Origin of the sequence: Pontibacter ramchanderi (genome assembly GCF_002846395.1) — a bacterium.
In the GTDB taxonomy this organism is placed as follows: Bacteria; Bacteroidota; Bacteroidia; order Cytophagales; family Hymenobacteraceae; genus Pontibacter; species Pontibacter ramchanderi.
This window is the reverse complement of sequence record NZ_PJMU01000006.1, coordinates 1-57,671: the sequence shown is the minus strand read 5'-3', so window position 1 is coordinate 57,671 and position 57,671 is coordinate 1. Positions and strand designations below refer to the sequence as shown.

54 protein-coding genes (1 of these 54 running past the window's edge) are annotated in these 57,671 nt (G+C 52.4%); 39 read left to right on the top strand and 15 right to left on the bottom strand.

What is annotated here, in order from left to right:
- The 8 genes from BD749_RS19015 to rclC form a co-directional block, all read left to right on the top strand.
- Positions 1-277, top strand: partial view of a helix-turn-helix domain-containing protein gene (locus BD749_RS19015; RefSeq protein ID WP_101447469.1) — the 3' portion only. Its footprint begins 29 nt before the window's first position; the window shows 277 of its 306 coding nt (coding positions 30-306); the start codon falls outside the window, past its left edge; its stop codon occupies positions 275-277.
- A 209-nt stretch (positions 278-486) separates the two neighbouring features.
- Positions 487-1,608 carry a Fic family protein gene (locus tag BD749_RS19010; RefSeq protein WP_101447467.1) on the top strand — a complete coding sequence of 374 codons (1,122 nt, stop codon included), beginning with the start codon at positions 487-489 and terminating at the stop codon, positions 1,606-1,608.
- A gap of 55 nt (positions 1,609-1,663) precedes the next feature.
- Entirely contained in the window at positions 1,664-2,254 is a 591-nt protein-coding gene (locus BD749_RS19005) for a Crp/Fnr family transcriptional regulator (protein WP_245869455.1), read from the top strand.
- Positions 2,255-2,338: 84 nt separating this feature from the next.
- Positions 2,339-3,106 carry a hypothetical protein gene (locus tag BD749_RS19000; protein WP_180336467.1) on the top strand — a complete coding sequence of 256 codons (768 nt, stop codon included), beginning with the start codon at positions 2,339-2,341 and terminating at the stop codon, positions 3,104-3,106.
- A gap of 10 nt (positions 3,107-3,116) precedes the next feature.
- Positions 3,117-3,446, top strand: a complete 330-nt coding sequence (locus BD749_RS18995; RefSeq protein WP_101447465.1) for a DUF1801 domain-containing protein — start codon at positions 3,117-3,119, stop codon at positions 3,444-3,446.
- A gap of 30 nt (positions 3,447-3,476) precedes the next feature.
- Entirely contained in the window at positions 3,477-4,037 is a 561-nt protein-coding gene (locus BD749_RS18990; RefSeq protein WP_101447463.1) for a sugar O-acetyltransferase, read from the top strand.
- A 41-nt stretch (positions 4,038-4,078) separates the two neighbouring features.
- Positions 4,079-4,909 carry an AraC family transcriptional regulator gene (locus tag BD749_RS18985; RefSeq protein WP_101447461.1) on the top strand — a complete coding sequence of 277 codons (831 nt, stop codon included), beginning with the start codon at positions 4,079-4,081 and terminating at the stop codon, positions 4,907-4,909.
- Between the two features lie 71 nt (positions 4,910-4,980).
- A complete protein-coding gene (gene rclC, locus BD749_RS18980; protein WP_101447459.1) occupies positions 4,981-5,613 on the top strand; it encodes a reactive chlorine resistance membrane protein RclC in 633 nt (210 codons plus the stop codon).
- Between the two features lie 118 nt (positions 5,614-5,731).
- Here rclC and BD749_RS18975 read toward each other — a convergent pair whose 3' ends face one another.
- The gene (locus BD749_RS18975) at positions 5,732-7,456 is read right to left on the bottom strand and encodes a pyruvate dehydrogenase complex dihydrolipoamide acetyltransferase (RefSeq protein WP_101447457.1); all 1,725 of its coding nucleotides are present in this window, start codon (positions 7,454-7,456) and stop codon (positions 5,732-5,734) included.
- A gap of 109 nt (positions 7,457-7,565) precedes the next feature.
- A complete protein-coding gene (locus BD749_RS18970; RefSeq protein ID WP_101447455.1) occupies positions 7,566-8,192 on the bottom strand; it encodes a histidine phosphatase family protein in 627 nt (208 codons plus the stop codon).
- Between the two features lie 66 nt (positions 8,193-8,258).
- On the opposite strand from BD749_RS18970, the gene BD749_RS18965 reads away from it, so the two are divergent.
- The 7 genes from BD749_RS18965 (at position 8,259) to BD749_RS18935 (ending at position 15,956) form a co-directional block, all read left to right on the top strand.
- A complete protein-coding gene (locus BD749_RS18965) occupies positions 8,259-8,669 on the top strand; it encodes a hotdog fold thioesterase (RefSeq protein WP_101447453.1) in 411 nt (136 codons plus the stop codon).
- A gap of 3 nt (positions 8,670-8,672) precedes the next feature.
- Positions 8,673-9,884: an isochorismate synthase gene (locus BD749_RS18960; protein ID WP_245869453.1), complete on the top strand. Its 1,212-nt coding sequence runs from the start codon at positions 8,673-8,675 to the stop codon at positions 9,882-9,884.
- A 237-nt stretch (positions 9,885-10,121) separates the two neighbouring features.
- Complete coding sequence (gene menD / locus BD749_RS18955; RefSeq protein WP_101447451.1) at positions 10,122-11,819, top strand: 2-succinyl-5-enolpyruvyl-6-hydroxy-3-cyclohexene-1-carboxylic-acid synthase; 1,698 nt, start codon at positions 10,122-10,124, stop codon at positions 11,817-11,819.
- 733 nt (positions 11,820-12,552) lie between these two features.
- On the top strand, positions 12,553-13,008 hold the full coding sequence (locus BD749_RS18950) for a DoxX family protein (RefSeq protein ID WP_101447449.1): 456 nt from the start codon (positions 12,553-12,555) through the stop codon (positions 13,006-13,008).
- A gap of 413 nt (positions 13,009-13,421) precedes the next feature.
- Complete coding sequence (locus BD749_RS18945; protein ID WP_101447447.1) at positions 13,422-14,534, top strand: AMP-binding protein; 1,113 nt, start codon at positions 13,422-13,424, stop codon at positions 14,532-14,534.
- Between the two features lie 51 nt (positions 14,535-14,585).
- Positions 14,586-15,455, top strand: a complete 870-nt coding sequence (locus tag BD749_RS18940) for an SMP-30/gluconolactonase/LRE family protein (protein ID WP_101447445.1) — start codon at positions 14,586-14,588, stop codon at positions 15,453-15,455.
- A 105-nt stretch (positions 15,456-15,560) separates the two neighbouring features.
- Entirely contained in the window at positions 15,561-15,956 is a 396-nt protein-coding gene (locus BD749_RS18935; protein ID WP_245869452.1) for a hypothetical protein, read from the top strand.
- Positions 15,957-16,105: 149 nt separating this feature from the next.
- On the opposite strand, the gene hutG is transcribed toward BD749_RS18935, so the two are convergent.
- The 3 genes from hutG to hutU form a co-directional block, all read right to left on the bottom strand.
- On the bottom strand, positions 16,106-17,080 hold the full coding sequence (gene hutG, locus BD749_RS18930; protein ID WP_101447441.1) for a formimidoylglutamase: 975 nt from the start codon (positions 17,078-17,080) through the stop codon (positions 16,106-16,108).
- Positions 17,081-17,328: 248 nt separating this feature from the next.
- A complete protein-coding gene (gene hutI, locus BD749_RS18925) occupies positions 17,329-18,573 on the bottom strand; it encodes an imidazolonepropionase (RefSeq protein WP_101447439.1) in 1,245 nt (414 codons plus the stop codon).
- Between the two features lie 167 nt (positions 18,574-18,740).
- Entirely contained in the window at positions 18,741-20,453 is a 1,713-nt protein-coding gene (hutU, locus tag BD749_RS18920) for a urocanate hydratase (RefSeq protein WP_101447437.1), read from the bottom strand.
- A 120-nt stretch (positions 20,454-20,573) separates the two neighbouring features.
- Between hutU and BD749_RS18915 the strand changes: the two genes are divergently transcribed.
- Positions 20,574-21,194 carry a class I SAM-dependent methyltransferase gene (locus tag BD749_RS18915; protein ID WP_101447435.1) on the top strand — a complete coding sequence of 207 codons (621 nt, stop codon included), beginning with the start codon at positions 20,574-20,576 and terminating at the stop codon, positions 21,192-21,194.
- A 221-nt stretch (positions 21,195-21,415) separates the two neighbouring features.
- Here BD749_RS18915 and BD749_RS18910 read toward each other — a convergent pair whose 3' ends face one another.
- On the bottom strand, positions 21,416-23,284 hold the full coding sequence (locus tag BD749_RS18910) for a vWA domain-containing protein (protein ID WP_101447433.1): 1,869 nt from the start codon (positions 23,282-23,284) through the stop codon (positions 21,416-21,418).
- Between the two features lie 99 nt (positions 23,285-23,383).
- Here BD749_RS18910 and BD749_RS18905 point away from each other — a divergent pair, with 99 nt between their 5' ends.
- The 3 genes from BD749_RS18905 to BD749_RS18895 are packed head-to-tail and all read left to right on the top strand — an operon-like array spanning position 23,384 to position 25,946.
- Positions 23,384-23,983 carry an RNA polymerase sigma factor gene (locus tag BD749_RS18905; protein ID WP_101447431.1) on the top strand — a complete coding sequence of 200 codons (600 nt, stop codon included), beginning with the start codon at positions 23,384-23,386 and terminating at the stop codon, positions 23,981-23,983.
- The gene (locus BD749_RS18900; RefSeq protein WP_101447429.1) at positions 23,970-25,319 is read left to right on the top strand and encodes an energy transducer TonB; all 1,350 of its coding nucleotides are present in this window, start codon (positions 23,970-23,972) and stop codon (positions 25,317-25,319) included. Before BD749_RS18905 ends, BD749_RS18900 begins: the two co-directional genes overlap by 14 nt.
- Positions 25,320-25,946, top strand: coding sequence for an HD domain-containing protein (locus BD749_RS18895; RefSeq protein ID WP_101447427.1), 627 nt, complete (start codon positions 25,320-25,322; stop codon positions 25,944-25,946).
- Positions 25,947-25,999: 53 nt separating this feature from the next.
- Here BD749_RS18895 and BD749_RS18890 read toward each other — a convergent pair whose 3' ends face one another.
- The 3 genes from BD749_RS18890 to BD749_RS19510 form a co-directional block, all read right to left on the bottom strand.
- Complete coding sequence (locus BD749_RS18890; protein WP_101447425.1) at positions 26,000-27,046, bottom strand: NAD(P)-dependent alcohol dehydrogenase; 1,047 nt, start codon at positions 27,044-27,046, stop codon at positions 26,000-26,002.
- Between the two features lie 172 nt (positions 27,047-27,218).
- Positions 27,219-28,121: an SMP-30/gluconolactonase/LRE family protein gene (locus BD749_RS18885; protein WP_101447423.1), complete on the bottom strand. Its 903-nt coding sequence runs from the start codon at positions 28,119-28,121 to the stop codon at positions 27,219-27,221.
- An 84-nt stretch (positions 28,122-28,205) separates the two neighbouring features.
- Positions 28,206-28,730, bottom strand: a complete 525-nt coding sequence (locus tag BD749_RS19510; RefSeq protein ID WP_180336466.1) for a c-type cytochrome — start codon at positions 28,728-28,730, stop codon at positions 28,206-28,208.
- A gap of 190 nt (positions 28,731-28,920) precedes the next feature.
- Between BD749_RS19510 and BD749_RS18875 the strand changes: the two genes are divergently transcribed.
- Both BD749_RS18875 and BD749_RS18870 read left to right on the top strand, forming a co-directional pair.
- The gene (locus BD749_RS18875) at positions 28,921-31,353 is read left to right on the top strand and encodes a zinc-dependent metalloprotease (protein ID WP_101447422.1); all 2,433 of its coding nucleotides are present in this window, start codon (positions 28,921-28,923) and stop codon (positions 31,351-31,353) included.
- A 63-nt stretch (positions 31,354-31,416) separates the two neighbouring features.
- Positions 31,417-31,830 carry an STAS/SEC14 domain-containing protein gene (locus BD749_RS18870; protein WP_101447421.1) on the top strand — a complete coding sequence of 138 codons (414 nt, stop codon included), beginning with the start codon at positions 31,417-31,419 and terminating at the stop codon, positions 31,828-31,830.
- Positions 31,831-31,909: 79 nt separating this feature from the next.
- Here the strand turns inward: BD749_RS18870 and BD749_RS18865 are convergent, their stop codons facing one another.
- Complete coding sequence (locus BD749_RS18865) at positions 31,910-32,173, bottom strand: hypothetical protein (RefSeq protein WP_101447420.1); 264 nt, start codon at positions 32,171-32,173, stop codon at positions 31,910-31,912.
- Between the two features lie 205 nt (positions 32,174-32,378).
- Here BD749_RS18865 and BD749_RS18860 point away from each other — a divergent pair, with 205 nt between their 5' ends.
- Positions 32,379-32,789, top strand: a complete 411-nt coding sequence (locus tag BD749_RS18860) for a hypothetical protein (RefSeq protein ID WP_101447419.1) — start codon at positions 32,379-32,381, stop codon at positions 32,787-32,789.
- A 132-nt stretch (positions 32,790-32,921) separates the two neighbouring features.
- Here the strand turns inward: BD749_RS18860 and BD749_RS18855 are convergent, their stop codons facing one another.
- Positions 32,922-33,332 (bottom strand): hypothetical protein, encoded by a 411-nt coding sequence (locus BD749_RS18855; RefSeq protein WP_143741287.1) that lies wholly within the window; start codon positions 33,330-33,332, stop codon positions 32,922-32,924.
- A gap of 177 nt (positions 33,333-33,509) precedes the next feature.
- On the opposite strand from BD749_RS18855, the gene brnQ reads away from it, so the two are divergent.
- Both brnQ and BD749_RS18845 read left to right on the top strand, forming a co-directional pair.
- On the top strand, positions 33,510-34,850 hold the full coding sequence (brnQ, locus tag BD749_RS18850) for a branched-chain amino acid transport system II carrier protein (protein ID WP_101447417.1): 1,341 nt from the start codon (positions 33,510-33,512) through the stop codon (positions 34,848-34,850).
- Between the two features lie 146 nt (positions 34,851-34,996).
- The gene (locus BD749_RS18845) at positions 34,997-36,073 is read left to right on the top strand and encodes a S4 domain-containing protein (RefSeq protein WP_101447416.1); all 1,077 of its coding nucleotides are present in this window, start codon (positions 34,997-34,999) and stop codon (positions 36,071-36,073) included.
- A gap of 154 nt (positions 36,074-36,227) precedes the next feature.
- Here the strand turns inward: BD749_RS18845 and BD749_RS18840 are convergent, their stop codons facing one another.
- The 3 genes from BD749_RS18840 to cysM form a co-directional block, all read right to left on the bottom strand.
- Positions 36,228-37,079: a pirin family protein gene (locus tag BD749_RS18840; RefSeq protein WP_101447415.1), complete on the bottom strand. Its 852-nt coding sequence runs from the start codon at positions 37,077-37,079 to the stop codon at positions 36,228-36,230.
- A 227-nt stretch (positions 37,080-37,306) separates the two neighbouring features.
- The gene (locus BD749_RS18835; protein ID WP_101447414.1) at positions 37,307-37,999 is read right to left on the bottom strand and encodes a type 1 glutamine amidotransferase domain-containing protein; all 693 of its coding nucleotides are present in this window, start codon (positions 37,997-37,999) and stop codon (positions 37,307-37,309) included.
- A gap of 62 nt (positions 38,000-38,061) precedes the next feature.
- Positions 38,062-38,949: a cysteine synthase CysM gene (gene cysM, locus BD749_RS18830; protein WP_101447473.1), complete on the bottom strand. Its 888-nt coding sequence runs from the start codon at positions 38,947-38,949 to the stop codon at positions 38,062-38,064.
- 172 nt (positions 38,950-39,121) lie between these two features.
- Between cysM and dinB the strand changes: the two genes are divergently transcribed.
- Positions 39,122-40,195 carry a DNA polymerase IV gene (gene dinB, locus BD749_RS18825; RefSeq protein ID WP_101447413.1) on the top strand — a complete coding sequence of 358 codons (1,074 nt, stop codon included), beginning with the start codon at positions 39,122-39,124 and terminating at the stop codon, positions 40,193-40,195.
- A 6-nt stretch (positions 40,196-40,201) separates the two neighbouring features.
- Here the strand turns inward: dinB and BD749_RS18820 are convergent, their stop codons facing one another.
- A complete protein-coding gene (locus BD749_RS18820; RefSeq protein ID WP_101447412.1) occupies positions 40,202-41,818 on the bottom strand; it encodes a tetratricopeptide repeat protein in 1,617 nt (538 codons plus the stop codon).
- Positions 41,819-42,130: 312 nt separating this feature from the next.
- Here BD749_RS18820 and BD749_RS18815 point away from each other — a divergent pair, with 312 nt between their 5' ends.
- The 14 genes from BD749_RS18815 (at position 42,131) to BD749_RS18745 (ending at position 57,541) form a co-directional block, all read left to right on the top strand.
- On the top strand, positions 42,131-44,638 hold the full coding sequence (locus tag BD749_RS18815; protein WP_101447411.1) for a zinc-dependent metalloprotease: 2,508 nt from the start codon (positions 42,131-42,133) through the stop codon (positions 44,636-44,638).
- Positions 44,639-44,813: 175 nt separating this feature from the next.
- Complete coding sequence (locus tag BD749_RS18810; protein WP_101447410.1) at positions 44,814-46,430, top strand: CTP synthase; 1,617 nt, start codon at positions 44,814-44,816, stop codon at positions 46,428-46,430.
- A gap of 30 nt (positions 46,431-46,460) precedes the next feature.
- A complete protein-coding gene (yidC, locus tag BD749_RS18805; protein ID WP_101447409.1) occupies positions 46,461-48,308 on the top strand; it encodes a membrane protein insertase YidC in 1,848 nt (615 codons plus the stop codon).
- A 98-nt stretch (positions 48,309-48,406) separates the two neighbouring features.
- Entirely contained in the window at positions 48,407-49,006 is a 600-nt protein-coding gene (locus BD749_RS18800) for a hypothetical protein (protein ID WP_101447407.1), read from the top strand.
- Positions 49,007-49,020: 14 nt separating this feature from the next.
- On the top strand, positions 49,021-49,515 hold the full coding sequence (locus tag BD749_RS18795) for a DUF6438 domain-containing protein (protein ID WP_101447405.1): 495 nt from the start codon (positions 49,021-49,023) through the stop codon (positions 49,513-49,515).
- Between the two features lie 526 nt (positions 49,516-50,041).
- Positions 50,042-50,869 carry a YsnF/AvaK domain-containing protein gene (locus BD749_RS18785; RefSeq protein WP_101447401.1) on the top strand — a complete coding sequence of 276 codons (828 nt, stop codon included), beginning with the start codon at positions 50,042-50,044 and terminating at the stop codon, positions 50,867-50,869.
- Between the two features lie 147 nt (positions 50,870-51,016).
- Positions 51,017-51,544: a YsnF/AvaK domain-containing protein gene (locus BD749_RS18780; RefSeq protein WP_101447399.1), complete on the top strand. Its 528-nt coding sequence runs from the start codon at positions 51,017-51,019 to the stop codon at positions 51,542-51,544.
- Positions 51,545-51,863: 319 nt separating this feature from the next.
- On the top strand, positions 51,864-52,544 hold the full coding sequence (locus BD749_RS18775) for a metal-dependent hydrolase (RefSeq protein WP_101447397.1): 681 nt from the start codon (positions 51,864-51,866) through the stop codon (positions 52,542-52,544).
- A gap of 7 nt (positions 52,545-52,551) precedes the next feature.
- On the top strand, positions 52,552-53,334 hold the full coding sequence (locus BD749_RS18770) for a ParA family protein (RefSeq protein ID WP_101447395.1): 783 nt from the start codon (positions 52,552-52,554) through the stop codon (positions 53,332-53,334).
- Positions 53,335-53,346: 12 nt separating this feature from the next.
- Complete coding sequence (locus BD749_RS18765; RefSeq protein ID WP_101447394.1) at positions 53,347-54,264, top strand: ParB/RepB/Spo0J family partition protein; 918 nt, start codon at positions 53,347-53,349, stop codon at positions 54,262-54,264.
- A gap of 9 nt (positions 54,265-54,273) precedes the next feature.
- The gene (locus tag BD749_RS18760; RefSeq protein WP_101447393.1) at positions 54,274-54,939 is read left to right on the top strand and encodes a DUF5683 domain-containing protein; all 666 of its coding nucleotides are present in this window, start codon (positions 54,274-54,276) and stop codon (positions 54,937-54,939) included.
- Positions 54,936-55,652, top strand: coding sequence for a 4-hydroxy-tetrahydrodipicolinate reductase (gene dapB, locus BD749_RS18755; RefSeq protein WP_101447392.1), 717 nt, complete (start codon positions 54,936-54,938; stop codon positions 55,650-55,652). Before BD749_RS18760 ends, dapB begins: the two co-directional genes overlap by 4 nt.
- Before the next feature lie 18 nt (positions 55,653-55,670).
- A complete protein-coding gene (gene lepB, locus BD749_RS18750; RefSeq protein WP_101447391.1) occupies positions 55,671-56,771 on the top strand; it encodes a signal peptidase I in 1,101 nt (366 codons plus the stop codon).
- A 218-nt stretch (positions 56,772-56,989) separates the two neighbouring features.
- A complete protein-coding gene (locus tag BD749_RS18745) occupies positions 56,990-57,541 on the top strand; it encodes an RBBP9/YdeN family alpha/beta hydrolase (RefSeq protein ID WP_101447389.1) in 552 nt (183 codons plus the stop codon).
- The last annotated feature ends 130 nt before the right edge of the window (positions 57,542-57,671 follow it).

Here is a 57,671-nt window from a genome sequence, read left to right as displayed (position 1 = left end):
ACTCGACCAGTTTAAAGATAAGCACTACGGTAAAGTAGGAACTAAGAAGCGCGACGAATTGGAAGAAGGATACGAAAACTTCAAAATTGGCGCTTTAATTCATGAAGCCAGAATAGAGAAAGGTTTAACTCAAGAAGAGTTAGCGGCAAAAATTGGAACTTCTAAATCCTATATCTCCAAAATTGAAAATAATATCAAAGAAGTGCGTTTATCGACCTTAAAAAAAATCATCGAGCTGGGTTTAGGAGGACATCTAGAGCTTTCAATCAAATTATAGTCCTGGAAGAAAGAAGCAAAACCGCTCATAACCCAGTGCATCCTTAACCCTCGCTCCGCTAGGGCTTCGGCTGCACGAGTACCGTTGTACTTCATGCAATGTATGAAATGAACCTACAAGAGTAATAATTACCTCTGAATAGAAAACAAGTGTAATAAATTACTATTTTTACCTTTGTTTTTAAAACAAGCGTAACTGTTATCCTCGTTATGGCTCCATTTCACAGAGAAAAACCTTACAATGATTTACCCCTGCTTCCTCCGGAAATAGACCTGGAAACAAAGGAAGTCATGCGAAAGACCGTTAAGGCAAGCAGGGCTTTAGCGCAGTTGAACGGCGCTATCATCAACCTGCCAAATCCAAGTCTTTTCCTGGACACGATTCATCTGCAGGAAGCCAAGGCAAGCTCTGAAATAGAGAACATCATTACCACCAATGATGACCTCTATAAATCAGCCGTGGCTGAAAAGAGGCATGAATCCACGGCAGCAAAAGAGGTGATAAGCTATAAGGAGGCGTTGTGGTACGGCTTGGAAAAGCTCGAAGGGCGGCCATTCATCACAACGAACCTTTGTGTAGAGATCATGCAATGCATCAAGCAGAACACATCGGGTATCAGGACTACTCCAGGTACAACTTTATCCAACACGGAGGGCGAAGTGATCTATACGCCGCCGTCGGGCGAAGCAGTAATACGCGAGAAACTGGCTAACCTGGAGCGCTTTATTAACGAGGAAAGTACCTTGGACCCGCTCATTAAAATGGCCATAATGCACTACCAGTTCGAGGCTATACACCCGTTCATAGATGGCAACGGACGTACAGGGAGAATCCTGCTTCTACTCTACCTGAAAATGGAGAAACTGTTAGATGTGCCTGCATTATACTTGAGTGAGTATATTATCCGGAACAAGTCGGCTTATTACCAGAAGCTAAAAGATGTCACAGAAGCAGGAGACTGGGAGGGCTGGATTCTCTACATGCTGGACATGGTAGAAAAAACAGCCATTAGCGGATTAATGAAGTTGGAGGAGATCATGGCTGTCATGGAGGCCACTTCGGAAGAAATAAGAGAGAAACTCCCCAAAGTATACTCGAAAGAGTTAATAGAAATATTATTCAGGCTACCGTATACGAAACGCCAGTTTCTGATCGACGCGAATATGGGAACACCAAAGACAGTCGGCAATTACCTAATAGCGCTTGAGCAGGAAGGCTTTTTAAAAGCGACTAAGGTAGGTAAGGAAAAACTTTACCTAAACAAGCGATTAATGGAAGTGCTGGAGAATAAGGTAGAAACTCTTAAGCACAACACCAGCTATAGTACATAAACGCGCCATAGCAGAACCGTTAAAACTCCGTAAAAGCAACTCCACTAGCTCCCCTATGGATAACGAAAAGGCATTTGTGAGGCGTTTTTTTCAGGTGGGTGTTACCCAGCCTGAAAAGCTGGACATGATTGCCAGTCATTTTCATGAAAAGCTGATCGACAAATACGATTACTTCCTGCTCGAAGGAAAGACCAGTCAGGAATACATGCTGCTGGAAAGCGGTTTCATGCGCGCTTATTCCCTCGATACGGCAGGCAACGAAGTTACCACCGCTTTTTATGATGCCGGGCAGCCTGTGTTTGATGTGGCCTCCTTCTTCATGCACACGCCTTCGAAAGAGAGCATTCAGGTGCTTTCCCCCTGCAAGGGCTGGGTCATTTCATTCAACGACCTGAACATCCTGTTTCACAGCATACCTGAATTTAGAGAAGTTGGCAGGGGGATTTTAGTGAAAGGCTTTGCTGCGCTCAAACTTCGTATGCAGTCCATGATCAAGGAAACGGCTGAGGCCCGTTACGCGATGCTCCTGCAGTCGAACCCCGAGATCCTGCTGCAGGCCCCGCTGAAACACATTGCCTCTTACCTGGGCATCACCGACACCTCCTTAAGCCGGATCAGGCGCGAACTCAGCAAGCAGCACAAGTAATTTTTCCTCCTCCCCCACTTCTTGTCATATGGCAAGTAGATTGATGGAGCCATGCGTTTATTTTATTGTAAAAAACGATAAGCCATGGAAACATTACCACTGTACATTCACAGCACCTTTGTACTCACCGTACTCGCTGCCATTTATCTTTTTGTAAAGGCCTCCTCTTCACGAAGGCTCTTATTTATCATGTTTGCTTGGCTGGCGCTAACAGGCACACTGGCATGGACGGGCTTCTTTGAGGCACCGGACGCACTGCCTCCCCGCTTTCTGGTGGCAGTACTGCCCCCGCTGCTCTGCCTCGTAGCACTGTTCAGCACTAAGCAAGGCAGAGCATGGCTCGACGCCTTCGATCTGAAAACGCTCACCCTATTGCAGACCTTGCGCATACCGGTAGAGCTTGTTTTGTATGGGCTGTTCCTGCACCAGCTTACGCCTGAGTTGATGACCTTTCAGGGCAGGAATTTTGATATCCTGTCAGGTATAACGGCACCGCTGGTATACTACATCGTATTTGTGCGTAACAAGTGGCGCTCGAAATTGCTGTTCCTATGGAATGTGATCACGTTCGGTATACTGCTCTTTACGGTGAGCAACGGCATCCTCTCGGCTCCCTCCCCTGTGCAGCAGTTTGCTTTTGAGCAACCGAATGTGGCAGTGCTGCTTTTTCCATTTATCTGGTTGCCTGCTGTGGTCGTGCCCATTGCCTATTTTGCACACCTGATTTCCCTGCGACAACTGTGGAAGGCCTATGGAAGGAATAGTAAATTTTTATCTACTTTAGAGTCAGATAAGCAGAACCATCAAAGGGGAAAGGCATATTTCCCACCTGGTCACAGTCCTGAAATTTAAATACCACCACATGCACCCACAAGTAACCGACTACATCAACACATCCGGGAAGCACAAAGAGACTCTGGAAGCCCTGAGGCAGCTCGTGCATGACACCGTGTCTGGCTTAACCGAAGAATTTAAATGGGGCCGTCCGGTGTTCCGCGCCAACAAAGACTTTGCCTACCTCAAAACTGCCAAGGCTTATGTTACCCTGGGCTTCTTCCAGTTCGATAAACTCAACGACCCAAAAGGCTTACTGGAGGGCACCGGCAAGGACATGCGCCACATCAAAATCAAAAACGTGCTGGAAATAGATCGGGAGCTTTTGAGCGATTGGTTCAAAGCGGCTTCGGTATAGCCAAAAGCAGCTACCGTCGTATACCTGCCTATGATGAGCGAGAAAGAGAAAATGCTGGCTGGCGAACTGTACAACCCACTGGACAAGCAACTGAGCGACGAGCGCCTGCAGACACGCCTGCTTCTGAAAGAACTCAACGACAGCCGCGAAGACCAGGTGGAGGAACGCAGCCGTATCCTGAAAGCCCTGATCCCGAATGCAGGGGAAGAACTCTGGCTGCAGCCCCCTTTCTACTGCGACTACGGCTACAACATGATCCTAGGGGAAAAAGTATTTTTTAATTTCAACTGCGTGGTGCTCGACGTGATGGAGGTCCGCATCGGCAGCCGCACCCTGTTTGGGCCTAATGTGCAGGTATACACCGCCACCCACCCGATGGATCACAAAGTACGGGCCTCCGGTGTGGAGTACGCCAAGCCGATCAGCATTGGCGAGGACGTCTGGATAGGCGGCAGCGCGGTGATCTGCCCTGGCGTCACCATTGGCGACCGCAGTGTGATCGGGGCCGGCAGTGTGGTTACTAAAGACATTCCGTCCGATGTATTTGCCGCGGGCAATCCTTGCCATGTGATCCGGCATTTGGACAAGTAGCGCCGGTGGTGCTATCTTTAGCTTCTGTTACCCGATTGCATATGGAAGCTTATCAGGACATGTTTCAGTTGCAGAAGTACCCCAGCAGTGCATTTGCCCGGTCTTACTCCTCCGAGTTTTACAACATTCTGTTGCTGGAGGGCAGCGGCACGCTCAGCGTTGACTTCACCGACTATGCTTTTGATGGGAAAATCGCGCTCTTCACCTCCCCCTATCAGCATCTGAGCATCAGCGCCGACACAGACTTTGAGGTAGACCAGCTGATCTTCCATGGAGATTTTTACTGCATCGAGTACCACAAGAATGAAGTCGCCTGCAACGGCCTGCTGTTCAACAACATTTACAAGCAGCCTTTTATCAGATTGGCAGATGATGAGATCGCCTCGATCTTTGAGAAGATTCGGATGGAGCTAAGTCAAAAGGAACCACATTCGGAGCCGGTCCTGCGGAGCTACCTGCAGCTGATTTTGGCTATTGCGAGCAGAATCAAGAAGCGGGAGCAACAGCTGGAAGCTGACAGCACACTTCATCCCATAGAGCAGTTCCGGGAGCTGGTAGAGCAGCATTACCTGACGCAGCGCAACACACCTTTCTACGCAGAGCAGATGGCCTTCTCTCAAAGTGTTTTCGCCCGGAAAGTTAAAAAGCATTTTGGCAAGTCACCCTCCCAACTGATACAGGACCGCGTCATACTGGAAGCCAAGAAGCAGCTGCACCTCACACATAAGAGCATCAAAGAAGTGGCGGCCGCGCTCTATTTTGAGGACGAGCATTATTTCAGCCGATACTTCAAGAAGCACACCGGCATCTCTCCTACCCATTTCAGAGAGAAAGTTGGCATCTCGGTAGTGGCGGATTTGTCCATGAGATAGCCCGATCCGTCCATTTTCCCGCGCTTTAGAAGGCTTTAGTTTTGTATCGTCACCAATACGATACAGAACGAATGAACGACAACGTACAGCAACTACTCGAAGCCTTGGCGAACGCGCAACGCTATTTTGTGCATTTTATCCGAATCTCCATTTTCATTGTCATGGCCTGGATCGGCGGCCTGAAAGCTTTCCAGTACGAAGCGGATGGCATTGTGCCCTTTGTAGTCAACAGCCCGTTCATGAGCTTCTTCTACACCAAGGATGCGCCCGAATACCAGCAGTACAAGAACAAAGAGGGTGAGGTTGTCCCAAAAAACATTGCCTGGCACCAGGAAAACGGCACCTACATTTTCTCCTATGCCCTGGGCGCCGTCATCATCTCCATTGGCCTGCTCACGCTGCTCGGCATCTACAACGCCAAGATCGGGCTGCTGGGCGGCTTGCTTACGGTCGGTATGTCGGTCGTAACCCTCTCTTTCCTCATCACGACGCCCGAAGTATATGTGCCCGACCTGGGCGGTCCCGATCATGGCTTCCCATACCTGTCCGGCGCTGGCCGACTCGTGCTCAAAGACATCATCATGATGGCTGGTGGGCTAGTCGTGGCTTCTGATGCAGCCAGCAGAGTGCTGAAGCAACAAGGTGCTGCACACCCCGCTACTGCGCCTGCACAGCGGCAACAGGTAGCGCAGCCGGTGGAGTAACTTCAACGCTGCTATACCTGACATAACAAAAGGGCCTCTCCGTTTCCGAAGAGGCCCTTTGTCATTTTTATACTTCCAGGTGCTTTTGTCCTTTGTCAAAAGCTCTTTTGTCAAAAACCTATACCAGGATGCGCAGCGGGTTTTCCAGCATGCTCTTGAAGGTCTGCAGGAAAGCAGAACCAACAGCACCGTCTACTACGCGGTGGTCGCAGGAAAGCGTTACTTTCATCACGTTACCGATCTGGATATTGCCATTCTTCACCACTGGCGTCTGCTTGATAGCACCTACGGCCATGATGCAGGCATCTGGTGGATTGATGATGGCAGTGAATTCTTCGATGCCGAACATGCCCAGGTTAGAGATCGTGAAGGTGTTGCCTTCCCAGTCAGACGGCTGCAGCTTCTTGTTCTTGGCTTTGCCGCCCAGGTCTTTCACCTCAGAGGCAATCGCAGAGAGCGACTTGCTGTCTGCGTTGCGTACTACTGGTACCAGGAGGCCTTCTTCTACTGCCACAGCCACGCCGATGTTGATCTGCTTGTTGTAACGGATCTTGTCGCCCAGCCAGGAAGAGTTCACGGCAGGGTGCTGACGAAGTGCCGCAGCGGCCGCCTTGATCACCAGGTCGTTGAACGACACCTTCACCGGAGACACCTCGTTGATCGAAGTACGGGACTCGATCGCCTTGTCCATGTCGATTTCCATGGTCAGGTAGAAGTGCGGAGCGGAGAATTTGCTTTCTGCCAGACGGCGGGCAATCACTTTGCGCATTTGCGACACGGTTACTTCTTCGTAGGCGTCTGTAGTAGCAGCTGGTGCAGCTTGTGGTGCAGGAGTTGCAGCTGGCGCTGAAGCTGGAGCAGTTGCAGGGGCAGCTGCTTTTTGCGGTGCAGCGGCAGACGGTGTGAAGTTCTCCACGTCGCGCAGCACAATACGTCCACCCTCGCCCGATCCTTTGAGCTGGTTAAGCTTGATGCCTTTTTCTTTGGCTACTTTTTTGGCAAGCGGAGAAGCCTTGATGCGTCCGTTTCCTTCGGCGGCCACCTGCTCGGTTTCGCCGGCCGGTACTTTTGTATCCTGTACTTTCTCTTCTGTCGTTTCCTCGGTGCGGGCTTCTACGTTTTCATCAGACTGTGCGTTCTCTTCGCGTGAGCGGCTTTCCACCCCACCCTCTGCATCTAGCAGGGCTTTGTAGTCAGCATCTTTGTCGCCGATGATGGCAATGATGGCATCAATGGCAACAGAATCGCCTGCGTTTACGCCCGTGTAAAGCAACGTGCCGTCTTCGTACGACTCCAGTTCCATGGTTGCCTTATCGGTCTCCACTTCGGCCAGCACGTCGCCAGAGCTCACTTTGTCGCCCACTTTCTTCAACCACGACACCAGCACGCCTTCGGTCATGGTATCGCTCATCTTCGGCATCCGGATCACGCTGGCCTTGATGTTGGATGTATCCACAGTAGTTTTGGCAGCAGGGGTATCCGCTTTGGCAGGCGCCGCTTCCTTCTTCTCTTCCTGTTTAGGGGCTTCCTTTACCTCCTCTTTCGGCTCAGCTTTAGCGGCTGGCTTTGCGCCTGCATCGCCCAGCAAACCGGAAATGTCCTCGCCTTCTTTGCCGATGATCGCTATTACAGCATCAATAGGTACCGAATCGCCTTTTTTAGGACCAATGTGCAGCAGCGTGCCATCTTCGTATGATTCCAGCTCCATGGTAGCCTTGTCGGTTTCCACCTCGGCCAGAATATCGCCGGCGCTTACCTTGTCACCTACTTTCTTAAGCCAAGATGCAATCACCCCCTCCGTCATCGTGTCGCTCATCTTCGGCATTCGTATCACTTCAGCCATAATTTATCGTCTTGTTTGTTCGCCTGTTTCGTCTATTGGATAAAGCCCAAAATTAGACCTAAAAATATTTTATTCAAACTATACTCCCTAATTTGTTCTGAAGCCCAAATTATACCTGCACCTCCTGCAAATGGGCCACGTCGCAGTACTTCTTCACACTGAACATAGTGCCTGTGTAGTCGAGCTGGTAAAGGCAAAGGTTCTGGTGCTCGAACTGGTCCATGCAGCGCAGCGGGTACCGCAGCAGCTGGCTCAACAGGATGCGCATGGCGCGGCCATGCATGCAAATGAGCACGTTTTCCTCCTCGGGCCGGCTCAGGATCAAATCGATCACGGGTTTCTGCCGGGCAGCCACCAATTCCGGGCTCTCCCCTCCTTCTATGCATAGGCTGGTTTCACCCTCGGTCCACGATTGTAGCATACGGTGGTAGTAGGCGTCTTCTTCCGGCGTGATACGGGTGCCTTCCCTTGTTCCCCAGTTGATCTCGTTTAGCCCGGCGTGGCGTTCGTGCGGTATACCTTTGTCGGTAAAACCCTGAACCGACTGCATGGCCCGTTGCAGGGTAGAGGTATATACCTTGTCGAAAGGGATGTGCTGGTATTTCTGGAAAAATGCGTCGGCCTGTCTGCGGCCCAGTTCGTTGAGCGGCGCATCCACACCGCTGCCCTGCACAATGCCCTGCAGGTTAAAATCGGTTTGCCCGTGGCGGATCAGGTATATTTTCTTAATACTCAAAATTGACTTACTTTTGCCTCTTTACAAATACTAGAATGCGAAGTTAGCATTCAAAGCCTATACAAAATGGATTCTACGTTAGAAAAGCTGCAGGAGTGGAGCAAAAACACGATGGTGGAGCACCTTGGCATCGAAATAACCTCTTTCAAGGATGGCGTTTTGGCCGCCAGAATGCCCGTTGACAAGCGTACGCACCAGCCGATGGGCCTGCTGCACGGTGGTGCTTCCGTAGCCCTGGCCGAAACACTCGGCAGCATAGGCGCCGCCCTTTCCGTAGATCTGAACCAGAAAGCTTGCGTGGGCCTGGAGATCAACGCCAACCACATCCGGAGCGTGCGCGAAGGCTGGGTATACGGCGAGGCCCGCGCCCTGCACCAGGGCCGCAGCACGCAGGTATGGGAAATCAGAATTACGTCCGAAACGGGCGATGTTGTGTGCCTGAGCCGCATGACCGTGGCTGTAATTGATAAGAAATAAGGTATGGGACATGAGGCAGCCGGTATGGGAGGAGAAAGCGCGAAAAGCTATACCCTGGAACAAATCTTGACGACAGCCCTGCATCAGCAGCAGGCTATTGCCCTTTGGCGCCTGCCCTTGCAGACCGAGGTGCAGGCCTGTATCTCTTTTGCGCCCCAAAAAATGTCGGCTATACCTGCGCTGGAGACGAGCCCGGCCGGTTTTTTGTTCTGCCCCTTTGTTACCGATGGCGACGAGCCGCATATATTCCTCAAAGCCGACCTGCACTACAGTTCGCACACCAAACAGTTACTCCCTGCTGCCGATGCTCCGGAAGCTTTAGTGAATTCCTTTACCGCGGCGCTGGACCAGCCTGAAACCCGAACCTCTGCAGCCTGGCCTATACCTGTCCACACCGATCATTTCAAGGGTCGGAACGAAGAGACCTTTACCGCCGCAGTGAGCCTGGCTGTGGATGCGATACGGGCCGAGGCGATGGAGAAGGTCGTACTTTCGCGTATCAACACCACGCCACTGCCATCAGCGTTTAGCCTGATCAATGCCTTCGAGAAAATGCTCCAGGCCTACCCCAACGCGTTTGTGTCGTTGGTGGCTATACCTGGAATAGGCACCTGGATGGGCGCATCGCCGGAGATACTGGTGAGCGTGGACCAGCAACAGATCTTCAAGACCGTAGCGCTGGCCGGCACCCAGCCCCTCTGCGAAGACGGCTCCACGGCCAATGCCATCTGGCGACAGAAGGAAATAGAGGAACAAGGGATGGTGGAGCGCTATGTGCTTAGTTGTTTCAAAAAACTCCGCCTGCGCGAGTACTCCGAGGTGGGTCCGCGCACCGTCATTGCCGGCAACCTGATGCACCTGCGCACTGATTTTAAGGTAGACCTGAAGGAAGTGGACTTCCCGACCCTGGGCACCGACATGCTCCGGCTCCTGCACCCCACCTCGGCCGTTTGCGGACTTCCCAAAGAACCTGCTCTGCGCTTCATCCTCAACCACGAAGGCTACAACCGCAGCTACTACAGCGGTTTTTTAGGCCCGGTTAACAGCTCGGATGGCTCATACCAGTTTGTGAACCTGCGCTGTATGCAGCTATTGCAGCACGAAGCCGTACTATACGCAGGTGCGGGCATCACCGGCGACTCCTCCCCTGAAAAGGAATGGCAGGAAACAAAGCACAAACTCCAAACAATGCTTAAAATCCTATCGGAGTTTTAAGCATTGAGTGAATGAGTGATTGAGTGGTTGAGTGGTTTTTGAATTAGTGAATGGAGAGGTGAGTGTTTGATTATTTTAAACGAGTAGTTTAGATAAAAATAATATAGCCTAACTAAGTCCACATTCGACTGAATATCCCCTTGAACTCAATGATTGATCTAACAATTCAACCATCAACAATTTAACAATTCACTCAACCACTAACTCACTCAATCACTCAATCTAAAATCACTCAATATGCTCCTACAGCCCGTTGTCAATATTGCTGAGATATGCGCCCGCAAGGGGGTGGAAAATGTGGTGCTTTCGCCAGGTTCGCGCTGTGCACCCCTGACGATCGCTTTTGCCCGCCACCCCAAACTGACGGTACGCACAGTGAGTGACGAACGGGCCGCCGCTTTCATAGCACTGGGCATGGCGCAGACAACCGGCAGGCCAACTGTGCTGGTGTGCACCTCAGGAACGGCATCCTTGAATTATGCGCCGGCTGTGGCAGAGGCCTTCTTCGCACAGGTGCCCTTGCTTGTGCTCACCGCCGACCGCCCGCCGGAGTGGATCGACCAGCTTGATGGGCAAACCATCCGGCAGCAGCAGGTATATGGGCAGCATATCAAACGCAGCTTCGACTTTCCGGTGTCATTGGAGCACCCCGATGCGGTGTGGCAGACCGAGCGATTGGTATCGGAGGCGCTGAACGAAGCGGTGGCCTCCCCTGCCGGACCGGTGCACATCAACGTGCCCCTTCGCGAGCCATTTTACCCGGCGCAGGACGAAGAACTGCAGTTCGATGCAGAGGTGAAAGTGATTGAAGAAGACCACAGCGCGTTTGACCTGAACCCGATGCAGTCCCTGAAACTGGAGCAGGAAATGCTTTTTTTTAAGCGCGTGCTTATTGTGGCTGGTCAAGGATACCATGATCCAAAACTGTTACTGGCACTCCAGACATTCATGGGTTCGACTGGTGCTGTGGCGATAGGCGATATCATCAGCAACACACAACAACTGGCCGGTGTTGTTCGCCACCAGGATGCCATCCTGGCCTGCCCTGATCCGGAGAAGATGGCCTCTCTCCAACCCGACCTGCTGATCACTTTTGGCAAATCAGTCATCTCTAAAAGCCTGAAGCTATACCTGCGCCAGTACAAGCCGAAGGCACACTGGCACATTCAACCCGCCGGGCAAGTGGCTGACACCTTTCAGTCGCTCACACGCATCATCCGCTGCACGCCTGTCAGCTTCTTCCGGAGCATGGCCGGCAGCACCCGCGAAGATTCGGGTTACATCCAGGCATGGACAAGTATAGAGCAGAAAGCGGGAAGTTTCCTGAAAGACTTCACCACCAAAGCCCCCTACAGCGAGTTGACTGCCATTAGCCGCCTGCTCAACACGCTGCCGCAGCAAAGCAACCTGCACCTGGCCAATAGCATGGCCGTGCGCTATGCCAATATTCTGGCCCTACGGCCCGAGCAGGAGGTGCAGGTATACGCCAACCGTGGCACAAGCGGCATCGATGGCAGTACCAGCACCACGGTCGGCTGCGCCCTCAGTAGCAAGCGCATCACTACGCTCCTGACCGGCGACATGGCCTTTTTCTACGACCGCAACGGCCTATGGCACAATTACCTGCCCGCCAACCTGCGCATCGTGATCATTAACAACCACGCGGGTGGCATTTTCAGACTTATCGACGGCCCGAAACGGCAACCGGAATTAGATGAGTTCTTCGAAACAAGGCAGCAGCTCGATGCCCGCCACACAGCCTTAGACTTCGGACTGAACTATACTTCCTGCCAGTCCTTAACCGAACTGGAGCAGGTGCTCCCAGCTTTTTTTGCCCCCGATGCCGGCGCAGGAATACTGGAAATCTTCACTGACAGCAAAGCCAACGCCGCCGAGTTCGCCGCCTATAAGCAGACACTTTTGAAAGCCTTGTAAGGTATAGCGTTTGCATTTGTCTGAGCCTGCACTTTATTTCAGTAACTAAGATACTCACTCTTTCTTTTATTTATCATCCAGAAAGGATCTTGTCGAAAGAGGCCCCTACTCCCAGGCAGGGAATCTGTAATTACTGATGCTCAGATTAAGCGCTGAGTTTGCTGTATACCTATTCATGATTACATCCCCTCGTCCCTTTTTTTATCGAGGGTCCCTATGCCCACGGGGTACTTTTCTGCTGATGCTTACTCTACAGGTATAGCTCCGTAGTTTTTGGGGTTTAGGCTCCTACTAATTCAACACACCCCCGCCCCTCTCAAGAGAGGGGTATGAGGCATTACCAGTTCCCGGTATAAGTCATTTAGTGTGCCTCGCACCACGGGCACGCATCGAAAGGCTAACTTGCCCCTTAACCTATGCAACAAAAAGCTGTGCCAGGTGCACCAAATGACACTCCACTGTTCGAGCGGTCAGCGAGTTTGGAGGGTCTTGACTTTTTTTGCTTCCTTTTTGTGTCAAGACAAAAAGGAAGTGCCCGCCGCACAGGCGAAGCTATAAAACAAAACAATTTAAGGTATAGCTAAACAGCAGCTACGCCAGGTATAGCTATACCTGCTAGGTGTAACTGAGCCAGACACCTGTCAAGACATATCCATTAATTCCATAGCCATTTAACAGCATAATTCGTTTAAATAATTGTACATCAATTTCTTAAACCTAAAATCTTACAGCCATGAACTTAACGCAAGACATGCACTGGATCGAGCACTGGGCTGATACACACCATCCGGTTTGGGTAGACTTTGTGCGTATGGCGCTGGGTATCTTTCTATTTGTGAAAGGCGTCATGTTTATTCAGGATACTGAGGCGCTGCAAAGCATTATGCGAAACAGCCAGTTTCAATGGGTGTCGTTCGGGATGGCGCATTACGTGGCATTTGCGCACCTGGTGGGCGGACTATTGATCGCCATGGGGCTGGTAACGCGCATCGCAATCCTGTTCCAGATCCCGATACTGCTCGGTGCTGTGTTCTTCATCAACCCGCAGCGGGGATTCTACTCTGAGAACACAGAGCTTTGGTCTTCCATCATTGTCCTGATCCTGCTGATTGTCTTTTTGATACTCGGCTCTGGACGTTTATCGGTCGACAATCTGATCAGAAGACCTGAGCGGGACGTCCTATACTGAGCCCGAGCAACTGGTACAGCCCTTAAGCACGCAATTGCCGGGGCATCAGCAACTTTCTCCAGTTAACGAGAAGGCAAGGCGAAGTGCGATTGCTCCATTGTTACCTGGCTATGCCTATGTTCGAGCGGAAAAGCTTAAGTACAGTTCAGAGCGCCCCTTCTGCAAAGTGTCAATCACCAAAATTATACCTGCCCTTATTTAGGTCTTATACCTCTTTGTCGTAATTTTGAGCAAAATTTACGGTGCCTATACCTATGTGCTTTGACCAAGGTATAGACAGGCAGTGCACAAGCTGCGTATGTAACCAACAATGCAAAAGGACTGAAGCTAAACCTGCAGAGCACCGGAAAAAAAGAATAAACAGGCGGCCCGGCAGTGTACCTGCTCTGCCGTCACATTTATACAGACACCCCATGACGCAAAATTTCCTGACCCTAAACGGTAAGAAGTTCTATTACGACGAAATAGCGGCATATTCTTTCCGCAATAGCGTGCCGCTCAACGGCTACGAAGCTAAAACCCTGGAATTTTGCCGCGACTGGCTGAACGGGGTGCAGGAATTTCCGATCCATACCTCCGGTTCCACCGGCACACCCAAGCTGATCACGCTCACGCGTAAACAAATGGAAACTAGCGCGCGCCGTACGCTTAATCTTCTTGGTTTGCAGGCAGGTGAACATATGCTGGTCTGCCTCAACACAGAATATATTGCCGGTATGATGATGCTCGTGCGCGGCCTACTGGGTGATATGCACATGACCGTGGTGGACCCTGTCGGAAATCCGCTCACGCTTGCGCCCGCTGACGAAGTGTATCATTTCTCGTCCTTCGTACCAATGCAGCTGCAGACCATTTTGCAGGAGAACGAGACCTACGTGGCGCGACTGAACAGCATGAAGGCAATATTAGTGGGTGGTGCGCCGGTCAGCTTTTCGTTGCAGCGCGAACTGCAGCAGCTGCAGGCGCCGGTATACCATACCTATGGCATGACCGAAACCTCCTCGCACATCGCCCTGCGCCTGCTCAACGGCCCTTCCGCTGCCGATTATTACGAGACCATCGCAGGCGTCACCATTGGGCAGGATAACCGTGGATGCCTCACTATTACTGCAGACATCACCGAAAACGAAACACTGATCACCAACGACATCGTTGAGATACTCACCCCTACCCGCTTCCGCTGGATTGGCCGTGCCGACAACACCATCAACACCGGCGGCGTGAAGGTGCAAACCGAGGTAGTAGAGGTTGCCGTGTCGGAGGCAGTGGCTGAGTTAGAGCAGGCCCCGCGCTTTTTTGTAGCCTCACAACCCGACGAACTGCTGGGCGAGAAGGTGATTCTGGTGCTGGAGGGTGAACCACTGGCAGAGGAAACGGAACAGCAGATAATGGAGAAAATGAGAACCCTGCTGCGTAAGTTCGAGATGCCGAAAGACATCTACTACAGTCCGGCATTTTCCGAGACTGCTACCGGCAAGGTATCGCGTTTGCGCACCATGCAGAAGCTGGGGCTCGAAACAGATTAAAACAGGTATGGCGCTATCGCGTAGTAGGGTAAAACAAAACACCTTATTCCTATGCGACCATTATCCTTCCCTAGCCTGATTTTGCTGGCTGCCCTCTGTCTGCAAGGCTGCAGTGGTGGACTCTTTTCTTCCAAGGGCCCGGTTACGCTATCCGAAGCCTGGGCTACCGATAACACCCTGCGCACCCCTGAATCGGTGGTGTTTGACCGCGAGCGCAACGTCCTCTACGTCTCCAACATCAACCAGACCAGCAAGGACCGCAAAGACGGCGACGGCTTCATCTCACGCCTCAACCCCAATGGCGATGTAGACCAGCTATACTGGGTTTCAGGGCTGAACGACCCCAAGGGCATAGCCCTGCATAACAACGTGCTTTATGTAGCCGACATGGACGAGATTATCGCCATTGCCACCCAGACGGGCGCTATACTGGCGCGTCACAAAACGGATAAAGCCCAGATGCTAAACGACGTGACCGTGGACGATGCCGGCAATGTGTATGTATCTGATTCGCAGCGAGGCGCCATCTACCTGTTCCGTAACGGCCGCGTTAGCCACTGGCTCGACACAAAACGCGAGCGCCCGAATGGCCTGCTCTATGATAACAACCGCCTGATCGTGGCCTCTATCAACACGGGCAATGTCCGATTTCTGGATACCGAGCGAAAGGAGTTCACTGACTGGACCGAGAAAATCCCTTCGGCGGACGGTATAGTGCGCGTTGGGGCCGAAGGCTATTTGGTCTCGAACTGGAACGGGGAGATCTACTATGTGAACAATGCCGGCAAGAACTGGAAAGTGCTCGACACCAAAAACAAGAAGGTCAACGCAGCCGACATCTTCTATTCCGAAGAACAGGGTCTGCTTTATGTGCCCACCTTCTTCGACAACCGCGTGGTGGCCTACCGGCTGAATTTCTAGAAAAATTGCACTGTTTTTTCTGGAATTTTACTGACTCCCAAAAATCTGGCTTAAATTATGCAATGCCTCTGGTATACTTTAACGTACTGGAGATATCAAATGGAGATGAAACAAACATACTTGCTGGCCGGCGCCCTGTTGCTGGCTGGTTTTAGCGCCAGGGCCCAGGAAAGCTCTACCCAGCTTCCGCCCGTGGAGCAGAAACAGCTTGGCCCTGTTAAACCGGATACCACAACCCGCATGGAAACCTTATCGGGTATATTTCTGAACCCTACCAAGAAAGGCACTTTTGTGTTAGACTTCAACCAGGTGCTCACCGAAAATGCGCGGCTGGAGGTGAAAAACAGAGCAGGTAAACTGGTATATAAAAAACCTGTGAGCGTGGCCAAAAAAGAAACCGCCTGGCGCTTCGACCTGGGTAAACTGCGACCCGACACCTACCAAATAGAGGTCATTACCCCCGATACAACCTACTGGACGAAGTTCAAGGTTGGAAGATAAGGCAAGTTTGGGAGTTGGAGAGTTTAGGAGTTTATGAAGTAATGGGAAAAGATAGTGGAAGCTTAATCTTTTTTCAATTCTAAACTTGCTCTAGAAGCCTTCTCACTTTTTAATTCTTACTTCCTAAACTCTCCAACTCCCAAACTCCATCACACCTGGCTCCATTGCTGCACTACGTGGTACAGGAGCGTCGCGGCAAGTCTGGCGGTGCGGTTGTCCACATCCAGTGCCGGGTTAAGTTCCACCACATCCAGGGTAAGAAGCTTGCCACTGCTTATAATTTCCTGTAACAAAATGAGGGCGATTTCCGGGTGTATACCTAATGCAGCCGGCGCGCTGACGCCCGGCGCATAGGCCGCTGTGAATACGTCCAGATCAATACTGACATACAGTACATCCACCAGCGCCATAAACTGCTGTAACTTTTCGCGTAGTGCTTCAAAGTTGTATACCTGCATGGCCGGTGCCAGCACGTAGTCAGCCCCGTAAGAAGCTGCCGTGTTGAAGAGCTTTTGTGTATTACCATACTGCTGTATACCCAGGCACAGGTAGTTAAATTCCTGATTGTTGTCTATCATGTCGTCCGCGATCTGCAGAAACGGCGTGCCGGAGCTTGGCTGTTTCTCGTAACTGCGCAGGTCAAAATGGGCATCGAAGTTGATGATACCAAGCTGCTTATCGGCTGGCAGCGCCTGCTTTATACCCAGGTAGTGGCCATAGGCAGTTTCATGTCCGCCACCGAGGATGATCGTTTTATACGTGTTGGACAAGAGCGTATGCACCTTCTTGCCGAGCTGTTTCTGTGCCTCCTCCAGGTTCTGGTTAGTGCAAAATACATCCCCAGCATCAAAAAGGGCTGTGTCATCTTCCAAATGCCAGGCAAACGAGGCCATGGCCTGGCGTAAGGCCGAAGGTCCCTGCACAGCCCCTTCCCTGCCCTGGTTCCGGCGCACCCCCTCATCGCAGCAGAAACCCAGAAAAGCAACTGCTTGCTCCGCCGTCGCGGGCTCAGTTTCCGCACTCAAATCGAGCAGCTTTATACCTTGGTGCCAACGCTTGCCTTCATCGCCGTCTGCGGCGTCTACTCTGCCCTTCCAGGTGCCGGGTGCTGTAGGTTTATACATATGTTGAATGTTGGTGAGTTCAATTTACTTCTTTTGTCATCCTGTAAGGATCATGGTAGCCATTCGCTTCGGCTTAACCTCTCATGAGCAGGGATTTCTAGTTCAAATAAGTCTCTTAACAAAATGAAAGTAAGTTTATTAGTCTGTTTTATTAGAATTAAAAGGTCCCGCCTATGTTAGGAGCAGGCGAATACATTCTAGTGGAAGAAAATGGCTGGTGCAATGGACAATTGCAATGCAAATAGCCCTTATACCTCCCGGCCTCTCTTCCATACCTGCATTGGTTTAAGCTTACCTTGCTGGTAGAAGATTTCCTTATAATTATCTGTTGGGAAAGCGATCAGGTCGGCTTGCATACCCTTCGCGACAATACCACGATCTGTGAGGTTGAGAGCTTTGGCAGCACGAACGGTTATACCCGCCAGGGTCTCGGCAATGGTAAGTTTTTCGGAGGCTCCGAGCAGAGCGGCTTGTAAAAGCAGATCACCCATTGGGGCAGAACCCGGATTCCAGTCTGTGGCGATGGCCACACAAAGACCACCATCAAGCATCCGGCGGGCCGGGGCATAGTGCATGCCTAGTCCCAGCGAGGCGCCCGGTAACACGGTGGCTACCACACCCGCTTCCCGCATCAGCGCAAACTCTTCCTCACCGCTGGCCTCCAGATGGTCGGCGCTAACGGCCCCGGCTTCGGCAGCAATACGGCTACCACCGGTACTGAACTGATCGGCATGCACCGTAATCTCGAAACCCAGCTCTTTGGCAGCAGCCAAATACTCCAACGATTCTTCCTCGCTGAAGGCCGTTTCCTCAATAAAAATATCCACCCGGTTAGCTAAGCCCTGCTCCTTCACCTGGGGCAATAGTTGCGTCACCACTTCCTGAAGGTAGAGCCGCGAGTCGGTGTGCTCAGGCGGACGCATGTGCGCAGCCAGGCAAGTAGGGATCAGCTCTAACGCATGGTGCTTGTTTACGAGTTGAATAGCCTCCAGCATCTTGAGTTCCTCTTCGGTGGTCAGTCCGTAGCCACTCTTCACTTCGCAGGTCGTCACGCCTTCAGACAAGTGGCGGTCGCAGCGCTTTTTGAGTAAATCGACCAGCTCCACCAGCGTAGCTTCACGGGTTTTGCGTACGCTGTCCAAAATGCCACCGCCACTACGGGCTATTTCCAGGTATGATTTGCCGGCAACGCGCATGGCGTAGTCGTTGGCACGCGAACCGGCAAAACAGATGTGCGTGTGGGCATCGATCAGGCCAGGCAGCAGCACCATCGGCTGGTCGATCTTATGAAATATGTAATTGCTGTCGGTGGCATGCTGCAGCAGTTTGTCGTAGTTGCCTACCTGCATGATGCGACCTTCGTAAACCAACACGCCCACGTTTTCCAGCACCTGCAATTGCTCGTCAGCGATCGGTCCTGTCTCCGGCAACTCAGCCATCGTGAGCACCTGGCTGAATGGTCCAATCAGTATATGTGTGTTTTCTTCTTTCATAGTGTTTGCGTTTGCCTGCTATACCTCTTTTCAAATTTCAGTTACGAACTCCGAAACTGAGACTGAAAAAAGTATAGCTGATAACTATCAAATAAATCGGAGCTATCAGGTAGGGGATAATACATTGAAAAAGCCCTCCCTGTTTTTGGGGAGGGTTTGTGTTTTCGTTACAAGTTTAAGCCAAATTCCTCCGCATTTTGCTGCGCGGTTTCGTAACCCGCGTCGGCGTGACGGAAGATGCCCATGGCCGGATCGTTGTGCAGCACGCGGCTCAGGCATCGGTCGGCACGCTCGGTGCCGTCGGCCAGAATCACCATACCTGCGTGTTGCGAGTAGCCAATCCCTACGCCGCCCCCATGGTGGAACGACACCCAGGTAGCACCACCGGCCGTGTTCGACATCAGGTTGAGCAGCGGCCAATCCGATACGGCGTCAGAACCATCGAGCATACCTTCGGTTTCGCGGTAGGGCGATGCCACGGAGCCGCAGTCGAGGTGGTCGCGACCAATCACGATCGGGGCCTTTACTTTGCCATCGCGCACGAGTTGATTGAACATCAGCCCAGCTTTTTCACGCTCGCCCATCCCCAGCCAGCAGATGCGGCAAGGCAGTCCCTGAAAGGCCACTTTCTCTTCGGCTTCGTCCAGCCATTTGATCATGTGCGTGTTGTCGGGGAAAAGCTCTTTCAGTGCCTCGTCTGTCACACGGATATCCTCCGGATCACCGGAAAGGGCCGCCCAACGGAAAGGGCCTTTGCCTTCGCAGAAAAGCGGACGCATGTACTCCGGTACAAAGCCCGGTATGTTGAAGGCATTCGGCTCACCACCCTGCTGGGCAAACTCGCGGAGGTTATTGCCATAGTCGAAGGTGCGGCTGCCACGGCGCTGCAGTTCCAGCATAAAGCCCACATGGCGGGCCATACTTTTAAGGGAGCGGGCTTTATATTCCTTTGGATCGCGCTCACGCAGCTCCTTGGCTTGCTCCAGCGTCAGTCCGTTTGGCACGTAGCCGTTGATCGGATCGTGGGCCGAGGTTTGGTCAGTGAGAATCTCTGGGGTAATGTTATCCTGGATCAGTTTATCCAACACATCGCCGATGTCGCCTACGAGACCTATGGAGATGGCCTCCCCCTTTTCTTTGGCTTCGAGTGCCCAGCTTTTCGCCTCCTCGTAGTCGTAGGTCATTTTATCGATGTAGCGGGTTTCGAGGCGCTTTTTGATGCGCTCCGGATCCACATCTACACCCAGGAAGGTGGCACCGGCAATGGTTGCCGCTAGCGGTTGCGCTCCGCCCATACCGCCTAGTCCGCCTGTTACGAGCAGTTTGTGGCGCAGGTCGTCGTTGAAGTGGATTCTACCGCAGGCGGCAAAAGTCTCGTAAGTACCTTGCAGGATACCTTGCGTCCCGATGTAGATCCAGCTGCCCGCCGTCATCTGGCCGTACATCATCAGGCCGCGGGCACGGAGTTCGTTGAAGTGCTCCCAGGTGGCCCAATGCGGTACCAGGTTGGAATTGGCGATGAGCACACGCGGTGCCTCAGCATGCGTGCGCACCTTGCCTACCGGCTTGCCCGACTGCACGAGCAAGCTCTCATCCTCCTCCAGGTTCAGCAACACCTCGATGATCTTTTGCGCATCTTTTACTGTTCGTGCCGCCTGGCCTATCCCTCCGTATACCACTAAGCGGCTCGGGTCTTCGGCTACTTCGTCGGTCAGGTTGTTGAGGAACATGCGCAGGGCTGCTTCGGATTGCCAGTTTTTGGCGTTTAGTTCCGGACCGGTTGGCGGAATATAAGTTGGGTGGTTGGCGTATTTCTGGATAAACTCGCTCACAGAGAGTCCGGAGCGCTTCACAGTTTCGGTGGCAGTAGCGTTATTCATAGTTGATTGTCTCGTAAAATCCTGTTCAATATTCTTAAAAATAAAGGAAAAAGGATAGGAAAATCATGCTTAATTTCAGCCACACAGCTATACTTGCATTATTGTCTGAACACCAGTGCCATGTTTCACATCCCGCTCGCTTCCCTCCACGCCCAGTTCGGCGACATCGACATCTACCTCTTCGACCAATTGTTGAAAGGTAGGATACAAAAAGGTATGACTTTGTTAGATGCTGGCTGTGGAGCAGGCCGAAACATTGCCTACCTGATGCAAGCAGGGGTACAGGTATACGGAGCTGATATTTCAGCGGAGGCGATCAAGAGAACGAGGGAATTAGCCTCGCAACTCGCTCCCACCTTACATGCCAAGAACTTTGTAGTAGCTGACCTGGACGCACTACCATTCGAAGATACCCGGTTCGACGTCGTGCTCTGCAGTGCCGTGCTTCACTTCGCCCGAAGCGAAGAACATTTCAAAAAGATTGTTAGGGAGTTGTGGCGGGTACTCAAGCCGGGCGGTATGCTCTTTGCCCGCTTCAGTACCACCATCGGACTTGAGGAAAAGCTGCAACAATTGGAGGGCCGGTTTTACCGGATGTCGCACGGACCCGTTTGGTTTCTGGCGGATGAAGTGATGATCATGGAGTTGGAAAGAGAGTTAGGGATGGTAAGGCTGGAGTCGTTGAAGACGGTATTGGTGGAGCAGGAAAGGACGATGACGACGTGGGTGGTGCGGAAGTGACCTCCCCCAGCCCCCTCCTAAAAACAGGAGGGGGAGTTGAAAGTATTTATTTTTTTACCCTCATTCGCGTCTCGCTAGATTGGATCATTTTGTGGCGTCCCGCCAACTGTACCAAACAACCTAAACTAATATCCAGAGTCCGCTGGATTCATATATCCCGAAATCGTTCGGGACGAGTTGGTTTAACCCCCTCCTGTTTTTAGGAGGGGGCTGGGGGGAGGTCATTTTTCACTCACCAAACCCATCGACTTCACCAAATTGATAAACTCAATCCGATACCCCTCTTCATCTTTCCCACGCGCATTCTTGGCTAGCTCCAGCACCATGGGGAACGAGGCATTGCCTTTGTGTTCCGAGTCGCGGAGCAGCATGCCGCAGGCCGCCACAGCAGCTGAGAAACGGAAGCTGTCGGAGGTTTGGGTGGCAGATATTGCCTGACTGCTCACTGTCTTTGTCATTAGCCTGCTCGTCTCGCCGTCAGGTTCTTTGTAACGCAGTTTCATGGTGAGCATCTCGTCAGAACTCTTTGCTTTTGGGTCGAGACTTGTTTTCTGGTATTTCAACGCATCTACAGTTCCTGCCTGCGTTTGAGACGAAGCGCCTACTGGCACAATTTCATAGAGGGCCGTGACAGTATGGCCCGAACCCATGTCGCCGGCGTCTTTTTTGTCGTCGTTGAACTCTTCGTTGGCCAGGGCGCGGTTTTCGTAGCCGATCAGGCGGTAGGCTTTCACCTTGGCCGGGTTAAACTCGAGCTGCAGCTTCACGTCTTTGGCGATGGTGAAGAGCGTGCCGCCGAACTCGTTCACAAACACTTTCTGCGCTTCCCGGATGTTGTCGATGTAGGCGTAGTTGCCGTTGCCTTTGTTGGCGAGCTGCTCCATGCGGGAGTCTTTCAGGTTGCCGGTTCCGAAGCCCAGCACGGTCAGGAACACACCGGTCTCCCGCTTCTTCTCGATCAGGCGCTGCAGTTCGCTGTCGCTGCTCACACCTACGTTGAAGTCCCCGTCCGAAGCCAGGATCACGCGGTTGTTACCGCCTTTCATAAAGTTATCTTCGGCAACCTTATAGGCCAGGTTGATGCCAGCGCCACCTGCCGTAGAGCCACCTGCCTCCAGTTGGTCCAGCGCCGTAATAATCTTCTTCTTTTCTTTCCCGGAAGTGGAGGGCAGCACCAATCCAGCCGCACCCGCATACACCACCATCGACACCTGGTCCTGCGGACGAAGCTCCTCCACCAGCAGTTTCAATCCGGCTTTCACAAGCGGCAGTTTGTCAGGCGAGAACATCGAGCCGGACACGTCGATCAGAAACACCAGGTTGGAAGGTGGTAACTGATCGGTGGGCACACGCTTGCCCTGCAGCCCGATATGCAGCAACTGATTATTCTTGTTCCAGGGGCAAGCAGAAAGTTCGGTCGTGACAGAAAAAGGTGCATCGCCGGTGGGTTGTGGGTAGTCGTAATTGAAGTAATTAACCATTTCTTCAATGCGAACGGCATCGGCAGGCGGCCGCTGGCCCTGGTTCAGGAAGCGGCGCACATTGCTGTAGGAAGCATTGTCGACGTCGATGGAGAAAGTGGAGAGCGGGTTATTCTGTGCATCCAGAAAAGAACTCTCTTTGATGAAATCATAATTCTCGGTGTTGTGCACCATGGGAGCAGCATCGAATACTGGGCTTGCGACATAGGTCATATTTTCTGCCCTGTTCCTTCCGGAGAAGACACCAGCCACCTTACCTGCCAGCGCCCGGGACATGCTTTGCTCCACTACAACCACTTCATGGAGTGTCTGGGTATCCAGCTGTAATTTCACGTCCACTACATCCCGCTTGCCCACCTTAATTTCCTGGGTCTTATAACCGATGTAGCGAAAGACAAGCGTGGCCTTGTCATCCGGTATAGCCAGGCTATACTTGCCGTGCTGGTCAGTGGCGGCCCCTGTGGAGGTACCTTTGATCAGGATGCTCACGCCGGGCAGCGGACTGCCGTCGTTGGAGTCGGTAACGGTGCCGGTGATGGTGCGGCTTTGAGCGGATGCAGTCAGCCCGAACAGTAGCAGGGCCAGCAGCAGGAAGAGGTTCTTTTTCATGGCTATTATGTTTTGGTTTCCGACATGATGCCACCTCCACAGGCTTTCCATAAAATTTTCAGAATATTTTTCTTTTCTTTAGAAAATCAATCCCGGCACATGCTCCCATTCTTCATCAAGCTCTTCACGAACGCCAAGCCGCCACCCGACGACGCGGAGCTGGTGCGCTTGTACAAAGAGACGGGCGATCTGGAGCATGTGGGGGAATTGTTTCAGCGACACGCCAAACTCGTATACCTGGTCTGCCAGAAATACCTGCAAGATGCCGAGGAAAGCAAAGACGCCACCATGCAGCTGTTCGAGCATGTTTCAAAAGCGCTGCTGCAGCATGAGGTGAATAATTTCAAGAGCTGGCTGCACGTGACCACCCGCAACTACTGCCTGATGCAACTGCGGGCCAACAAACACAAAACAAAGGTACCGCTCTCAGATAATGCCCCGCCTTTTATGGAAAGTGCGGAGCCCCTGCATCCTACCGACGCAGAGGAATCCGAGAAAATAGAACAGGCTTTGCACGCGGCTCTGAAAGAGCTGCCACTACAGCAGCGGGAGTGTGTCGAGCTCTTTTACCTGCAGCAAAAGAGTTACAAAGAGATAAGCGCCCAGACGGGTTGCGACCTGAACCAAGTGAAAAGCTACATCCAAAACGGAAAGCGAAACCTGAAAATCATCATGGAGAAAAACCATGCAGTCAGATAGCCGACATATCCTATGGGACGGGGGCGACCACCCTTCCGAGGAACTGCTGGAGCAGTACCATGGAGGCACATTGCCCGAAGCCCTGCATCACCAACTGGAGCGCCACCTGCTGGACTGCGACCTGTGCTCGGATGCACTGGAGGGGCTCGAAGTGTCTGATGCCGCTACAACTGATCGTGACCTGCGGGACATTAATCGCCACATCGCGGCCAAAAGTCAGCAGCGCAGGAACCTATACCTCACAGATTGGAAAGTAGTCGCAGCCGTCATGCTGGTGTTGCTCTCTTCGGTGGCGGTCTTCTACTACAATTACGAGCAAGTGCGCGAACAGCAAGGTATAGCCGCCCAGCAGGATCAGGCCATTCAGGAAGCAATGGACCTGGGCGAAAAGCCAGCAGCTTTACCTGAAACTGTAGCTGAGGCGAAGCCAGACACGGTGCGACCTGGCCAGGTAGCGGCAATCTCTAAGTCCCGAAAGATCCCCACACCACGAGCCCGCAAAAGCCCTGCTTTAGGGGAACAAGCTATTGTGTTTGCTGATGATATAGAAGAAGTAGAAGTTGAAATGGAGGTGGCTGATCTGACCGAAGCTATACCTGAAAAAGCCGTCACAGCACAAACCAACAAACTGGCTGAAGTTGTCGTTGCCACTCCGCCACAGCGCCTCAGCCTGCAGCCAGAAAGTACGTCCGTGGCCAAAGCCCTGCAGGGGCGTGTAGCTGGTGTGCACGTGCAGCGCGACAAAGCGCTTGGGCACAATCAGGTGCAGGGTCAGGTAGTGGACCAGGACGGGACACCGCTGCCCGGTGTGTCGGTTGTCGTAAAAGGCACCAGCCAGGGCGCAGCCACCGATGCGCAGGGTAATTTTGAGCTGACTTTGCCGGATGAAAAGGCGACGCTGGTCTTCCGTTATATTGGCTACCAAACCAAGGAAAAAGGGGTGAATGCCGGTGCGGACCCGATCACCCTAGATCTGGCCCTGGACACAAAGTCTTTGAGCGAAGTGGTCGTTACACGACAGTACAACACTACCTCCGCTCCTATCGTGGCAGCCAAGCCTGCTCCCAATCTCAAGACATACCGTCAGTATTTAGCAGATAACCTGCGCTACACACCAGGCATGACCAAAGGCCGTGTTGTGATTCGGGCAACTGTTATGACAGACGGTTCGCTTGAAAATCTGGAAGTTATCCGCAGCCTTTGCGAGCCTTGTGACGACGAAGCCATGCGCCTGGTAGCACAGGGTCCGAAATGGCAACCAGCTATGCAAAATGGCCACAAGGTGGAGCAGCAAGTCAGGATCGTTGTGCGCTTCAGACCTGAAAAATCAGAATAAATGGAAGACTTCATAAGATCAGAATGGGAGGCGCTTTGCCGCAGGTATAGCGCCGACGAGGCCTTGATCGGGCAGCTGTGGGTAGAACTGGTGAAAGCCTACACCGCCAAAGACCGGCACTACCACAACCTAACGCACATCTCTTACATGCTGGAGCTAGCGCATCGGTATAACGTAGCAAACGATCAAGTTTACTTACTACTCTTCTCCATCTTCTACCACGACATCGTGTACAAGGCCACACGTTCTGACAACGAAGAGCAGAGCGCCGCACTGGCACAGGACCGACTCCATCGCCTAGGTATACCAGAAGCCGATATTCTACAAGTTAAAGACTTGATAATCGCCACCAAGACACATCAGGCAAGTGAGGATAAGCTAACTAACCTGCTCCTCGATCTGGACCTGGCTATACTCGGTGCAGACGAAACACGCTATGACAGGTATAGCCAGGGAGTGCGAAAAGAATACAGCATGTACCCTGACCTTATCTACAAACCAGGAAGAAGAAAGGTGTTGAAGCATTTCTTAACACAAAAGCAGATATACAAAACAGCTGCCTTTCAGGAGGAATTTGAAAGTAACGCGAGAGCGAATTTAAAACGTGAACTGGCAAAGCTTAATTAACTAAAAGGGCTCCCACTTATGCAGCAGGAGCCCTTTTAGTTTGTTTAGTTCATCTATTTCAAGCTTTCCATATCGATCACAAAACGGTACTTGACATCGCTGCGCAGCATGCGTTCGTAGGCTTCGTTGATATCTTCCATTTTGATCAGCTCAATGTCAGCTTCGATGTTATGCTCGGCACAGAAGTCCAGCATTTCCTGGGTTTCCGGTATACCTCCGATCATGGAACCCACCAGTCGTTTGCGGCGGGCAATCAGGCTGAAGCCGGCTACGGTAGAAGGCTCCGGTGGCGCTCCCAGCAGGATCATGGTGCCATCCCGTTTCAGCATGGACAGGTATAGGTTGTAGTCGTGCGGGGCCGAAACGGTGTCGATGATGAAGTCGAAGGAATTGCGCAGCTGCCTGAGTGTGGCCTCGTCTTTTGTTACGGCAAAGTTGTGGGCTCCCAGGTCCAGTGCGTCCTGTTTTTTATTGGGCGAGGTACTCAGTACTGTTACATCAGCGCCTTTGGCAGCAGCGATCTTCACGGCCATATGGCCCAGTCCGCCGAGGCCCACAATGCCGACGCGGTGTCCCTCCCCGATCTGCCATTGCATGATAGGCGAATAGGTGGTGATGCCAGCGCAAAGTAAAGGCGCCGTGCGGGCCAGGTCCAGGCTCTCAGGCACCTTCAGGGTATAGTTCTCATCTACCACAATCTGGTTGGAGTAGCCGCCGTAGGTAATGGTTTTACCGTCGCGCTCGTAGCTGTTGTAGGTACCCACGTTCTGCACCTCACAATACTGCTCCAGGCCTTCCCTGCAGCTGTCGCAGGTGCGGCATGAATCTACAAAGCAGCCCACACCAGCTAAGTCTCCTTCCTTGAATTTCTTAACGCCTGCACCCACTTTCGTCACCACACCCACAATTTCGTGGCCGGGCACCAATGGGTACATGGCACCGCCCCACTCGTCGCGCACCTGGTGCAGGTCAGAGTGGCACACGCCACAGTATTTAATATCAATGAGCACGTCATACTCCCCTACTTCGCGGCGCTCCAGGCTGAAGGGACCGAGCGGACTGGTCGGGTCGAATGCGGCAAATGCTTTTGCTTGAATCATAGTTTTTAGTTAAAAGTTACAAGTTAAAAGTTAAAAGGTCTGCAGGCCGGTCGGCGTAGCGTGACATTGTACAGGTATACCTAATAGGTATAGCTATTGCCGATCTTCACAGCAGCAGCACAACCTTAAGCCAGACTGTCATCGCCAATACTTCCCCAAGACATCCTATACCTTACAAACGACTCAGGAAAAAGTTTGCCGGTACGCCTTTTGCCCCGGGCTTTATGGCAAAAATGCCTCCGCTTTGCGGGTATTGTTGCAGCTGGTCTTTGTCCAGGCCGTCGCGGGCGGTGGTGATGTAGAGGGTGTCAAGCCGCGCACCGCCAAAGGCGCAGGAGGTGGTGTGCGGAGCGGGTACCGTAACTTTCAGCAGCATCTCCCCGGTTTCCGGGTCCCAGCAGCCCACGCCACCGCCACCGTAGAGCGCGATCCAGAGCCGTCCTGTTTCGTCAATGGTCATTCCGTCGGGCTTGCCCTCCTGCTCAGGCATAGTAATTACGTCTCGCTCTTTCCGGATGGTTCCCGTGTCATGATCGTAGGCAAAGGCCTGTACTTTACGGGTTGGGGTGTCTATGAAATACATGCGCTGCTTGTCAGCAGTCCAGACCAGGCCATTGGAATTGCTCAGGTTGTCGAGCACCTGTGTCATCTGCCCGTTGTGCTCCATGCGGTAGAGCGCTGCGGCACCTTCCTGCGAGTCGAGGGCTATGGTGCCTACCCAAAACCTGCCGGCCGGGTCACATTTTCCGTCGTTGAACCGGATATCATCCCGCTCAAGCGGATTGCTTACAAATGATAGCTCGCCGGTTTCGGTGTTGATGAAGTGTACCCCATTCTGCAAGGCCACCAGGGCTCCGCCATTCACTACAGGCACCACCGTGCCCACCCGCTCCCCAACGGGCCAGGTGGTATCTTCGTCGGTAGTGGGGTCGAACAGGTGCAGTTCACGGCCTTCTATATCCACCCAGTAAAGGCGTCTCTCAGCCGGATGCCAGATCGATCCCTCGCCCAGCGTCGCCTTCGCGTCGAGCACCAACTCTGCTTCCAGTTCACTGTAATTTTTGGCTTTGCTCATGGCGTGTCGGTTTGCTTAGGTATAGGTATAAAAAAAGCTGTCCCTATACCTGCACAGGTACCGGGACAGCTTCGTTCAATCAACTTATTTGCGGAGTGAGAGGATGTAGCGGGACATTTCCTTGGCATCACCTTCGCTCAGGTTCGGGTGCGGAGGCATTGGGATCTGTCCCCACACGCCGGCTCCACCCTTGATGATCTTGCCAGCCAGATAGGTGATGTTCTTGTCGTTGGCCTCATACTTCTGCGCCACTTCTTCATACGAAGGACCCACTACTTTCTGGTCTACTTTGTGGCAGGCCAGGCAGTCCGATCCGGCAATCAGTTTTTCGCCTTTCGCATACTGTCCGGCAAGTGCCTCTTTTGGCTGTTCAGCTGTCGCGGTGGTTTCCGGTCCGGTCGGTGTGCCGGCCGGAGTTGTCTGGGCTCCTTGCGTAGCGCCTCCAGCAGGTGGCGTTGTGGCCGGACGCGGCGGTTGCGGACGAGAGGCTACGGCGGTTGTGTCGGGCTGGTAGTCACTATCGTAATAGCGTTCATACTCTGACTTCTGTTCGTTGCCGCAGGCTGACAGAAGCGCGAAGGCTGAGATGGCCATCAGAATCTTTTTCATAGTGATATTTTTTTGTTTGTTCTGTTTTTGCTCGGAGAGCACTCAGAAAGTATGTACTGACCTGAGCACTTAAAGTTTTATGTTTCCGACCTGGCAGGCTATCTATGCGACCATGACTATATTTTGGGGATTCTATTGATGAAATGCTTAACTTAAGCTGCTCACAACAATACACCCTATACCTGATTCTATGACCTTGACTTGTAAAAAACTACTGCTTCTTTTGCTCCTGCCACTTATAGCGCTGGGCGGTGCCGCAGCACAGGCGCTGCCCAGCATTGCCTCCAAGACCGCCGGTATGAAAAAATTCAACGGCTTTTTCCCCTTTTACTGGGATGAGCAAACGGGCAAGGTATGGCTGGAGGTAGATAAGCTCGACCACGATTTCCTGTATGTGAGTTCCCTCCCGGGCGGACTTGGCTCCAACGACATCGGTCTGGACCGGGGGCAGTTGGGCGGCCAGCGCATCGTATCCTTCAAAAAAGTGGGACCCAAAATACTGCTCGTGCAGCCCAACCTGCGTTACAGGGCCATTACCGACAACCAGAACGAAGCCCGCGCCGTGGAAGAGTCGTTTGCGCAGTCGGTGCTCTGGGGTTTTAAGGCAGAGGCGGCCAGCGGCAATACCGTGCTGGTAGATGCGACTGATTTTCTATTGCAGGATGCGCATGATGCCATCGGGAGCATCCGGCGGGCAAACCAGGGTACTTACCGACTCGATGCCAGCCGCTCGGCGATCTATTTGCCGCGCACCAAAAACTTCCCTAAAAACACCGAATTCGAGTCTACCCTTACCTTCACCAGCGACAATGGGGGAAATATCGTGCGCAGTGTAGCACCCAACACACAGGCCGTTACGCTGCGCCAGCACCATTCTTTCATCGAGCTTCCCGATAGCGGCTATACCCCGCGCGAGGCTGATCCAAGAGCCGGTTATTTCGGCATATCCTACTTCGACTACGCCACTCCGGTGAACGAGAACATTGAAAAACGCTACATCGCCCGCCATCGCCTGCACAAGAAAAACCCTTCGGCCAAGGTATCGGAAGCCGTAAAGCCGATCGTGTACTATGTTGACAACGGAGCCCCGGAGCCGATCCGCTCTGCCCTGCTGGACGGCGCCCGCTGGTGGAACCAGGCCTTTGAAGCGGCCGGTTATCAAAACGCCTTCCGGGTAGAGGTGCTGCCTGATTCAGCGGACCCAATGGACGTGCGCTATAACATGATTCAGTGGGTGCACCGCAGCACACGCGGCTGGTCTTACGGCGCTTCTGTCATGGACCCGCGGACCGGCGAGATCATCAAAGGGCATGTGTCGCTGGGCTCGTTGCGCGTGCGCCAGGATTATCTGATCGCTGAAGGGCTGCTGGCACCCTATGAAGACGGCAAGCCGGAGAACAAGGCCATGATGGACATGGCACTGGCCCGCATCAGGCAGTTGTCGGCACACGAACTGGGGCATACGCTGGGTATCATGCACAACTACGACGCCAACAACAATGCCTCGGTAATGGACTACCCGCACCCGCAGGTACAGCTGGACAGGGCCGGCAACATCGACATCAGCAAAGCCTATGGTACCAGCATTGGCGAGTGGGATAAACTGGCCGTGGCTTATGGTTATCAGCACTTCCCGAAAGGCACTGATGAGAAGAAGGCGCTTGACGAGCTGCTGGCGCAAGGCCGTGCACGTGGCCTGACTTTTATATCGGACACCGATGCACGCGCTCCGGGTGGCGCGCACCCCACGGCCCACCTATGGGACAACGGCACCAACGCGACCGATGAGCTGCTGCGTGTGCTGGAGGTCCGCAAAAAAGCGTTGCAGAACTTCTCGGAGAAGAACATAAAACCCAATGCGCCGATGAGCACACTGGAGGATGTGCTGGTTCCGATCTACAATTTCCACCGCTACCAGGCCGAGGCGGCTGCCAAGCTGATCGGGGGCATGCGCTATACCTACGCCCTGCGCGGCGACAAGCAATTGGTAACAGAGGTTCTCGACAAACGGGAGCAGCAAAAGGCCCTCGATGCGATGTTGCAGACCATATCGCCGGAAGTGCTTACCTTGCCCGAAAACATCATTGCCCTCATACCTCCGCGTGCCCCGGGTCTGGGTAACAGCCGCGAGCTGTTCCCGAAGCGTACGGGTCTCACCTTCGACCCACTGGCGGCTGCACAATCCTCCGCCGACTTCACGCTTTCTTTTCTGCTGCACCCCGAGCGCGCCAGTCGTTTAGTTGAATTCGGAAGTCGCCACAACACGCTAAGTCTGCAGGATATCACCAACCAACTGATTGATAAAACCTGGAAAAGCAGACGACTGGATGGGCTTGCCGCGCAGGTGCAATTGCAGAACGAGCAGCTGGTGCTCACGCACCTGATGGCCCTTGCTCAGGACGAAAACGCCTCCTATCAGGCGCGCGCTGTGGCCACCAGTGCCCTTGCCGACATCCGGCAGCATGCCACCAGCCAGGCCAAACGTACCCGCGATGCAGGCTACAAAGCGCATCTTGATTTTGCACTGGCTCGTATGGATAAACCTGAAGAAGTGAAACCAACCAAAACGCTTCAGCTACCCCCAGGTGCACCGATCGGGGATGGCATTTTTGGGTGCGAGTAAACTGAAAAAGCGCAAAATTGCACCCGCTATTGACTGTTGCAGTGATTTTGTATTGGGTAATATATGAAGCAGGAATTAAAAAACCCTTTCGGGCGTGTATACCTGACCATTGATGTAGATCATAAAAATAAATGGGTGCACGTGAACTGGATGGGGTATCTGACTGAGGAGAACGTTAAAACAGGCGCCCAGGCCTACACAGATGCTTTGGCGGAGGCTGGCTATAACAGCGTGCTGAATGACACGCGCCTGATTATTGGGGGCTGGGACCACTCCCTGGGTTGGGTGCTGAACGACTGGGCACCGCGTGCGGCCCGTGCAGGACTGAAACACTTCGCCATGATCACCACCCCGGAGACGTTCGCGGAGTCGACAGCCTCCAGTTTTTACAGCAAATTGAAATCGTTTTCAGTCAAGGTGTTTGAGGACAAGCATACTGCCGAGCAATGGCTCCGACAGTTTTCGCTTAGCAACTAGACCATTACTAGTAAACAGAAACACCTGCCGGGGCTGGCATATAAACCAGCCCCGGCAGGTGTTTCTGTTTTATCGTCTCTTAGTTGAGCGTTTCGATCAGTTGCCGGATATCCACCTCGTTGGCGTATGGCTCGAGCACAGCCAGCGCATCAGCTGTTTGCCTGAAAGTGCTCACCACCTCTGCCTCCGAGCCCGTCCATACCTCTACAAAGGTATGGCCCCAGGTATAGAGCAGAATCGTATACCCGTTTACCTGCCGCCGGGCGATGAGGGTGCCGTCTTTTTTGAGGGCTTCTCGCTGGCTCCGATAAGGAAGCCTTTCGAACATAGAGTATTCCAGCATAGTAAGTGGTCGCTTCGGGTAATCGCTTATATAAGGTTGGGCAGGCTAAAATGGTTTCAATTCAAAACCGGGTTAGGCAAACTGTTCCCGATTACAGAAAATAAGCAGCACATTATCAACCAGTTCTTGGTGCAATGAATAAATTACTAAACAAAACTGTAAAAAAATAATTGTAAGTTTGATTTAAATACTAAACAGTACCCGCATGCTCCTCCACCGCGATGGATTAATCGAACTCAACTACGATCCCGCTACCGATATTCTCTCCGTCAGCTGGCCCGATATCAACATTTACTCCAGAACACAAATCACCTACTCTTTCGCAAAACTTCGGGAAGTGATTGCATTCTACGACATCAAAAAACTGCTGATCGACTCGCGCTTTAATCAGGTACTCATAGACGAGGAGGCATATTCTGAACTGATCAGGGAATTGCATGGAAACCTGCGCAGCACCCGCCTGGCGATGACAGCCCGATTGGGCTCGCTTACCAAATTACGTGAAGAAAAGGCCAAACAGCATGCAAAACAGCTGATAGATGAATTGAAACCCAGCTTTGCGTTCAGAAACTTCGACGACGCAGGTATGGCACTTCAATGGCTGAAAGCTGGTTGATCTATCTGAAACAAGCTGCTGCTTTTTTCTATGCTGGCTGCGCGTATTTTGCTTGCAGCAAACGATGCCAATTACGCTATTCTACCTGCTGTAATGCTTTCCTGGATAAGTGAATTAAAAGATCCAAAAAGCTTAACCAAGTGCCTTGTCGGGCGCATAAAATGAATGGCAGATCTCGATGAGGAGAAAAATAAAGGTACCTGCTGCTATGGCAAGAAGGGGATTGGTAAGAGCCCTATCCTGATCAAGGGCTGTTCCGATGAAGGAGAGCAAGACAAGATCGAATAGAAATGCGGCACTCACCGGGTTGAATGGGAACTTGTAACGCTTTTTAAAATGAGTGAACAGCAAAAACAGCATGTGCAAGGCAACGTATAGCCCATACAGAACAGGCATTACAATAACCAGGTACATAACAGAGGCCTCAGCCGAAGTTCGGGACGCAACCGGGCTATTCCATTCCATCAAAATAAATAGGAAAACCTCGCTTAACAGAAAGCAAAGTGAATGCCATAGCAGGCTTCTCAGGTAGGGGTTCTTCATGCTCAATTTTATCCAGGAGGAGCAATATATTTAATTTCCGGCTCTTTCTGTGCTGCTATTTTGAAATAGATAGTACCTGCTCGATTTACTAAACACAAGATAAATGTAGGATTTTGCCGGATTGGATATTTAATTGCAATACAATTAAATACATTCTCTCACTGAGCAGACCATATTGTGAAATCAGGAAGCATCTCTTTTAAGGAAACATTTTTCATTGGCCTTATGCTTTTCGCCATTTTCTTTGGCGCGGGCAACCTTATTTTTCCATTATCACTGGGCCAGGCGGCTGGCACCGAACTTATACCTGCCATTGTCGGCTTTCTGATGACCGGCGTTGGTCTTCCGCTGCTCGGCGTGATCGCAATCGGCATGTCCAAGAACGAAGACGTCCAGTCCATCTCTTCGAAGGTGCACCCGGTGTTCGGGCTTCTGTTTCCGGTTATCATATACCTTACCATCGGGCCGCTGTTCGCAGTTCCCCGTACCGGAACAGTATCGTACGAGATCGGCATTGCGCCTTTTCTTTCGGAAGGAATGAAAGCATCTGCCTGGAGCATGGCACTCTACTCGATCATTTTCTTTGGCGTTACTTACCTCCTGGCACTGAACCCTGGCAAAGTGGTGGACACCATCGGCAAGATCCTGACGCCGGTGCTGCTGATCATTCTGGCGGCGCTGCTGGCCATGAACCTCTTTTCCCCACTAGGTGCTATCACAGAGCCATTGGCGGCCTACGAGGCAGCACCTTTCTTCAAAGGCTTCCAGGAAGGCTACCTGACCATGGATACCATTGGTTCTTTTATTTTTGGCCTTATCGTTATCAATGCCATCCGCTCCAAAGGGGTTGACAGTCCGAAGCAAATTGCTAAAGTGTGCACCACGGCTGGCCTGATAGCGGCTGCCGGTCTGGGCCTGGTTTATGTGGGACTGGCCTACTCAGGCGCAACGAGCGTGCAGGCCATCGGCCACCTCGAAAACGGAGGCATGATCATCAGCCAGATCTCCAATTTGCAGTTTGGCGTGGCTGGCAGTCTGATCCTAAGTGTCGCCATTATTTTTGCCTGCCTTACTACCAGCATTGGCCTGATCGTGGCCTGTGCCAGTTACTTCAATAAACTGCGTCCTTCCATTTCTTACAAGCAATATGTATTGGGGCTGACCCTGGTGAGCGCCCTGATCTCAAATGTTGGCCTGACGCAGATCATCTCTTTCTCTATACCTGTACTGGTGGGAATCTATCCGATGGTGATCGTGCTGATTGTCCTGACGCTGTTTGCCCCAATGCTCCGCAAGCGGAACGCCATTTATACCTGGTCGGTGCTATTGACAGGTATAGTGAGTGTGGTGGAAGGCCTGAGCGCAGCCGGTTTTAAGTTAGGCATCAGCGGGGTGTTCGCCACTTACCTGCCGCTGTACAGCCTCGGTATGGGCTGGGTGTTACCGGCACTTGTAGGCGTGGCGATCGGCTTTGCGATCTCCACGCGGCAGACCTCCTATGCCCTCGAAAGCGAGTAGGCTAAATGGTACTGGGTGCCTTAAAACGCCTGGATCCGCCTAAAGAAGTAGGTAAAACTATATTTTCCCGTAATTTTGCTTCTTCTTAAAGGATTGGCGTAAACGAGGGTAGCACAGGATTGAGCTATACCTGCGCCACGAAAAACATGGAACCAAAAAGACTGAATAAATTCATCAGCGATTCGGGCTTCTGCTCGCGCCGCGATGCAGACGAATTAATAGAACAGGGCCGCGTGACCGTGAACGGGAAAATCCCAACTGATCCGGGCATGAAAGTGACGCCCAAGGACAAGGTGCGCATTGACGATGAGATGCTGCGCGTGAAACAGGAACAGCCCGTATACCTGATCTTCAACAAACCGGCCAACATGTCGGCCACCTCCGATATGGCGGTGCGCGATAACGTGGTGCGGGCCATTAATTTCCCGGCTACGCTGGAGCCAACTGCCATGCTCGAGCGTGAGGCCGAGGGCATCATCTTCCTGAGCAACGACGGCGATTTTGTACGTGGCGTGAAGCGTGCCGACAACAGGTATGAGAAAGAGTACATCGTGACCGTGGACAAGTTGATCACGGCGGATTTTCTGCAAAAGATCAGCGGTGGCGGTGCGCCTATACCTGGCGAAGAGCGGATAAACAACTCCGTGTCGAAAGAAACGCAGACCCGCTTCCGCATTACCCTGAAGCCCGGCACCGACCACTATCTGAAACGCATGTGCGAAAGCCTGGGCTATAAGGTCATGCACCTGCAGCGCGTTCGTTTCGGTGACTTTTCCTTGTCAAAACTGCCATCGGGCCATTGGCGTGTGCTCACGCCGCAGGAAGTGAGCAGCCTGACCAGCATGGTGCCTGGCGGAAAGGTAACAAGCAGCCGCAAAACGTCAGAAAGCAGCTATGGCAGACCTGGCCGGGGAGAACGGTCCGGAGCAAGAGGCGGCGCAGGCGCTAGCTCTGCAAGAGGCGGCGCATCAGGAGCACCTTCCAGAAGTGGCGTGGGTCAGGGGCCGGCAAGAGGCAGCAGACCTGGTTCAACAACAGCTAAAGGAAATGATGGCGCCAAAAGAACAAGCGCTTCCAGACAAGGCGCCGGAAGCCCGGGTAAAACTTCCCGTGGCGGTAGCTTAACAGGTTCTCCAAAATCAGCTCCTGGCAGAAGTTCTGCCCCAAAAAGCGGCGGCAAGCGCAGCGATGGCCCTAAAGAAGGCCAGAAACGCGGCAGGTAATACTTAGCCATTAGAAAATAGCAATGTAATACCTAAAAAGGGCTCTCTTCCTAGTGAAAGAGAGCCCTTTTTAATGATGGCTTTCGGAGACAGGCAAGCGTTCAGACTTTGCGAAACGCCTCAACTCCCCAATGCTCAAATTCCAAAACTCCCGCTAACTCCAGGTTCCCATTTTCCCCATTTGGTAATCGCGGAAGGCCTGGTGAATTTCCTCTTCGGTGTTCATGACAAACGGACCGTGCGATACAACAGGTTCGTTGAATGGCTGGGCATGCCCAAAGAGCAAGTAGGCGTCTTCCGTGGCTTCTACTTTCACTTCCTTGCCTTCGTTGGCGAACTCCACCAGCGTAAGTTTCTCAGCCATTTGGCCGTTCACCTTCACGGCACCGCGTACCACATAGAAGAAGATGTTGCGTTCGGATGGGACGTTGTAGACAAACTCGCCACCATTCTGCAGCTCAATGCTCACCATGTGAATATCGCTCAGGTTCTGGATAGGCGCCTGCACCTCCCCCCAACTACCGGAGATCACATTGACGTGCACGCGGCCATTGTCGAGCTCCACCACCGGAATCTTATCTTCCTGCAGCCCGATGTAATTTGGTGCGGCCATTTTGTGTCTGGCCGGCAGGTTAAACCAAAGCTGCAGAATCTCCAGCGGCCCTCCCTCCTGCTTGAATTTCTCGGACGATACCTCCGCATGGATCAAACCGCTGCCGGCTGTCATCCACTGCACACCCCCGGCTTCGATAATGTCTTTACCGCCACCTGTGTCCTGATGCATGATATCACCTTCCAGAATAAAGGTCAGGGTTTCGAAGCCGCGGTGCGGGTGCGGGCCAAAAGGCAGCCCGCGGTTGCCAGGTTTGTACACCTGCGGGCCGTGGTGGTTAAGAAAAAGGAAAGGATCAATGTATTCCACTTCACGTGTAGGGATGGCCCGGTAGGTCACCAGGTCATCCACCGGGGCATACACCGCTTTATGTAAATCTTTTATTTTTCGCATAAGGTTAACGCTAGATCGTCTGCAAATTAATGTATATACATTAATTACCCTAACCCCTGACTCTTTGTTTCAGGAAAGGCAGTACTATACCTGAATTTAAACCCGAGATTTTAGCGAAAACTGAAACGCGACATGCTGCTTAACATAAAAATCCCACCGACAACAATTCGTCATCTGGTGGGATTTTCACGCTACACTGATAGTCAGGTATACGGAAGCGGCAAAAATTAAGCTGCTGTCTCCTTTTTCAGCATTTTAAGCAGGGCCTCTGCCGCAGGTTCCGAAGAGGCGGGGTTTTGTCCGGTAATCAATAAGCCGTCTGTCACCACATAGGGCTGCCAATCATCAGCTTTGGAGTAAATGCCTCCCAGTTCCTGGTAACGGTCCTCTACCAGAAAAGGTACCACATCGGTCAGTTGCACGGCCTCTTCTTCGGTATTGGTAAAGCCAGCTACTTTCTTGCCTTTCACGAGCGGCTCCCCATTCGGGCCTTTGGCCTGCATCAAAGCGGCGGGGCCGTGGCAAACGGCAGCCACTGGCTTCTGCTGTTTTGCAAAGTCCTCGATCAAACGGATGGAGTTCTGGTCACTGGAGAGGTCCCACAGCGGGCCATGGCCACCCGGGAAGAAGATGGCATCGTAATCTTCGGCTTTCACCTCTGTGAGTTTTTTGGTGCGGGAGAGTTTATGCTGCAGGTCATCGTCCTCGTAAAAGCGACGGGTGGCCTCCGTTTGAGCATCTTTCTCAGTGCTTTTCGGGTCGATAGGCGGCTGACCTCCCTTTGGGGAAGCCAGGTCCACTTTCACGCCGGCATCGGCGAGTGTGTAATAAGGGGCCGCAAACTCCTCTACCCAAAATCCGGTTTTCTTGCCGGTGTCCCCCAGTTGGTCGTGTGAAGTCAAAACAAATAGTACTTTCATAGTTTATGCTTATTAGATGGTTTTGAGTCAATCCTTTTAACCCGAAACAAGTGGGCAATGTTTTAGCCAAACAGTTCGGAGGACAAGTAGCGGTCACCCCGATCGCAGATGATGCAAACCACCACCCCCTCATGGAGCTCCGAAATTAGGCGGGTGGCCGCTGCCACAGCTCCCCCACTGCTCATACCTGCGAACACCCCTTCTTCGAGGGCCAGGCGGCGGGTCATAGCGGTGGCCTCCTGCTGCGACACATCTACAATGCGGTCAACGCGCTCCCGTTCGAAAATCTGGGGCAGGTAGGCTTCAGGCCAGCGCCGTATGCCGGGAATCTGAGAGCCCTCCACGGGCTGGGTGCCGATGATCTGTACTGCCGGGTTTTGCTCTTTCAGATAACGGGACACGCCCATGATAGTACCAGTCGTGCCCATGGCCGACACAAAATGCGTGACGGCACCTTCGGTGTCGCGCCAGATCTCGGGGCCCGTGCTGCGGTAATGGGCGGCGTAGTTGTCCGGGTTGCCGAACTGGTTAAGTACCAGGTAGCCACCTTTCGCTTCTTTCTCCCGCACATAGTCAATGGCCGCCTCCATGGAGCCCTCAGCCGGGGTCAGGGTGACTTTTGCACCATAGGCTTCCATGGTCTTTACTCTTTCCGGCGTAGCGCTGGCAGGCATCACCAGTTCTATCTCCACCCCAAACAACTTTGCAATCATAGCCAGTGCAATTCCTGTGTTGCCACTGGTGGCCTCAATCAGCTTCGTACCTTTTGTCAGCTCACCCCTATCTAAGGCTCCTTTGATCATACCATATGCCGCCCGGTCCTTCACGCTGCCGCCGGGGTTATTGCCCTCCAGTTTGGCCAGCAGCTTCACCCTCGGGTTCGGAGAAATACGGCGCAGTTCCACCAGAGGGGTATTGCCAATAAAATCCAGTAGCGTCCGTGTTGTCATGTTTTTCTTTTTGTGCACTTGTATACCTAGTACGTGCTAATTGTCAGAATGGAATCGCTGAAGTGATTAAAGTATAATGTATCAGGTATACAACGTAACAATGTCACGCCGCTGTAAACTTTAACTCCTCAACTCTCAAACTCTCCAACTCCTAAACTCTTATCTTTGTACCATGCCCATCCGCAAGATCATCCATATCGACATGGACGCTTTTTTTGCCTCCGTGGAGCAGCGCGACAACCCCGAGCTGCGCGGAAAACCTGTGGCCGTAGGTGGCTCGCGGGCCAGGGGCGTGGTGGCTGCGGCCAGTTACGAGGCTCGTAGGTATGGCGTGCATTCTGCCCTCGCCTCCAAAATCGCGGCACAGCGCTGTCCGCAGCTGATCTTCGTGAAACCCCGGTTTGAGGTATACAGCGCTGTGTCGCGCCAGATCCGTGAGATCTTCTACTCCTACACCGACCTGGTGGAGCCGCTTTCACTGGACGAAGCTTACCTGGACGTGACCGAAAACAAGATCGGGATGCCCTCCGCCACCATCATCGCCAACGAGATCAGGGCAAAGATTCTGGAGGAAACTGGTTTGACGGCTTCGGCGGGGGTTTCCTTCAATAAATTTCTGGCCAAGATCGCCTCAGACATGAACAAGCCCAATGGCTTTACCCTGATCACGCCTGACAAGGCAGAGCAGATAGTGGCCGAACTGGCGATCGAGAAATTCTATGGCATCGGGAAGGTAACTGCGGCTAAAATGCAGAGCATGGGCATCCTGACCGGCGCTGATTTGCGCGAAAAGTCGGAGGAGGAGTTGGTGCGGCACTTTGGCAAAACAGGCCGCTATTATTACCGCATCTCCCGCGCGCAGGACGACCGGGAGGTACAGCCGCACCGCATCCGAAAATCCATTGGGTCGGAGCGCACCTACGAGGTGGACCTGACCGAAGAGGAAGTGATGCTGATCGAGTTGGAAAGGCTTGCCAAAGAAGTGGCCCATGACATGGAGCGACTGCAGGCTACAGCCAAGACTATCACGGTCAAGATCAAGTATTTCGACTTCAACCGGACCACCCGCAGCAAAACCTTTCTGGGCGAAATCAAGTCAGCCGATGCCATTTTCACCATCGCCCGCGACCTGTTGCGCACACCCCAGTTACCAGCCTACCCGGTGCGACTGTTAGGTATCACGGCCTCCTCTCTGCTCTACCAGCACGACAAAATGGAGGGTTACCAGCTCACGCTCGAGTTTTAGCTTTGCTTACTTTTTAGTAGCGTAATTTTTGGCATGTGCCCAGCTCTCGCGGCTTTCATCCGCTTCCGGACTGATCTGGAGCAGCTCGGCATAATAGCGTTTTGCCTTTTCTTTGTCTTTTGTCCGCTCAGCGGAGAGCGCTGCGCCGTACAGGCTGTTATAACGCTTCGGCGATACCTTCAGGCTCGTTTCGTAGGCTTGCAGGGCTTCCGCTGGCTTCTTACTGAGCAAAAGCATGTCGCCGAGCAACTCCCGGGCCGGTAACACAGCGCCTGGCGTAACCGGGTGTTTATCCAGCGCATCTTCTTTGTCAGCTGCCTCCCGCATCAGGGCCAATCCTTTTTCCTTATCCCCTTTTTGATAGGCCAGCCAGGCTTGCACCGTCATTTGCTGGGCCTCGACCTGTGCTGCCCAGTAGGTCTCGCCCGCCCCTTTCAGCTGTGTCCGCAGCTTGTCAAGAGCGGCGATTGCCTCTTCTGCCACTGCTGTATTGCCGGATCGGGCGCCACCTATACCTTTGGCAAAATAGGTAATGGCTTCCGCCCCAGGATATTTGTACCAGGTGAAATTTTGTGGTGAACGAACCGGCAATTGAGCCGCTTCTGCCCATTTTCCTCTTTCCAGCGCATGGCGTGCAGGTATAGCGGCCAGTGCATAAGCCGTCGCAAAGGTGGGCGTATAGCCGGCGGCGGCCTCCAGTTTGTCAACTACTGCCTGTGCTTTTTTGTCCTGCCCCTGCTGCAGATAGCCATAAGCCATGTAGTCGAGGGCATGTGGGTAATGCATGGACACTGTCTCTTTGGGTGACTGCCGAAGCGCCGCATCCGCAGAGCGTATGTTCCAGTCCACGGCATCGGTCCACTGGCCTAAGCGAACAAAGATATGACTCGGCATATGCAGGGCGTGCGGCACATCCGGAGCGATCCGCTCATACTCACGTGATACTTTTACGGCTTTGTTAGCCAGCAAGGGGTTGTCGTAGGCATGGATGATATAATGAAAAAGGCCGGGATGATCCGGATTTTGGGCATGCAGCTGCTCCAGCAGCGCTCCGGCTTCCTGCTGTTTCGAAAAGGTCTTATCCGTTTTGGGTGCCGTTGCCAACTGGCCCAGGGCATAAAAAGCGGCCGCCTCCACTTCGTCCGGGTAAGCAGTGTGCACTTCTTTATACCCTTGCTCAAAGGCCTTCAACTGATCGGCATATGGGGTGTTCTCCCAATTCTCGTAAAACCGGGTGACAGCCTGCACATAGGCTTTTTCTTTCTCGGTCATTTGCGCTTGCTGCTGAGCCTTCTCTACAGCCGCTTTTCCCTTCTGCAGGTTGTCATCTGAGGGGCGCTCCCCCCAAAGCGGGTGGATATAGCTCATGGCGATGCCCCATAGTGCCATGCCACAATCAGGGGAAGCCTCCGCGGCGGCGGTAAACTCCTGAGCGGCCTCTTCATACATCATGTGGTGCATGAGCGCCAGGCCGGTATCAAAATGCTGTTGTGCCTGTTCGTTACAGGAGGTTGTCAGATTCACGGTGCCGTGCTTGGTGGCGTGCCCCTGTGCGTTTGCCTGGTAGGCAGGAATAGCAAAGGCAAGGCACACGGCAAGGGCTATAACAAGTGATGTTCGCATGCTGTTCTGAGTAAGAATTGAAGATTTGCGTGTCAAATGCAAGGACGAAGCACGTCTAAATTTAAGCATGAGCTGCTTAATGAGAGGGAGCCAGTCAGGCTATAGCGTCAGGTATAGCCCATCCTCATTAAGTACTTGGTTTTTCTGTGATATGTTTATGTCCAATAGCATTATATAAATGCACACAGAAAAATTAAACGCTAGCTAGTCAGGGCATTAAACCATTCTTCTCATGTATAGTCTTTTATCTGATACCCGAAACAGGTATATTGTAAAACACGAATCTTAACCTAACCTAATCTTCCGCCCATTATGAGCAAAAATGTACGCTATGCCCGGCTGGCTACTCTGCTTCTGGCTGGTGCGCTTGTAGCACCACCTGCCTTTGCCCAGAGCAAGGAAAAAAAGAAGAAGAAAAAAGCCAAGCAGGAAGCCACTACCACACAGGCTGCACCAGCTGCTAAAAAAGACGACAACGGTGTAAAACCCTATGCCAGCGTCATCACCCCGAATGCTGTAACCGATGAGGGCCTGTTCAAGGTGCACCGCATCGACGATAAATACTATTACGAGATTCCGGACACGCTCCTGAACCGCGACATGCTCATGGTGAGCCGCATCGCCAAAACTGCGACCAATTTAGGCTACGGTGGCGAGGAGCTGAATCGCCAGATGCTGCGCTGGGAGAAAAAAGGCAACCGCATTTTGCTGCGCCTGATCTCTTACCAGAACGTGGCCAGCGACACCCTCGAGATCTTCCATTCAGTACAGAATTCCAACCTGGCCCCCGTTATTCAGGCATTTGATGTAAAAGCCTTCAACAACGGCGCCTCGGTGGTGGAAGTAACCGACTTCTTCTCGAAAGACGTGCAGGCTCTTGGTTTGAACAAGCGCCAGCGCGAGACCTATAAAGTGAAGCGTCTGGACGACAAGCGCTCCTTTGTAGAAAGCATCAAGAGCTTCCCGATCAACATCGAGGCCCGCTCGCTTATGACCTACGAGGCCACTGATCCGCCTGCCAACTCCAACGCCGGCACCATTACGGTTGAGCTGAACCACTCCATGCTCCTGCTTCCCAAAGTGCCGATGCCGGCCCGTCGGTTCGACGAGCGCGTAGGTTATTTCACCCTGTCGCAGACCGATTACGGTACCGACGAGCAGCGTGCCGCTAAGCGCCGCTACATTGTGCGCTGGAGACTCGAGCCGAAAGACAAAGAAGCCTATGCCCGTGGCGAACTGGTAGAGCCGATCAAGCCGATCGTATACTACATCGACCCGGCTACGCCAATGAAATGGCGCCCATACCTGAAACAAGGCGTGGAGGACTGGAACAAAGCCTTTGAGGCGGCTGGCTTCAAGAACGCCATCATTGCCAAGGATCCGCCTTCGCCAGAAGAGGATCCGGAGTTCAGCACCGAAGATGCGCGCTACTCGGTGATCCGTTACTTTTCATCGGAGACGCAGAACGCCTACGGACCGAACGTACACGACCCGCGCTCCGGTGAGATCCTGGAAAGCCATATCGGCTGGTACCACAACGTGATGAACCTGCTGCGCAACTGGTACTTTGTGCAGACAGCTGCCGTGAACCCGGATGCACGCGGCGTGAAGTTTAAAGACGAAGTGATGGGCGAACTGATCCGCTTTGTGTCGGCGCACGAAGTAGGCCATACCCTGGGTCTGCCGCACAACATGGGTTCCAGCGCCGCCTTCCCGGTAGAGAAGCTGCGCGACGCCAAATTCACAAAAGAAATGGGTACCGCCCCCTCTATCATGGACTATGCCCGTTTCAACTACGTGGCGCAGCCAGAGGACAAGGGTGTGGCGCTGATGCCAGGCATCGGTGTATATGACAAGCACTCTGTGAAGTGGGGCTATACCTACTTCCCGGAGATGAACGGATATGACAACGTGGCCAAGCTGTCGCAGTGGATCCTGGAGAAAGGCGACGACCCGATGTACCGCTTCGGCCGTCAGCAGGGCAACCCGGTTGACCCCTCTTCTCAGACAGAGGACCTGGGCGACGATGCCATGCTGGCCAGCCATTACGGCATCCTCAACCTGAAGCGCATCATGCCAAACCTGATGGAGTGGACGAAAGAGGAGAATAAAAACTACGACGACCTGCAGGAGATGTACAGCCAGGTGCTGGGCCAGTGGAACCGCTACATGGGCCACGTAACGGCGAACATCGGCGGCGTGTACGAAAACTACAAGACCTACGACCAGAAAGGCGACGTGTACGCAGCCGTGCCAAAGGAAAAGCAGCAGCGTGCCATGAAGTTCCTTAATGAGCAAGGCCTGGCCACCCCAACCTGGATGCTGGACCAGAACATCCTGCGCAAGATCGAATCGGCTGGTGCCGTGGAGCGTATCCGTACGGCGCAGGTGAACATCCTGAACAATGTGCTGGATCCGGGCCGTATGCAGCGCCTGCTCGAGTCGCAGGCGGCGCTTGGCAGCAAAACCTATACTTTGCCTGAGATGATGGCCGACCTGCGCAACGGCGTTTGGTCCGAGATTGGAAGCGGCAAAACCGTGGACATGTACCGCCGCAACCTGCAGCGCGGTTACCTCGACCGCATGGAGTTCCTGATGAAAGAAGAGCAGCCCTCTGTGCCTGCCAATGTGCGTGCATTTGCAGGCGTTACCACCGTGAAGGTATCCCAATCGGATATCCGGCCGATGGTACGCGGCGAACTGACTGCGCTCCGCAACCAGATCAGGGCTTCCCTGCCGAAGACATCGGACTCGATGACCAAGTACCACCTGCAGGACGCATTGGTGCGCATCGACAACATCCTGAACCCGAAAAGCTAATTTTCCTGTTTTTATGATGAAGAAAGCCCCGGCCACTTTGGCTGGGGCTTTTTATTTAGAACAGGGGTTGAATATTAAGAAAGATATCCTATGCAAAAAGTAGAACAATACCTGTGCGTACGGTAAAATCAAATAATTCCCGTAACTTTACAGCCCATAATGTTTAACCTAACTTATGGCTGCTAAATATATTTTTGTTACAGGAGGCGTTACCTCCTCACTCGGTAAAGGTATCATCTCCGCTTCTCTTGCTAAGTTGCTGCAGGCAAGAGGATTCTCTGTAACAATCCAGAAATTCGACCCCTACATCAACATCGACCCGGGCACGCTCAACCCTTACGAGCACGGCGAATGTTTCGTAACCGAAGACGGAGCCGAAACCGACCTGGACCTGGGACATTACGAGCGTTTCCTGAATGTGCCTACCTCGCAGGCCAACAACGTGACGACAGGCCGCATCTACCACCATGTGATCACACAGGAGCGTGAAGGTGCCTACCTGGGCAAAACGGTGCAGGTAATCCCCCACATCACCGACGAGATCAAGCGCCGCATGCTGCTTTTGGGCGAGTCCGGCGAGTTTGACATTGTGATCACAGAGATCGGCGGTTGTGTGGGCGACATCGAATCGTTGCCGTTTATTGAGGCGGTGCGCCAGCTGCGCTGGGAACTGGGCGTGAACGAAACCTGCGTGATCCACTTAACGCTGGTGCCCTACCTCAAAGCGGCGGGCGAATTGAAAACCAAACCGACCCAGCACTCGGTGCGCGACCTGTCAGAGGCAGGCGTGCAGCCCGACATTCTGGTGTGCCGCTCTGAGTACCATATCCCAACGGACCTGCGCAAAAAGATCGCGCTGTTCTGCAACGTAAAGCAAAATTCCGTGATTGAGTCGATTGACGCGGAAACAATCTATGATGTGCCGCTGCTCATGCGCAAGGAAAAACTTGACGAACGTGTGATCGCTAAACTGAAATTGCCACAGCGCAACGAGCCGGAGCTGGAGTCCTGGAAAGAATTCCTGGGACGCCTGAAGAACCCGACAGCTGAGGTGAACATTGGTCTGGTGGGTAAATACGTGGAGCTACCGGACGCTTACAAATCCATTGTGGAGTCGTTTGTGCACGCCGGTGCTGCCAACGAATGCAAAGTGAACATCAAGTGGTTCCAGTCAGAGAACATCAGCGACGAGAACGTGGCCGGTCTGCTGCAAGGTATGGACGGTGTGTTGGTGGCCCCTGGCTTTGGCGAGCGCGGTTTCAAAGGCAAACTGGAGGCTATCCGCTATGTAAGAGAATCGGGTATTCCGTTCCTGGGCATTTGCCTGGGCATGCAGTGCGCCGCCGTGGAGTTTGCCCGCAACGTGCTGGGGCTGGAAGGCGCCGCCTCTACCGAGATGGACCCGAACACGCCCTACCCTGTTATCGACATGATGGAGGACCAGAAGAACATTACCCAGATGGGGGGCACCATGCGACTGGGCGCCTATACCTGTGAACTAAAGAAGGGCTCAAAAGCATTCTCCATATACGGCAAGTCCAAGATTTCGGAGCGCCACCGCCACCGTTACGAGTTCAACAACAAGTACCTGGCCGACTACGAGAAAGCGGGTATGATGGCCACAGGCATCAATCCGGAAACTGGTCTGGTGGAAGTGATCGAGCTGCAGAACCATCCGTGGTTTGTGGCGGCGCAGTACCATCCCGAACTGAAAAGCACTGTGCTCAACCCGCATCCGCTTTTCGTCAAGTTTGTGAAGGCGGCCATGAATTACACAAAATCAAAAAAGTAAAACCAACACACATTATTTATTTCTCATTAAATGGATAGAAATCAAGCTATTGGCTTTGGATTGATTGCCGTGCTCCTGCTGGCTTACTCCTTCTTCTTCTCGGGAACGAACGAAGAAGCCAACACAACTGCATTTGACCAGACAGCCAAGGTAGAGCAGGTGCAGACGGGACCCGCTCCTGTAGCAGAAAACGATTCGCTGGCACAAGTCCGACGCGCCGCCACACTGGGCACCTTTAGCGCTGCAGGCACAGGCGAGGCCAGCACAGCAACCCTCGAAAACCAAAACATGACCGTGCGCTTCAACAGCAAAGGCGGTCAGGTAGAAGAGGTTGTGCTGAAAAACTACAAAGACTACAAGGGCAATACGCTGGTTTTGTTCGACCGTGAGAGCAGCCGCACCGACGTGCAGTTCACCACGAACGACGGCAAGAACATCCGTCTCTCCGATCTGTATTTTTCACCTTCGCAGGTGCAGACGGTGACGGTAGGTGACGTGCCTGCGCAAACCATCACGTACCGTGCCGACCTCGGCAATGGCCAGTCCATCGACCAGACCTATACCTTGTTCGACAACAGCTTTCAGGTTGGGTATAAACTGGATTTCAAAGGCTTGAACAACCAGATCAGTGGCGAAAACGTGACCATGGTCTGGAACGACCAGTTGAAGCAGCTGGAGAAAGACATGCCGCAAAACCGGGCCAAGTCGACTATCAATTACTACACGGCCGACGAGAGCTTTGATCACCTGTCTATTTCGGAAGGAACTGAGGCTGAAACCATTTCGGAGCCAATGAAGTGGGTAGCCAACAAACAGAACTTCTTCACAGCCGGTATTATTGCTACCAACACATTCTCAGGCGCCAAACTGGAGGCCGTGACCAACCCGGCAGATACGGCCGTTGTGAAAACCCTGAACTCCGAGATCCTGATCCCGACAGCTGACCTGTTAAGCGGCAAGGGTGAGTTTACGTACTACTTCGGTCCGAACGACTACAAGATCCTGAAGCACATGGGCAACGAGTTCAACAAGAACCTTGACCTGGGCTGGGGCATCTTCTCGTGGGTGAATAAACTCATCATCATCCCGGCTTTCGACTTCCTGGAGAATTACATTGGCAGCTACGGCATCATCATCATCCTGCTGGTGCTTTACATTAAGCTGATCCTCCTCCCACTGACCTACAAGTCGCACATGTCGATGGCGAAAATGAAGGTGCTGAAGCCTGAGATCGACGCCATTAAGGAGCGCAACGACGGTGACATGCAGAAAACGCAGATGGAAACCATGAAGCTGTACGGCGAAATGGGCGTGAACCCGCTGAGCGGCTGTATCCCGATGCTCCTGCAGCTTCCGATCCTGTTTGCGATGTTCAACTTCTTCCCGAACTCCATTGAATTACGCCAGGAGGCCTTCCTGTGGGCGGATGACCTCTCGACCTACGACGTGTTTGTGAACCTGCCGTTCACGATACCTTTCTATGGCAGCCACGTGAGTATGTTCACGCTGCTGATGACGGCCTCCACGATCCTCTATACCTGGTCAAATAACCAGATGAACGTGTCGATGCAGGGCCCGATGAAGTTCTACATGTACCTGATGCCAATCATCTTCATGTTTGTGCTGAATTCATTCCCAGCCGGACTTTCCTTCTATTATTTCGTGTCGAACATGGTGACCTTTGGGCAGATGTCGCTGATGCGTAAGTTCGTGGATGAAGACAAGATCAGAAGAAAGCTGGAGGAAAACCGCGACAAGCGCAAAGAGAAGAAGAAAACAGGTGGTCCATCGTTCACGGAGCGTATGCAGGAAGCCATGCGTGCCGCTTCCGAAAAGGAGCAGGAGCGCCGCAACAACCCGAAAGTGAAAAAGAAATAATTTCCCATACCTGAGAAAAAAGCCCCGACACAGATCGGGGCTTTTTTGTTTGACCATATTTGCTGATTTGCGTATAGCCCTGTACCTATATTAAAATCATGCGAAAGAATACACTACCCTACCTCCTGCTGCCTCTGTCGTTTATGGCGGTAGTGGGAGCAGCCTGCCAGCAAAAGGCAGAAGAAGAAAAAACGATTGCCAGCACACACCCCAAGCTGGAGGAGCACCTGCAACGCGACTCGGTACGCACACCCATTACCTCGGACGAGAACCCCGAACTTTACCAGCGCTACCGCCTGCGCATGGAGGCCTACCAGAGCGACGAGGCTTTTCGGGTGCAAGAGGCTTACAAAGGGCGTTTGGCACCACTCGATGAATCCAGCCATGCCGATGCCTCACAGTACCGCTCAGCCTTGCAGGAAGGTCTGAAACAAGGTATAAATTTTGCCGGCAGGTATACGGTTGTCACCGTTGGCTGCGGCACCACCTGTCAGGAGCATTATGTAGTGGACCGCCAGGATGGCAAAGTGCTCGACAAGTTGCAGAGCAGCACTGGCGCGCAGTTCAGTCCGGATAGCCGCATTTTTATCGTAAATCCGCCGGATTCGTCCCATAACTATGTAGAGTGCCCTTATTGCGAGCCAGCCGCCTATGTGCTGGAGCAAGGAAAATTTCGTAAACTACCGCAGGGACAATAGCAAAACGAATCGGTATGCACACACTGTCTATATTGCTGAAACTTAGCCTGGGACTGGGGTTTCTCCTGATGGCCAGCTGTAGCGCCACGCAAAAAGGCAGTGTGCAGGCATCGGCTATACCCTTGTTGCATTTCCAAAAAACACCCTGCCTGGGCACCTGTCCCTCCTACGAAGCCACGTTTTTGGAGGATGGCAGTGTTCGCTACATCGGTTATAGCCATGTTCCTGTGATAGACACAGTCACTTTCACGCTTACAGCGCAACAACTAAATGAGCTCCAGCAAGGTATCGCGCAGGTAGACATTAGCTCTCTGCGCGACACCTACCTGACCAATTGGAGCGACATGCCCGCCACAATCACGGCGTTTTATAAATCCGGAAAGGAAGCAAAGCGGGTAAAACAAGAGGAAGGTGGCCCCAAAGCCCTGCTAGATTTGCAGGATGGGGTGCATGGCCTGCTTATGTCTTTGGCTGAAGCGGAAGCCAAAAAGAGACTTCCCATCAGGTAAGCCAGGCATTGACGCAACCGACTCTCCTCTATTTATTTCTTTGCCTAACTGTCTTGTAATACCCTTCCCCACCTGGTCTGCTTTCCTGCTTCCATGGCGCTATAACACCCTGTATCTAAACAACACTAGGTTTAAATATAGAATAATAGCTGGCTTGCATTTGTAAAAAATCAATAACCAATCATAAGTCCGGTCGTAAAAAAAGAGAGACAAGCATAAGAAGTATATCAAAAAAATAATATTCAGGTATACTGTTTAATACCTTAACCAGGCTTAAGGCTATAATAAATTTTAATTCAGACTGAACTATATAGCTGTATAATTTTACACTATCTACCGAAGTCGATTTGATCTTAAAACAGTTCGGGTCGCTGAGGATCTTTTGAAAAAGTAAGGGTCTTTTTGCCCCGAACTCAGTAAAAAGGGAGAGTTTGTACTTTCCCATACCTAAAAAAGTTTGGGTAGTGGAGTCCCCAATGATTTTGAAGTGAAAAAGACTCCGATGAAGCATCTAACACTCATTACTATGGAAAAACAAACCGTAATAGGCATTTTTAAAGAAGGTATAGACGCACAGGCCGCCGTGCAGAAACTGGAAAGTACCCATCACATCGGCCGTGAGAAAGTAGATATAGCCAACCCCGCCTCGCTATCGAACAGGCATGTGGGCAGTAGCACAACAACAGACAAGGACAATGTAAGCGGCTTTTTCGGCTCGCTGTTCGGCCAAAACGAGGAGGCCACCAAACACACCCAGGCCGCCCGTAAAGGCTGGGTGGTGACCGTGCATGCTGATTCCAGAAAAGAAGCTGAGCAGGCCGCAGCCGTGCTGGACTCTTGCGGCGCCGTGGACGTGGATGAGCAAGCCTCCGCCCCTCAGGCAGGTATGGAAAGGCCGCCACAAGGTACCGCACACACCAGAACCGGCCATACGGGTGATGCCGGCCAGACCATTCCGATTATGGAGGAGCGCATGAACGTTGGCAAACGCGAAGTGGAACGTGGCGGCGTTCACATGAGAAGCCGCATTGTGGAACGCCCCGTGGAAGAGCATCTGCGCCTAAGGGAAGAGCACATCGACATTGAGCGCAATAAAGTAAACCGACCTGCCACCGACCGCGATTTCCAGAACTTCAAAGAAGGCGAAATCAACATCACGGAGCGCGCCGAGGTACCTGTAGTAAACAAGGAAGCCCGCGTGGTGGAAGAGGTAAAGATCAACAAACACACAGAGGAGCGCGATGAAACCGTACGTGGCACCGTGCGAAAAACTGATGTGGACATTGACAAACTGGACAGAGACAGAGACTTGCGAAACCCTGGTAAGGACACGGGTAATCCCAGAAACATTTAAGGGAAAATGAAGCAGTTAAGGCAACAGGCAGTCAGGGTTGGCTGCCTGTTGTTTTTTAGGCTATTATGCGCCCATGACGCAGCCAAAGGCCCGGAACTATACCTGGTCCCGACCGTAGTAAATGGATGAAGCTAAGCCCCATACACCATGAGCAAGAAAACAGACAAACTGAAATCAGAATTTGACGAGAAACTACGCGAAGGCCATGCCAGCAGTCCGCTGGAAGAGCGGGATATACAAGATGAGTACGGCCGTGACGAGCGCGAAAAACTGGATGTTGACATTGCTTATAGCAAAACCATCCCTGTCATTGAAGAGCAATTGCACGTTGACAAAGAGGTGAGAGACACGGGTAATGTGCGCGTTGCCAAGGAGGTGCACCGGGATCAGGTAGATCTGGATCTGCCGATCATACATGAAGAAGCGGAGATAGAGCGGGTGAAAGTGAATCAGTACGTGGACACACCTCCCCCACCCGTGCGTTACGAAGGAGACAAAATGATCATACCTGTGCTGAAAGAGGTTCTTGTCGTAGAGAAGCGCCTGCTGGTAGTGGAAGAGATACACGTAACCAAACGCCGCACTGCCGAACCTAACACAGAGCACGTGGAGTTGTTGCGGGAGGAAATAAGGGTGGAGCGCAAGAGAAGCAACCCAGACGAGCGCCCGCGCTGATCGGATGGATTGCATAAAACGATGACGGTTTAAAATATATAGTTCCACGGGGCGTTATATACCAGAAAAGCAATAAAAGCACAGGGGTCCGGCAGCTTACCAGGCAGTCGGGCCCTTGTGCTTTTATGTCGCTGAAAAGGCGTTTATCTGTTCAGCTACCCCATTTTAGGCGTCTCCCTCCGGAATGTGGATAACCCCTGAAATCGTGGATAAAAATATACGCCTTCGGGCGTGGAACATCACGCGTTCTGTGCAAAAAACATTATCTTTGTAAAAGTTCTATACCCTGAATGGGTTAAGAGATAAAAAAATGCAAACTATGGAAATAACGTATTACGGACAGTCCTGCTTTCTTTTTACGATCGGTGAGCACCGCATTCTTTTCGATCCGTTCATTTCGCCAAACGAGCTGGCCAAGGCCATTGACGTAGACAGTATTAAGGCAGATTACATTTTGCTTTCGCACGGCCACCAGGACCACGTGCACGATGCCGAGCGCATTGCCAAGAACAACAATGCGACCATTGTAGCCAATTTCGAGATCGTGAGCTGGTATCAGGAGAAAGGTATAGAAAAGACCCACCCGATGAACACCGGTGGTAAAGTAACACTGCCGTTTGGTACCGTGAAAATGGTGAACGCCGTGCACTCCAGCTCTTTGCCGGATGGCACCTACGCAGGTATAGCCGGCGGATTTGTGGTGGAAACAGAGAACCAAACATTTTATTTTGCCGGTGATACGGCCCTTACCTACGACATGAAGTTGATCCCGGAGCAGTTTGACCTGGATTTTGCCCTGTTGCCGATCGGCGACAACTTTACCATGGACATCCACGATGCCCTGGTAGCGGCCGACTTCGTGCAGGTAGACAAGGTGATCGGCATGCACTACGATACCTTCCCTTATATTAAAATAGACCATGAGGAAGTGAAGGAAGTAGCCCAGATGGCCGGCAAGGAACTAATATTGATGGAGATAGGTCAGACTATAAACCTATAATTTGTAGATGGGAAAAATAATAGCGGTTGCAAACCAAAAGGGTGGCGTAGGCAAGACCACCACAGCCATAAATCTGGCTGCTAGCCTGGCAGCCCTCGAATATAAGACATTACTCGTCGATGCCGACCCGCAGGCCAATGCCACATCGGGTCTCGGCTTCGACCCGGCCAGCATCACCACCAGCATCTATGAGTGCATGGTGGAGGACGTCACCATTCAGGACATCATCCTGACCTCGCCCAACATCGAGTACCTGGATCTGATTCCATCGCACATCGACCTGGTGGGCGCTGAGGTGGAGATGATCAACGTACCCAACCGGGAGGAGAAAATGCGCGAGGCGCTGGCCCCGCTCAAGGAGGTATACGATTTCATCATCATCGACTGCTCCCCTTCGCTGGGTCTGATTACGGTGAACTCGCTGACGGCGGCTGACTCAGTGATCATACCGGTGCAGTGCGAGTACTTCGCGCTGGAGGGCCTGGGCAAGTTGCTCAACACGATCAAGATCATTCAGTCGCGCCTGAACACGGAACTGGCCATTGAGGGCATTTTGCTGACGATGTACGACGTGCGCCTGCGCCTGAGCAACCAGGTGGTGGAAGAGGTAAAGACCCACTTTCAGCAGATGGTGTTCGACACCATTATCCCAAGAAACGTGAAGTTGAGCGAGTCGCCTAGCTTTGGTATACCTGCCCTGCTGCACGACGCAGAGAGCAAGGGCGCCATGAGCTACCTGAACCTCGCCCGTGAGATAGCAGAGAAGAACAGCGTTGCGCTGGCGAAATAACCTGACCATTACATGTCTGATAACAAGAAACAAGCACCCCTACGCAAAGGCGGCCTTGGCCGGGGCCTGGGCTCGCTGCTGGAGGGGAACAAGTATACCGGCAAAACGGCCGAATCGACCACCCTTAACGAAGTCAATACCATCGCAGATATAGCCATTGACCAGATACAGACGAATCCCTTCCAGCCGCGTACGCACTTTGACCAGACGGCGCTGGAAGAACTGGCGGAGTCTATCAAAATCCAGGGCATCATTCAGCCCATCACGGTTCGTCAGCTCGACCAGAGCAGCTACCAGCTGATATCGGGTGAGCGCCGTTACCAGGCAGCCAAAATGGCCGGCCTGACCACTATTCCTGCCTACATCCGCAAGGCCGACGACCAGCAGATGCTGGAGATGGCCCTGATAGAGAACATTCAGCGCGAAAACCTGAATGCGATTGAGATTGCCCTCTCCTACCAGCGCCTGCTCACCGAGTGCAGCCTGAAGCAGGAAGAGCTTGGCGACCGCGTGGGCAAGAAGCGCACCACGGTGACCAACTACCTGCGCCTGCTCAAGTTACCGCCCGATATTCAGATTGCCCTGCGCGACAACGTGATCAGCATGGGCCACGCCCGTGCGCTCATCAACATCGACACCATTGACAAACAACTCGAGATCTTCCGTAAGGTGGTAGCCGAAGAACTGTCGGTGCGCAAGGTAGAGGAGCTGGTACGCAACGTGCAGAACGCCAGCAAGAAGCCGGATATGCAACAAAAACTGGTGTTCAACAAGTATGATGAAGAATTAAAAGGAGTTGAGAAAAAGCTTTCTTCGCAATTTGGCACCAAGATTCTGGTAAAGGCTAACAACGACGGCAAGGGCGAGATCAAGATCCCATTTGTATCGGTGGACGAGCTGAACCGTATATTGGAGATTCTGAACTACTAAGAGAACAGCATGAGGTTAGCGCCCGGTATAGCTTTATTTGTAGTATTGCTTTTTACGCAACTGCTTCCAACGCAAGCCAGGGCGCAAGTTGTCACATCCGGACCTGATTCGGTGCTGGTGCTCACCTCCGAAGCAGATACCGCCCAGCAAAAGCAGTTTTTCCTGAGCGGTTTCAAAAACCTGGGACGTCCCGGCCGGGCAGCTCTTTTTTCGGCTGTTATTCCCGGAGCAGGCCAGGTATACAATGGCGCCTGGTGGAAAGTGCCCATCATTTATGCTGCAGGCGGTGCGCTGGGTTATTTTATCATCGACAACAACAACAAATACCAGGACTTCAGGGCGGCACTGAACCTACGCACAGGCCAGAGCGATCAGTTTATCGAAATTCAGGACGCTTATTATGATGATCCTGTGTATGGCGCCAATACGCAGCGTGGCACACAAAACCTGCGCTACAGCCGCGATTTTTACCGCCGTAACCGCGACCTGACCATCATTCTGTCCGTGCTGGCCTATGGCATGCAGATTGCCGAAGCTTATGTGCACGGTCATTTGCGTGAGTTTGACGTGAGCGACAACCTAAGTATGCGCGTTCAGCCCGATGTGTTTCGCACACCTGCCACTAATGGCGTAACGCCCGGACTCACCCTTACTTTATATACCCGAACCAAATGAGAATCCTACTGATTGGCTATGGCAAAATGGGGAAAACCATTGAGCAGATGGCCCTTGCCAAAGGCCATCGCATAGCTGGTACCATTGACCATACCAACGCCGAAACGCTGAGCAGCTATACCCCTGAAAACACGGATGTAGCCATTGAGTTTACGCATCCGGAAGCCGCCTTTGGCAATATTTCCTACTGCCTGAAACAAGGTATACCGGTTGTTTCTGGCTCTACTGGCTGGCTTGACAGGTATAGCGAAGCCGTGCAGCTGTGCCAGGAAAACAAGGGGGCTTTCTTCTATGCTTCCAATTATAGTGTGGGCGTTAATTTGTTTTTTCATTTTAACGAATATATTGCCAGTAAAATGCAGGCATACCGGGAGTACAGTGTCTCCATGCGCGAGATTCATCACCTCCAGAAGGTAGACAAGCCCAGCGGCACAGGTATAACCGCCGCTGAAGGTATATTGGCGAATTACCCGCACCTGACTGGCTGGGCGGCCGATGATGATGCTGACAAGAAGCAGCTGAACATTGTGTCGGAGCGTGAGCCCGATGTAGTGGGTACTCACATTGTGACCTACGAATCGGAAGTAGACAGAATAGAACTGGGCCACATTGCCCACAGCCGTGCCGGATTTGCCGAGGGTGCCCTGATGGCGGCTGAGTGGCTGCAGGGCAAACAGGGAGTATATGGCATGAAAGACATGCTCAACCTATAGTTACAAAACGCTTGATAGATGAGAGTAAAGTTTTGGGAGAAGAAACCCGTTAGCAAGGCGCCAAAAAAGAAAAAGAGCTTTGCTCGTGAGTGGGGCGATGCCATTCTGTTTGCTGTTGTGGCAGCCAGTTTGATCCGCTGGGCTACTTTTGAGGCCTACACCATCCCGACGCCCTCTATGGAGAAGTCGCTGCTGGTAGGTGACTTCCTGTTCGTGAGCAAGCTACACTACGGTCCGCGCACGCCCATCACGCCGCTGCAGGTACCGCTCACGCACCAAACCATCTGGGGCACCAACATCCCCTCCTACTCCGACGCCATCCAGCTGAAGTCGTACCGACTACCTGGTTTCTCTGAAGTGAAGCGCAACGATGTGGTGGTGTTCAACTACCCGCCGGAGGAGCAGCATCCAGCCGACCTGCGCACCAACTACATCAAGCGTTGCATCGGTATTGCCGGCGACTCGATCGAGATCCGCGACATGCAGGTATACATTAACGGGCAGGCTGCAGAGAACCCGGAGAAGATACAGTACAAGTACTTCCTGTCTACGGAGCAGCGCCTGGCCGAGAAGTTCTTCCTCGAGCGTGACATCACCGACGTGATCCAGTGGCAAGGCGGTTACATCGTAGACACTTCCCCTGAAAAGGCTCAGGCGCTTGCACAGCTTGACTTTATTAAAGAGGCTACCCTGCTAATGGACCAGGCTGGAAAAGGCGATGCCGAAGTGTTCCCGCATGTGCCGAGCAAGTATGAGTGGAACAAAGACAACTTTGGTCCGCTCTACATCCCGAAAGAAGGCGCAACTGTGGCCATTACGCCGGAGACGCTTCCTTTTTACGAAAAGGTGATCCTGGGCTATGAGCACAACGAAAACGCCGAGGTGCGTGACGGTAAGCTATACCTGGACGGTGCCGAAGCCACGAGCTATACCTTCAAGCAGGACTACTACTTTATGATGGGCGACAACCGTCACAACTCCCTCGACTCCCGCTACTGGGGCTTCGTACCAGCCGACCACATTGTAGGCAAGGCCGTCATGATCTGGATGTCCACTGACCCCTATGGCGGCTTCCTTGACAAGATCCGATGGAGTAGATTGTTTAAAACGATTGAGTAAGGTATAGCAGGTATAGAAATGAAACCGCCAGTTCTGAAAGGAGCTGGCGGTTTTTTCATTATGGGTTAATGATATTTGGTAAATGAAATATTGTATATTTGGTATAGAACAGTAGAGATTTACTGTTAAGTAGATATAACTCCATACATAGTGCAGATAGTAGGAGTAGCTACTCCTGCTATACTCTAGTTAGCGGATATTCAAAATATAAGAACATAATGAATATAATTATACCTGGCTTACGCAACTCTGACGAAAATCATTGGCAAACTATCTGGGAGAATGAAAATCCAGAAGAGTTTTTCAGGGTTGTGCAGTCAGACTGGGAAAACCCTAACTGTAGCGAATGGACTAACAGAATTGAAGAAGAGCTTAAAAAATTCAACTATGAACAGCTTGTTTTAATTGGTCACAGTGTTGGGTGTGTTACTATAATCAAATGGTTTGAGAAATACGGTCACAAAGTGAAAGGTGCCTTATTTGTAGCACCAAGTGACGTGGACAAACCAGGCTATCCAGAGTATATTACAGGCTTCAATCCCATGCCTGAAAATAAGCTGCCCTTTCCTACAATAGTGGTAGCAAGCTCGAATGACCATGTTGTTGAGATTGAAAGAGCAAGGCTGTTTGCCAAAAACTGGGGAAGTGAGTTTGTTGAATTAAAAAATGCAGGGCATATAGAAAGTAAATCTGGATTTGGGAAGTGGGATTTTGGTCTTGAACTAATCAATAAAATAGAAAAACGAACCGCTAACCCAGCACAGGCTTAACTCTCGGCTATCGCCTCACCTTAGCCTGTACAAACCGTTGGCGGTAAGATTAATTAAAAAAATGAAAGCAATACTAAAGGCAAAGCATTGGCAGATATTTCTTATTCTAATGCTGTTGTCTTTCATCGGA

Coding starts and splice junctions, on each gene's coding strand:
- BD749_RS19010 (WP_101447467.1), top strand. CDS start 487: ATGGCTCCATTTCACAGAGAAAAACCTTACAATGATTTACCCCTGCTT.
- BD749_RS19005 (WP_245869455.1), top strand. CDS start 1,664: ATGGATAACGAAAAGGCATTTGTGAGGCGTTTTTTTCAGGTGGGTGTT.
- BD749_RS19000 (WP_180336467.1), top strand. CDS start 2,339: ATGGAAACATTACCACTGTACATTCACAGCACCTTTGTACTCACCGTA.
- BD749_RS18995 (WP_101447465.1), top strand. CDS start 3,117: ATGCACCCACAAGTAACCGACTACATCAACACATCCGGGAAGCACAAA.
- BD749_RS18990 (WP_101447463.1), top strand. CDS start 3,477: ATGATGAGCGAGAAAGAGAAAATGCTGGCTGGCGAACTGTACAACCCA.
- BD749_RS18985 (WP_101447461.1), top strand. CDS start 4,079: ATGGAAGCTTATCAGGACATGTTTCAGTTGCAGAAGTACCCCAGCAGT.
- rclC (WP_101447459.1), top strand. CDS start 4,981: ATGAACGACAACGTACAGCAACTACTCGAAGCCTTGGCGAACGCGCAA.
- BD749_RS18975 (WP_101447457.1), bottom strand. CDS start 7,456: ATGGCTGAAGTGATACGAATGCCGAAGATGAGCGACACGATGACGGAG.
- BD749_RS18965 (WP_101447453.1), top strand. CDS start 8,259: ATGGATTCTACGTTAGAAAAGCTGCAGGAGTGGAGCAAAAACACGATG.
- BD749_RS18960 (WP_245869453.1), top strand. CDS start 8,673: ATGGGACATGAGGCAGCCGGTATGGGAGGAGAAAGCGCGAAAAGCTAT.
- menD (WP_101447451.1), top strand. CDS start 10,122: ATGCTCCTACAGCCCGTTGTCAATATTGCTGAGATATGCGCCCGCAAG.
- BD749_RS18950 (WP_101447449.1), top strand. CDS start 12,553: ATGAACTTAACGCAAGACATGCACTGGATCGAGCACTGGGCTGATACA.
- BD749_RS18945 (WP_101447447.1), top strand. CDS start 13,422: ATGACGCAAAATTTCCTGACCCTAAACGGTAAGAAGTTCTATTACGAC.
- BD749_RS18940 (WP_101447445.1), top strand. CDS start 14,586: ATGCGACCATTATCCTTCCCTAGCCTGATTTTGCTGGCTGCCCTCTGT.
- BD749_RS18935 (WP_245869452.1), top strand. CDS start 15,561: ATGAAACAAACATACTTGCTGGCCGGCGCCCTGTTGCTGGCTGGTTTT.
- hutG (WP_101447441.1), bottom strand. CDS start 17,080: ATGTATAAACCTACAGCACCCGGCACCTGGAAGGGCAGAGTAGACGCC.
- hutI (WP_101447439.1), bottom strand. CDS start 18,573: ATGAAAGAAGAAAACACACATATACTGATTGGACCATTCAGCCAGGTG.
- hutU (WP_101447437.1), bottom strand. CDS start 20,453: ATGAATAACGCTACTGCCACCGAAACTGTGAAGCGCTCCGGACTCTCT.
- BD749_RS18915 (WP_101447435.1), top strand. CDS start 20,574: ATGTTTCACATCCCGCTCGCTTCCCTCCACGCCCAGTTCGGCGACATC.
- BD749_RS18910 (WP_101447433.1), bottom strand. CDS start 23,284: ATGAAAAAGAACCTCTTCCTGCTGCTGGCCCTGCTACTGTTCGGGCTG.
- BD749_RS18905 (WP_101447431.1), top strand. CDS start 23,384: ATGCTCCCATTCTTCATCAAGCTCTTCACGAACGCCAAGCCGCCACCC.
- BD749_RS18900 (WP_101447429.1), top strand. CDS start 23,970: ATGCAGTCAGATAGCCGACATATCCTATGGGACGGGGGCGACCACCCT.
- BD749_RS18895 (WP_101447427.1), top strand. CDS start 25,320: ATGGAAGACTTCATAAGATCAGAATGGGAGGCGCTTTGCCGCAGGTAT.
- BD749_RS18890 (WP_101447425.1), bottom strand. CDS start 27,046: ATGATTCAAGCAAAAGCATTTGCCGCATTCGACCCGACCAGTCCGCTC.
- BD749_RS18885 (WP_101447423.1), bottom strand. CDS start 28,121: ATGAGCAAAGCCAAAAATTACAGTGAACTGGAAGCAGAGTTGGTGCTC.
- BD749_RS19510 (WP_180336466.1), bottom strand. CDS start 28,730: ATGAAAAAGATTCTGATGGCCATCTCAGCCTTCGCGCTTCTGTCAGCC.
- BD749_RS18875 (WP_101447422.1), top strand. CDS start 28,921: ATGACCTTGACTTGTAAAAAACTACTGCTTCTTTTGCTCCTGCCACTT.
- BD749_RS18870 (WP_101447421.1), top strand. CDS start 31,417: ATGAAGCAGGAATTAAAAAACCCTTTCGGGCGTGTATACCTGACCATT.
- BD749_RS18865 (WP_101447420.1), bottom strand. CDS start 32,173: ATGCTGGAATACTCTATGTTCGAAAGGCTTCCTTATCGGAGCCAGCGA.
- BD749_RS18860 (WP_101447419.1), top strand. CDS start 32,379: ATGCTCCTCCACCGCGATGGATTAATCGAACTCAACTACGATCCCGCT.
- BD749_RS18855 (WP_143741287.1), bottom strand. CDS start 33,332: ATGAAGAACCCCTACCTGAGAAGCCTGCTATGGCATTCACTTTGCTTT.
- BD749_RS18845 (WP_101447416.1), top strand. CDS start 34,997: ATGGAACCAAAAAGACTGAATAAATTCATCAGCGATTCGGGCTTCTGC.
- BD749_RS18840 (WP_101447415.1), bottom strand. CDS start 37,079: ATGCGAAAAATAAAAGATTTACATAAAGCGGTGTATGCCCCGGTGGAT.
- BD749_RS18835 (WP_101447414.1), bottom strand. CDS start 37,999: ATGAAAGTACTATTTGTTTTGACTTCACACGACCAACTGGGGGACACC.
- cysM (WP_101447473.1), bottom strand. CDS start 38,949: ATGACAACACGGACGCTACTGGATTTTATTGGCAATACCCCTCTGGTG.
- dinB (WP_101447413.1), top strand. CDS start 39,122: ATGCCCATCCGCAAGATCATCCATATCGACATGGACGCTTTTTTTGCC.
- BD749_RS18820 (WP_101447412.1), bottom strand. CDS start 41,818: ATGCGAACATCACTTGTTATAGCCCTTGCCGTGTGCCTTGCCTTTGCT.
- BD749_RS18815 (WP_101447411.1), top strand. CDS start 42,131: ATGAGCAAAAATGTACGCTATGCCCGGCTGGCTACTCTGCTTCTGGCT.
- BD749_RS18810 (WP_101447410.1), top strand. CDS start 44,814: ATGGCTGCTAAATATATTTTTGTTACAGGAGGCGTTACCTCCTCACTC.
- yidC (WP_101447409.1), top strand. CDS start 46,461: ATGGATAGAAATCAAGCTATTGGCTTTGGATTGATTGCCGTGCTCCTG.
- BD749_RS18800 (WP_101447407.1), top strand. CDS start 48,407: ATGCGAAAGAATACACTACCCTACCTCCTGCTGCCTCTGTCGTTTATG.
- BD749_RS18795 (WP_101447405.1), top strand. CDS start 49,021: ATGCACACACTGTCTATATTGCTGAAACTTAGCCTGGGACTGGGGTTT.
- BD749_RS18785 (WP_101447401.1), top strand. CDS start 50,042: ATGGAAAAACAAACCGTAATAGGCATTTTTAAAGAAGGTATAGACGCA.
- BD749_RS18780 (WP_101447399.1), top strand. CDS start 51,017: ATGAGCAAGAAAACAGACAAACTGAAATCAGAATTTGACGAGAAACTA.
- BD749_RS18775 (WP_101447397.1), top strand. CDS start 51,864: ATGGAAATAACGTATTACGGACAGTCCTGCTTTCTTTTTACGATCGGT.
- BD749_RS18770 (WP_101447395.1), top strand. CDS start 52,552: ATGGGAAAAATAATAGCGGTTGCAAACCAAAAGGGTGGCGTAGGCAAG.
- BD749_RS18765 (WP_101447394.1), top strand. CDS start 53,347: ATGTCTGATAACAAGAAACAAGCACCCCTACGCAAAGGCGGCCTTGGC.
- BD749_RS18760 (WP_101447393.1), top strand. CDS start 54,274: ATGAGGTTAGCGCCCGGTATAGCTTTATTTGTAGTATTGCTTTTTACG.
- dapB (WP_101447392.1), top strand. CDS start 54,936: ATGAGAATCCTACTGATTGGCTATGGCAAAATGGGGAAAACCATTGAG.
- lepB (WP_101447391.1), top strand. CDS start 55,671: ATGAGAGTAAAGTTTTGGGAGAAGAAACCCGTTAGCAAGGCGCCAAAA.
- BD749_RS18745 (WP_101447389.1), top strand. CDS start 56,990: ATGAATATAATTATACCTGGCTTACGCAACTCTGACGAAAATCATTGG.